This is a genomic window from Streptomyces sp. NPDC087428 (genome assembly GCF_044744085.1).
Classification (GTDB): domain Bacteria; phylum Actinomycetota; class Actinomycetes; order Streptomycetales; family Streptomycetaceae; genus Streptomyces.
The window spans coordinates 1-57,671 of sequence record NZ_JBIUXR010000028.1; the positions used below are offsets into that span (position 1 = coordinate 1).

At 71.2% G+C, this 57,671-nt stretch carries 41 protein-coding genes, 1 pseudogene and 2 riboswitches; of the genes and pseudogenes, 26 read left to right on the plus strand and 16 right to left on the minus strand.

Annotated features, from left to right (window positions below):
* Window positions 1-152: 152 nt before the first annotated feature.
* From ACIO3R_RS38015 to ACIO3R_RS38030, 4 genes are all read left to right on the plus strand, one after another.
* Window positions 153-695, plus strand: a complete 543-nt coding sequence (locus ACIO3R_RS38015; protein ID WP_402111631.1) for an FABP family protein — start codon at window positions 153-155, stop codon at window positions 693-695.
* Between the two features lie 371 nt (window positions 696-1,066).
* Window positions 1,067-1,253, plus strand: a riboswitch (cyclic di-AMP (ydaO/yuaA leader).
* A 5-nt stretch (window positions 1,254-1,258) separates the two neighbouring features.
* Window positions 1,259-2,167, plus strand: a complete 909-nt coding sequence (locus tag ACIO3R_RS38020; protein WP_402111633.1) for a transglycosylase SLT domain-containing protein — start codon at window positions 1,259-1,261, stop codon at window positions 2,165-2,167.
* A 229-nt stretch (window positions 2,168-2,396) separates the two neighbouring features.
* On the plus strand, window positions 2,397-3,476 hold the full coding sequence (locus tag ACIO3R_RS38025; RefSeq protein ID WP_385041808.1) for a dihydrodipicolinate reductase: 1,080 nt from the start codon (window positions 2,397-2,399) through the stop codon (window positions 3,474-3,476).
* Entirely contained in the window at window positions 3,473-3,952 is a 480-nt protein-coding gene (locus ACIO3R_RS38030; RefSeq protein ID WP_362964748.1) for a carboxymuconolactone decarboxylase family protein, read from the plus strand. The genes ACIO3R_RS38025 and ACIO3R_RS38030 overlap by 4 nt, the downstream gene beginning before the upstream one ends.
* Window positions 3,953-4,052: 100 nt before the next feature.
* Here ACIO3R_RS38030 and ACIO3R_RS38035 read toward each other — a convergent pair whose 3' ends face one another.
* Entirely contained in the window at window positions 4,053-5,696 is a 1,644-nt protein-coding gene (locus tag ACIO3R_RS38035) for a GMC oxidoreductase (protein WP_385041806.1), read from the minus strand.
* A gap of 193 nt (window positions 5,697-5,889) precedes the next feature.
* Between ACIO3R_RS38035 and ACIO3R_RS38040 the strand changes: the two genes are divergently transcribed.
* Window positions 5,890-6,078: an antitoxin gene (locus ACIO3R_RS38040; RefSeq protein ID WP_385041804.1), complete on the plus strand. Its 189-nt coding sequence runs from the start codon at window positions 5,890-5,892 to the stop codon at window positions 6,076-6,078.
* A 127-nt stretch (window positions 6,079-6,205) separates the two neighbouring features.
* On the opposite strand, the gene ACIO3R_RS38045 is transcribed toward ACIO3R_RS38040, so the two are convergent.
* Window positions 6,206-6,379, minus strand: a complete 174-nt coding sequence (locus ACIO3R_RS38045; RefSeq protein ID WP_402111635.1) for a hypothetical protein — start codon at window positions 6,377-6,379, stop codon at window positions 6,206-6,208.
* Between the two features lie 137 nt (window positions 6,380-6,516).
* Here ACIO3R_RS38045 and ACIO3R_RS38050 point away from each other — a divergent pair, with 137 nt between their 5' ends.
* A complete protein-coding gene (locus ACIO3R_RS38050; protein ID WP_402111637.1) occupies window positions 6,517-9,051 on the plus strand; it encodes a SpoIIE family protein phosphatase in 2,535 nt (844 codons plus the stop codon).
* 146 nt (window positions 9,052-9,197) lie between these two features.
* Here the strand turns inward: ACIO3R_RS38050 and ACIO3R_RS38055 are convergent, their stop codons facing one another.
* Window positions 9,198-10,520: a geranylgeranyl reductase family protein gene (locus ACIO3R_RS38055; RefSeq protein ID WP_402111639.1), complete on the minus strand. Its 1,323-nt coding sequence runs from the start codon at window positions 10,518-10,520 to the stop codon at window positions 9,198-9,200.
* Between the two features lie 406 nt (window positions 10,521-10,926).
* Window positions 10,927-11,409 (minus strand): potassium channel family protein, encoded by a 483-nt coding sequence (locus ACIO3R_RS38060; RefSeq protein WP_385035872.1) that lies wholly within the window; start codon window positions 11,407-11,409, stop codon window positions 10,927-10,929.
* A gap of 374 nt (window positions 11,410-11,783) precedes the next feature.
* Here ACIO3R_RS38060 and ACIO3R_RS38065 point away from each other — a divergent pair, with 374 nt between their 5' ends.
* Window positions 11,784-14,384: a SpoIIE family protein phosphatase gene (locus ACIO3R_RS38065; RefSeq protein ID WP_402111695.1), complete on the plus strand. Its 2,601-nt coding sequence runs from the start codon at window positions 11,784-11,786 to the stop codon at window positions 14,382-14,384.
* Between the two features lie 75 nt (window positions 14,385-14,459).
* Here ACIO3R_RS38065 and ACIO3R_RS38070 read toward each other — a convergent pair whose 3' ends face one another.
* Window positions 14,460-16,643, minus strand: a complete 2,184-nt coding sequence (locus ACIO3R_RS38070; RefSeq protein WP_402111640.1) for a discoidin domain-containing protein — start codon at window positions 16,641-16,643, stop codon at window positions 14,460-14,462.
* A gap of 472 nt (window positions 16,644-17,115) precedes the next feature.
* On the opposite strand from ACIO3R_RS38070, the gene ACIO3R_RS38075 reads away from it, so the two are divergent.
* Window positions 17,116-18,567: a helix-turn-helix domain-containing protein gene (locus ACIO3R_RS38075; protein ID WP_402111642.1), complete on the plus strand. Its 1,452-nt coding sequence runs from the start codon at window positions 17,116-17,118 to the stop codon at window positions 18,565-18,567.
* Between the two features lie 55 nt (window positions 18,568-18,622).
* Here ACIO3R_RS38075 and ACIO3R_RS38080 read toward each other — a convergent pair whose 3' ends face one another.
* Window positions 18,623-22,105, minus strand: coding sequence for a M28 family peptidase (locus ACIO3R_RS38080; protein WP_402111696.1), 3,483 nt, complete (start codon window positions 22,103-22,105; stop codon window positions 18,623-18,625).
* Window positions 22,106-22,588: 483 nt separating this feature from the next.
* On the opposite strand from ACIO3R_RS38080, the gene ACIO3R_RS38085 reads away from it, so the two are divergent.
* Complete coding sequence (locus ACIO3R_RS38085) at window positions 22,589-23,500, plus strand: oxidoreductase (RefSeq protein ID WP_402111644.1); 912 nt, start codon at window positions 22,589-22,591, stop codon at window positions 23,498-23,500.
* A 147-nt stretch (window positions 23,501-23,647) separates the two neighbouring features.
* Entirely contained in the window at window positions 23,648-24,646 is a 999-nt protein-coding gene (locus ACIO3R_RS38090) for an aldo/keto reductase (RefSeq protein ID WP_402111646.1), read from the plus strand.
* Between the two features lie 9 nt (window positions 24,647-24,655).
* Here the strand turns inward: ACIO3R_RS38090 and ACIO3R_RS38095 are convergent, their stop codons facing one another.
* The 4 genes from ACIO3R_RS38095 to ACIO3R_RS38110 all read right to left on the minus strand — a co-directional run bounded on the left by ACIO3R_RS38095 (window position 24,656) and on the right by ACIO3R_RS38110 (window position 27,935).
* The gene (locus ACIO3R_RS38095; protein ID WP_402111648.1) at window positions 24,656-25,864 is read right to left on the minus strand and encodes a serine/threonine-protein kinase; all 1,209 of its coding nucleotides are present in this window, start codon (window positions 25,862-25,864) and stop codon (window positions 24,656-24,658) included.
* A 98-nt stretch (window positions 25,865-25,962) separates the two neighbouring features.
* Window positions 25,963-26,703 carry an HAD family hydrolase gene (locus ACIO3R_RS38100; RefSeq protein ID WP_402111650.1) on the minus strand — a complete coding sequence of 247 codons (741 nt, stop codon included), beginning with the start codon at window positions 26,701-26,703 and terminating at the stop codon, window positions 25,963-25,965.
* A 24-nt stretch (window positions 26,704-26,727) separates the two neighbouring features.
* A complete protein-coding gene (locus tag ACIO3R_RS38105; RefSeq protein ID WP_385355167.1) occupies window positions 26,728-27,213 on the minus strand; it encodes an Lrp/AsnC family transcriptional regulator in 486 nt (161 codons plus the stop codon).
* A gap of 131 nt (window positions 27,214-27,344) precedes the next feature.
* Window positions 27,345-27,935 (minus strand): lytic polysaccharide monooxygenase, encoded by a 591-nt coding sequence (locus tag ACIO3R_RS38110; RefSeq protein ID WP_385035878.1) that lies wholly within the window; start codon window positions 27,933-27,935, stop codon window positions 27,345-27,347.
* A gap of 309 nt (window positions 27,936-28,244) precedes the next feature.
* A riboswitch (cobalamin riboswitch) is annotated at window positions 28,245-28,376 on the plus strand.
* A 101-nt stretch (window positions 28,377-28,477) separates the two neighbouring features.
* Here ACIO3R_RS38110 and ACIO3R_RS38115 point away from each other — a divergent pair.
* The 5 genes from ACIO3R_RS38115 to ACIO3R_RS38135 all read left to right on the plus strand — a co-directional run bounded on the left by ACIO3R_RS38115 (window position 28,478) and on the right by ACIO3R_RS38135 (window position 34,594).
* On the plus strand, window positions 28,478-29,587 hold the full coding sequence (locus ACIO3R_RS38115) for a FecCD family ABC transporter permease (RefSeq protein WP_385035879.1): 1,110 nt from the start codon (window positions 28,478-28,480) through the stop codon (window positions 29,585-29,587).
* A complete protein-coding gene (locus ACIO3R_RS38120; RefSeq protein ID WP_385035880.1) occupies window positions 29,587-30,372 on the plus strand; it encodes an ABC transporter ATP-binding protein in 786 nt (261 codons plus the stop codon). The genes ACIO3R_RS38115 and ACIO3R_RS38120 overlap by 1 nt, the downstream gene beginning before the upstream one ends.
* Window positions 30,373-30,387: 15 nt before the next feature.
* On the plus strand, window positions 30,388-31,419 hold the full coding sequence (locus ACIO3R_RS38125) for an ABC transporter substrate-binding protein (protein WP_402111653.1): 1,032 nt from the start codon (window positions 30,388-30,390) through the stop codon (window positions 31,417-31,419).
* 405 nt (window positions 31,420-31,824) lie between these two features.
* Window positions 31,825-33,336: an FUSC family protein gene (locus ACIO3R_RS38130; protein WP_402111655.1), complete on the plus strand. Its 1,512-nt coding sequence runs from the start codon at window positions 31,825-31,827 to the stop codon at window positions 33,334-33,336.
* 187 nt (window positions 33,337-33,523) lie between these two features.
* Complete coding sequence (locus ACIO3R_RS38135) at window positions 33,524-34,594, plus strand: lactonase family protein (RefSeq protein ID WP_402111656.1); 1,071 nt, start codon at window positions 33,524-33,526, stop codon at window positions 34,592-34,594.
* A 131-nt stretch (window positions 34,595-34,725) separates the two neighbouring features.
* Here the strand turns inward: ACIO3R_RS38135 and ACIO3R_RS38140 are convergent, their stop codons facing one another.
* The 5 genes from ACIO3R_RS38140 to ACIO3R_RS38160 all read right to left on the minus strand — a co-directional run bounded on the left by ACIO3R_RS38140 (window position 34,726) and on the right by ACIO3R_RS38160 (window position 39,895).
* Window positions 34,726-35,649 carry a sirohydrochlorin chelatase gene (locus ACIO3R_RS38140; RefSeq protein WP_385040275.1) on the minus strand — a complete coding sequence of 308 codons (924 nt, stop codon included), beginning with the start codon at window positions 35,647-35,649 and terminating at the stop codon, window positions 34,726-34,728.
* 95 nt (window positions 35,650-35,744) lie between these two features.
* A complete protein-coding gene (locus ACIO3R_RS38145; RefSeq protein ID WP_402111698.1) occupies window positions 35,745-36,749 on the minus strand; it encodes an N-acetylglucosamine kinase in 1,005 nt (334 codons plus the stop codon).
* 95 nt (window positions 36,750-36,844) lie between these two features.
* The gene (locus ACIO3R_RS38150; RefSeq protein ID WP_402111657.1) at window positions 36,845-37,522 is read right to left on the minus strand and encodes a uracil-DNA glycosylase; all 678 of its coding nucleotides are present in this window, start codon (window positions 37,520-37,522) and stop codon (window positions 36,845-36,847) included.
* A 34-nt stretch (window positions 37,523-37,556) separates the two neighbouring features.
* On the minus strand, window positions 37,557-38,645 hold the full coding sequence (locus ACIO3R_RS38155; protein ID WP_402111658.1) for a WD40/YVTN/BNR-like repeat-containing protein: 1,089 nt from the start codon (window positions 38,643-38,645) through the stop codon (window positions 37,557-37,559).
* A 191-nt stretch (window positions 38,646-38,836) separates the two neighbouring features.
* Window positions 38,837-39,895: a LacI family DNA-binding transcriptional regulator gene (locus ACIO3R_RS38160; protein ID WP_385040283.1), complete on the minus strand. Its 1,059-nt coding sequence runs from the start codon at window positions 39,893-39,895 to the stop codon at window positions 38,837-38,839.
* 214 nt (window positions 39,896-40,109) lie between these two features.
* On the opposite strand from ACIO3R_RS38160, the gene ACIO3R_RS38165 reads away from it, so the two are divergent.
* The 11 genes and pseudogenes from ACIO3R_RS38165 (at window position 40,110) to ACIO3R_RS38215 (ending at window position 54,649) form a co-directional block, all read left to right on the plus strand.
* Window positions 40,110-41,357 carry an extracellular solute-binding protein gene (locus tag ACIO3R_RS38165; protein ID WP_402111699.1) on the plus strand — a complete coding sequence of 416 codons (1,248 nt, stop codon included), beginning with the start codon at window positions 40,110-40,112 and terminating at the stop codon, window positions 41,355-41,357.
* Window positions 41,358-41,359: 2 nt separating this feature from the next.
* On the plus strand, window positions 41,360-42,289 hold the full coding sequence (locus tag ACIO3R_RS38170; RefSeq protein ID WP_385040286.1) for a carbohydrate ABC transporter permease: 930 nt from the start codon (window positions 41,360-41,362) through the stop codon (window positions 42,287-42,289).
* A 4-nt stretch (window positions 42,290-42,293) separates the two neighbouring features.
* Window positions 42,294-43,187 (plus strand): carbohydrate ABC transporter permease, encoded by an 894-nt coding sequence (locus ACIO3R_RS38175; protein ID WP_385040289.1) that lies wholly within the window; start codon window positions 42,294-42,296, stop codon window positions 43,185-43,187.
* A 52-nt stretch (window positions 43,188-43,239) separates the two neighbouring features.
* The gene (locus ACIO3R_RS38180; RefSeq protein ID WP_402111660.1) at window positions 43,240-45,636 is read left to right on the plus strand and encodes a glycoside hydrolase family 3 N-terminal domain-containing protein; all 2,397 of its coding nucleotides are present in this window, start codon (window positions 43,240-43,242) and stop codon (window positions 45,634-45,636) included.
* Between the two features lie 60 nt (window positions 45,637-45,696).
* Window positions 45,697-45,798, plus strand: a pseudogene (locus tag ACIO3R_RS38185) (hypothetical protein); the annotation flags it as partial.
* Window positions 45,799-45,933: 135 nt separating this feature from the next.
* Window positions 45,934-46,320, plus strand: coding sequence for a hypothetical protein (locus ACIO3R_RS38190; protein ID WP_385040775.1), 387 nt, complete (start codon window positions 45,934-45,936; stop codon window positions 46,318-46,320).
* Between the two features lie 63 nt (window positions 46,321-46,383).
* Window positions 46,384-46,656, plus strand: coding sequence for a DUF1876 domain-containing protein (locus tag ACIO3R_RS38195; protein WP_385040772.1), 273 nt, complete (start codon window positions 46,384-46,386; stop codon window positions 46,654-46,656).
* Window positions 46,657-46,765: 109 nt separating this feature from the next.
* Window positions 46,766-47,863, plus strand: coding sequence for an NADH:flavin oxidoreductase/NADH oxidase (locus ACIO3R_RS38200; RefSeq protein ID WP_385040769.1), 1,098 nt, complete (start codon window positions 46,766-46,768; stop codon window positions 47,861-47,863).
* Between the two features lie 236 nt (window positions 47,864-48,099).
* On the plus strand, window positions 48,100-50,538 hold the full coding sequence (locus tag ACIO3R_RS38205; RefSeq protein ID WP_402111661.1) for a GH92 family glycosyl hydrolase: 2,439 nt from the start codon (window positions 48,100-48,102) through the stop codon (window positions 50,536-50,538).
* Window positions 50,539-50,757: 219 nt separating this feature from the next.
* Window positions 50,758-54,033, plus strand: a complete 3,276-nt coding sequence (locus ACIO3R_RS38210) for a LamG-like jellyroll fold domain-containing protein (protein ID WP_402111663.1) — start codon at window positions 50,758-50,760, stop codon at window positions 54,031-54,033.
* 103 nt (window positions 54,034-54,136) lie between these two features.
* Entirely contained in the window at window positions 54,137-54,649 is a 513-nt protein-coding gene (locus ACIO3R_RS38215) for a GNAT family N-acetyltransferase (RefSeq protein WP_402111664.1), read from the plus strand.
* A gap of 86 nt (window positions 54,650-54,735) precedes the next feature.
* Here the strand turns inward: ACIO3R_RS38215 and ACIO3R_RS38220 are convergent, their stop codons facing one another.
* On the minus strand, window positions 54,736-57,183 hold the full coding sequence (locus ACIO3R_RS38220) for an RICIN domain-containing protein (RefSeq protein ID WP_402111666.1): 2,448 nt from the start codon (window positions 57,181-57,183) through the stop codon (window positions 54,736-54,738).
* Between the last annotated feature and the right edge of the window lie 488 nt (window positions 57,184-57,671).

Below are 57,671 nucleotides of genomic sequence, written 5' to 3' on the forward strand. Positions count from 1 at the left end.
CAGCACTACCTCGACCAGCGCGAGATACCCCGGCCGAAGTCCTGGCGAACCCTGGGAACCTGACCGGCACCTTCAAGATCCCCGACAGAGTCAAGTTAGTCTGCGAGCCGGCGCCCATCACCGGCACCATCCCCGACTCAGGAGCGCGCAAGATGTTCGACCCCCTTCAGAAGCACCCGTATCCCGACGCGATCCGGCCGGACGAGGCGCCCGCCCCGCACGCACTGCTCGCACCGCTGACCGGATTCCTGGGCACCTGGACCGGGCAGGGCCGCGGTGAGTATCCGACGCTCGCCGAGGAGTTCCGGTACGCGCAGGAGGTGACCTTCAGCCACGACGGGCGCCCCTTCCTCCACTACGAGACGCGCGCCTGGCTCATCGACGCGGAAGGCACCCCGCTGCGGCCGTCGGCCAGGGAGAGCGGCTGGTGGCGGATGCAGCCGGACGGGCGCGTGGAGGCGCTGATCACCCAGCCCACCGGTATCGCCGAGATCCTGACGGGCCGCGCGGCCGACGGTGCGGCCGACCTCGCCACTCATCAGGTCGCGCTCGCCCCCACCGCCAAGGAGGTCAGCGCCACCCGCCGCCGCTACACCCTGACGGACGACCGCACGCTCGAATTCGTCCATGACCTCGCAGCGGTCGGCCTGCCGCTCCAGCACCACCTCTCGGCACGGCTCCGACGCGAGGGCTGACGCCGGGGCCGTGTCGGGACGTCTCGCGGCGGGGCCGCGCACGCCTGCGGCGCACCCTCGCGAAGCCGGTCAAGATGTCCTGATTGAGTAATTAACCGGAGTAGCTACCAATGTCCCTCCGAGTCCCTTTTCTGCGCCTCAAAAGCTACGAATATTGAGCAAATCACCCTTTTCGGGCTCAGTGGCCAGCGTCACTCTCCCGACCCCGTACGCGGGGTCTCCGGCTCCGGTTCCCTGTTGCGCCAAGAAAGTTGACTTCTTCGTGAAGGTCTGATGGTGAGCGTTTCCTTTAATTGATCTTGCGAATCAATTGAGATCCAGAATTCAGGGCTTGTTTCGCTCGGTGTTTCTCGCTTACGGTCGCCGTCAATCCGGATGGAACGCCGAATCCTGCCGCCGTCCGGTAACCCGACCCACTCACGTACGGCAGGAGCGGGGGACCCAGGTTTGCCGCCGGTCCGGTATCCGGAGCGGCTAGGGGTGAAGTCGCCATCATGTGCGGCCGGACATCTCCAGTCCGAACCCGACAGCTCACCTCGCAGGCGGCGGAGAGGAAATGCGCCATGCCCATCATGGGTAAGCACCGTCGTTCCAAGTCCATCTCCCTGACCCGCGGTTTCATCGCCGTGAGCACGGGCGGAGTCGTTCTCGCGCTCCCCCTGATCGGGGCCGGATCGGCTTCTGCCGCACCGGCACACGCTGTCGTCGCAGAAAAGGCGGCGGCCCCGACTTCCGTCGCGGCCAAGGGAATTGCCGTCAGCAAGACGGAGTCCACCGTCTATTCCGTGATCTCCGGCGATTCGCTTTCCAAGATCGCCCGGGGACATTCCCTCAGCGGCGGCTGGGAGCAGCTCTACAAGGACAACCGGAGTGTGGTCGGTGGAAACCCCGATCTGATTCACCCGGGCCTCAAGCTGACCATCGGCGCCAAGTCCGCAGCCGTCGCGCCCAAGGCGGCCCCCGCCGCCGGATCGAAGGCGACGCCCGCGGTCGAGTCGAAGCCCGCGGTCGAGTCCAAGCCCGCGACCGACGCGTCGCAGCCGTCCGACCGGGCCGAGGGCGCCGACCGCGCCGACCGTTCCCAGCGGACGGTCACGCCCATCGCCGAGGAGACCGCCACCACCGCTCCGGCCCAGGCCGCGACGGCGTACACCGACGACCTCGACGGTTGGATCAAGGAGTCGCTGGCCGTGATGGCCCAGAACGGCATCCCCGGCAGCTACGACGGCATCTACCGCAACATCATCCGCGAGTCCTCGGGCAACCCGCAGATCGTCAACAACTGGGACTCGAACGCCGCCGCAGGCACCCCGTCCAAGGGCCTCCTCCAGGTGATCCAGCCCACCTTCGAGGCGTACCACGTGGCCGGTACCTCGACGGACATCCTCGACCCCGTCGCCAACATCACCGCAGCGTGCAACTACGCCGCGGCCACGTACGGCTCGATCGACAACGTCTTCGGGGCCTACTGACATACCGCCGCTCCGCCTTCGGGAGGAGCGGGGCGCAGGGGTGGGAGGGAGCCGAGCGGCTCCCTCCCACCCCTCTTCGCGTGCCGTACAGCCCTTGGCTTGATCTTTATCGTGTGAGGCGGGGACGGGAGGGTGGCCGGGAGGAGCCTGCGGGCCTGCCCGGACACCCTCCCAACCGGGTGGGCGATGGCACTATGAACCTTTCATCCCGCGCGCTACCCTCCGCCGCATGATTTCCACGGTGGTCTGGGGTACCGGCAATGTCGGCCGCGCGGCCATCCGCGCCGTCGAGGCCCATCCGGCCCTGAAACTGGCGCACGTGCTTGTTCATGATCCCGGCAAGGTGGGCCGCGACGCGGGCCACCTCGCCGGGACCGGCCGCGATCTGGGCGTCGCGGCGACCGATGACATCGACGCGGTGCTGGCCACCGCTCCCGGCGCGGTGGTGTACGCGGCCTCCGGGGACATCCGCCCCGACGAGGCGCTGGCCGACATCACCAGAGCGGTCCGGACGGGCGCCGTGGTCGTCACACCCGCCCTGTACGCGCTCTACGACCAGCGGGGCGCCCCGCCGGAGCTGCGCGAACCGGTCCTGGCCGCCGTCGCCGACGGCGGCGGCTCGCTGTTCGTCTCCGGTGTGGACCCCGGCTGGGGCAACGACGTACTGCCCCTGCTGATCAGCGGACTCGGGACCACGGTCGACGTGATCCGCTGCCAGGAGATCTTCGACTACTCCACCTACGACCAGCCCGACTCGGTCCGCCACCTGATCGGCATGGGACACCCCATGGAGTACGAGCCGCTGATGCTCGCGGCCTCCGTCCCGACGATGGTGTGGGGCGGACAGATACGGCTGATGGCCAGGGCCCTGGGCGTGGAGCTCGACGACATCCGCGAGACCATGGCCCGCCGGCCGCTGGAGACGACGGTCACCACCCGGACGATGGGCGAGTTCGTCGCGGGCACCCAGGGCGCGGTCCGCTTCGAGGTACAGGGCATCGTCGAGGGCGAGCCCCGCATCGTCATCGAGCACATCACCCGCATCCACCCGTCCTGCGCCCCCGACTGGCCGTCGCCGCCCGACGGCGCCGGCGCCCACCGCGTGATCATCGAGGGCCGTCCGCGCATCGAGGTCACGGTCGAGGCCACCGACGAGGACGAGAACCGCTCGGCCGGCGGCAACGCCACCGCGGTCGGCCGGCTGGTGAACGCCATCGACTGGCTGGTGGACGCGGAACCCGGACTCTACGACGCACTCGACGTCCCCCTGCGCCCCGCAGCCGGCAGACTCGGAAGGAAGCAGCCATGATCATCGACATACCCGAGGGCCAGGAACCGATCGGCTACGTATGGGGCGACATGGTCCCGGGCATCGGGATGGCCGCCGCGAACTTCTCCCTGTCGGTGTACCAGCACACCTCGCTGGGCCTGCGCGAGTTCGAGGCAGCCCGGCTGCGGATCGCGCAGATCAACGGGTGCCTGTTCTGCCTCGACTGGCGCACCGAACGGGACGGCGAGAAGGTCGAGGAGGAGTTCGCCGACGCGGTGAACGAGTGGCGCACCGCCGGGGCCTTCGACGACCGGACCCGGCTGGCCGCCGAGTACGCCGAGCGGTACGCCCTGGACCACCACGGTCTGGACGAGGAGTTCTGGACCCGGATGACCGCGCACTACAGCCAGCGCGAGATCGTCGAGCTGAGCATGAGCATCGGCTCCTGGCTGGCGTTCGGCCGGCTCAACCACGTACTGGGTCTCGACGCCGTGTGCGTGCTGCCCGGCCACTGAGCGGCCGGACGCCCCGGGCCCGTCGCCATCTGCCCGGGGCGTACCCGGTAGGAGGCTGGTGCGCCGCCTCCTGCCGGCCGGCCCGCCGCTCTGGCCGGTGTCACAGATCGGTGGCGATGATCTTCTCGATGTTCCGTTCGGCGAGTGCCGTGATGGTGACGAACGGGTTGACGCTGGTGTTGCCGGGGATCAGTGAGCCGTCGATCACGTACAGGCCCGTATACCCGTGCAGGCGGCCGTAGTTGTCGGTGGCCCGGTCCAGCACCGCACCGCCCAGCGGGTGGTAGGTGAGGTGGTCGCCCCAGATCTTGTACACGCCGAAGAGGTCGGTCCGGTAGATCGTTCCCTCCTTCGCGTTGATCTTGTCGAAGATCGATTTGGCCATGTCGATGGACGGCTGCTTCCACGCGGCCTGCCAGTTCAGGTCGACCTTGCCCGTCGCGGCGTTCCAGGAGAACTGGGCGCGGTTCGGGTTCTTCGTGATCGACAGGTAGAACGAGGCGAACGTCTCGATCCCGGTCGGCAGTGGCGCGACTTCGGCGAACGCGCCACCGGCGTCCCAGTTGTCGATGCCGCCGCAGGGGATGCTCGCCTGGACCGCACCGGTCGGGTCCCACAGGTGGTTGGCGCGGCCGCACATGACGTTGCCGTTGTCGCCCCAGCCCTTGCCGATCTCGTCGTTGAGGCCGGGGAGCCTGCCGGTGGCCTTGAGCTCGGTCAGCAGTTTGCTCGTGCCGACGCTGCCGGCCGCGAAGAACACCTTGTCCGCGGTCACCGTCTTGGTGGCCTCTGTGCTCCCGTCGGTGCGGAGCTGGTCGATGACGACCGTGTAGCCCCCGGCCGACGCCGGAGACACCGAAGTCACCTTGTGCAGGGGCGAGATGGTGACGTTGCCGGTCGCCATGACCTGGGAGAGGTAGGTCTTCTGCAGCGACTTCTTGCCGTAGTTGTTGCCGTAGAGGATCTCGCCGTCCAGGGCCGACTTGGGTACGGTGCCGGCGGCCTCCTTCTCCATGTAGTCCCAGTCGTACACGTCGGGCACGAAGACGAACGGGAAGCCGGAGCGCTGGGCCTGCTTACGACCGACCCTGGCGTACTGGTAGCAGGCGACGCTGTCGAACCAGGCCGGGTCGACGGTCCCGACGCCGAGGCCGGCGTTGGCGCGCGGGTAGTAGGTGGAGTACATCTCGTCCGTGTTGACCGTGGGGAGGATGGCGCCGAAGTTCTCCCGCCGGGGCGTGACGGCCATGCCGCCGTTGACCAGTGAGCCGCCGCCGACGCCGCGTCCCTGGTACACCGTGATGCCGCTGAAGTCCTCGGCGTCCAGGATTCCGGTGTAGCGGGGGATGGACCGGTCGATGGGGATGCCGAAGAAGTTGCTGAGGGGCTGCTTGGTCTTGGTGCGGAGCCAGTACGAGCGGCCGTCGGGATTCGTGGTGTTGGCGAAGATCTTGCCGTCGGACCCGGGGGTGTCCCAGGACATGCCCATCTCGACCATGTGGACGCGGATGCCCGCGCGGGCGAGTCGCAGGGCGGCCACGGAACCGCCGTACCCGGTGCCGATCACCAGGACCGGGACGTGCTCCCCGTTGCCGATCGCGGTGGCCGTGGCGCGGCTCGCCGCCTGGGCGGCGGTGGCGTGACCGGAGAGGGCCGCAGCCCCCAGAATGAAACTTGTTCTAGCGATGAATTTGCGACGCGAGACGCCGCTCGATCCCTTGTCCGGTAAGCTTGAGTCCGTCATGTGACGTTCCTCACTCTCGATCGAATGGGAACGAGTTCTACTGGCGTGCGCGCAAGAAGTCACTACATACCTGTGGGTAACTTCTCTGGGTCCCGGACGCTCGCGGTCCCTCGCGGCCCCCTCCGCTCCAGGGTGCGGCGCCGGGGTGTCGCGGGGATGCTGGGAAGGTCAGCGTTCCATGAGGAGGAGAGTCATGAGCATGCTCGACAAGATCAAGGACCTGATCAAGGGGCACCCGGACCAGGCCCATCAGGGAGTCGAGAAGGGTGGCGACTTCGTCGACAAGAAGACACACGGCAAGTACAGCGGCCAGGTCGACTCCGCTCAGCAGAAGCTCAATGACCAGCTCGGTGACCACCGGCCGCCCGCCGGTGACCGGTAGGACGTGCCCCGGAAGCCCCGACGGCCTCCGCGCCGTCACGACGGGCCCTCGCTCGATCGCAACGGAGCGGCAGTCGCCATCGATGGCGACTGCCGCTCCGTTGCGATCGCGGCGGCGGTACCGGAGGTCAGTTGTGGCCGAACTTCCGCTCCCGCCTGTGCGAGACGTGCTCCGAGATCGCCTTCACCCCTTCGGGCTCGGGTGCCGCGCTCGTCTGTTCCTTGGGCTCCGCGGTGGTCGCGGACTGCTCATGGCCGCCACTGCGGGCGCCACGGTTGTGCCGACTCTGCTTCTTGCCCATGATCGTGCCTCCTGTGCGGATGTCGGACGATGGGCCGCCTTTCAGACTCGCATACAAGTGTAAAGGGTGCATTTCTGATCGAAAGCAGCTTTTCGTCTGAAGTGCGGAGTACGGCTGCGCGGGGGCATGCTGAGTGAGTGACCTGGTACGGCGCGGCCCGGGGTGCTCCGCTCGGCGAGGACGGCAGCGTGCCCGAGAGGCTCAAGGGCGGCCGGGCGCCGGACGAACTGTCGCTGGTGCTCGCCCAGGCCGTCGTGAACGGTGTCGAGGCCGCGAGCGGACAGGCGGGGGGCGTCTATCTGCGCTCCCTCACACCGGGGCTGCTGCGGCTGGCGGTACTGGCGGGGCTGCCCGGACCGCTCTTCCGCCCCTGGTGGCGGATGCATGTGAACCGCCCGTTCCCGGTGGCCGACGCCTTCCGCACGGGCCGGGCGGTGCACCTCGCCGACGCCGAGGACGGCATGCGCCGCTACCCACAGCTGATGGCGGGCCTGCCCTTCCCGTTCGGCTCCCTGTACATGCCGGTCCTCAGCGGCGGCAAACCGGTCGGGGTGCTGACGGTGCTGTGCGCGGCGAACCCCGGCAAACCGGTGGGAGTGGCCGAACGGCGCAGGCTGCGGGCCGTCGCCGAACGGCTCGGCGCCGCACTGGCGGAGCTGGAGTCCAGCGGCACGAAACCGAGCTGGGACGAGGAACCGCTCCCCGTGCAACTGCCCGCCGTCAGCTCGCCGCCCGTACGGATCGGCCGCTTCGACTGGGACCTGGCCACCGGCGCCGTCGGCGCCGACGACGAGCTGTGCGCGATCCTCGGCACCGGACCCGCGGAGTTCCCGGGCACGATCGACGCACTGGCGGCGCAACTTGCTCCGGAGGATGTTCACGGGCTGTGGGCCCTGGCCCGCCAGGCGGCGGGGTCGGGCGGGCCCGTCGTGCGCAGGATGCGGCTGCGCGGCCCCGACGGCCGCTCGCACCTGCTGGAGGTCTCGGGCCGCCGGGACAGTGCGGCCGGGCCCGAGGTCGGTGCGGCGAGCCATCTGACCGGCTTCCTGGTGGACCTCGGTATCGGCCCGGTCGTCCCGGAGGCGGCCGACCGGCTGCCGCGGGGGATCTTCTCGCTGGACCGCTTCGGCCGGATCACCTACCTCAACGACCTGGCCGAGGAACTCCTCGGCCACGCCAGGTCCGAGCTGGTCGGACGGGTGCTCTGGGAGGTCCTTCCATGGTTCGCGAACCCGGCCTACGAGGACCACTACCGGGCCGCGATGATCTCCGACGAGCCGGTCCACTTCCTCGCCCGGCGCACCCCTCCGCCCTGGCTCGCGATCTCCCTGTACCCGGGCCACGAAGGGCTGACAGCCGTACTCACCCCCACCGAGGAACCCTCCTACACGCCGGGGTCCGTGACCTCACCCGGGCTGGGCCTCGGTTCCCCCGCGGACCGTTCCGCCGCGCTCTACCGGCCGGTCGCGCTGGCGATCGCGCTGACCGAGGCGGTCACGGCCCGGCAGGTGTCCGCCGTGGTCACCGAGGAACTGCTGCCCGCCTTCGGCGGCAGACAGCTCGCGATCTACCTGCTCAAGGAGGGCCGCCTCTACCTGGAGTGGGAGACCGGCTTCCCCAAGGGCTTCCTGGACGGGTTCGACGGCGTCGGCCTGGACGCCCGCATCCCCGGAGTGGAGACACTCACCTCCGGCCGCCCCATCTTCTTCGAGTCCATGCAGCATCTGGGCGCCGCCTACCCCGGCATCCCCATGGACGCCGATGTCGGCGCCCGCGCCTTCCTGCCGCTGATCGCCTCCGGGCAGCACGTCGGCTCGTGCATCCTCGGCTTCGACCAGCCGCGCGGCTTCAGCCCGGAGGAGCGCACGATCCTCACCGCACTGGCCGGCCTCATCGCCCAGGCGCTGCAACGCGCCCAGCGGTACGACACAGAGGCCGCCCTCGCCCGCGGACTCCAGGACGTCCTGCTGCCGCACCGGCTGCCCGTCATCGACGGCGTCGACACCGCGGGCCGCTACCTCGCGGGCACCCAGGGCATGGACGTCGGCGGCGACTGGTACGACGTCATCGAGACGGGGGAGAGGCTGGCGCTGGTCATCGGGGACGTCCAGGGACACGGTGTCGCGGCCGCCGCGACCATGGGCCAACTGCGCAGCGCCGTAAGGGCCTTCGCGCTCAGTGGACACGACCCGCAGGAGGTGGTGAGCGGTACCAACCGGCTCCTCATCGACCTCGACCCCGGCCAGTTCGCCAGTTGCTGCTACGTCGTCCTGGACCCGGCCACCGGTATCGCGCACGCCGTACGGGCCGGACACCCCCAGCCCGTACTGTGCCACCCCGACGGCGCGGCCGAGGTCCTGGACCTGTCGGGCGGGGTCGTGCTCGGTGTCGACCCCGACGCGGCCTACCCCGTCAGCGAACTGCGCCTGGCCCCCGGCGCGATGCTCGCCCTGTACACCGACGGCATGGTCGAGCAGTCGGGCACGGACATCGACGTGGGCATCGAGCGACTGCGCCGCACGATCGCCGACTTCGGCCCGGCCCCGCTGACCGATACCGCGGACCACGTGATCGGGCGGGCCAGACAGGCACCGGACCGGCCCGACGACATCGCCCTGCTGCTCGCCGCCCGCTGGAACGACGCGGACGGCGAGGCGGCTCGCACCCCGTGAACGGCTCAGGCGCGGTCGGCGACCGACCGCGTCCCCGCCGGCAACCCGGCCTCGTCCGCGCCCGGTTCCGGCCGGGTCCGCCCGGCAGCGGCGGACCCGCGGTGAAGACCACGACGGACGCGGCGACCGGCCACTGGAACGGAAGCTCAGTGCCTGCGGGCGTTCGGGGCCGGAACGAGGCGTACCGCGGTGTTGAGGACATGGTCGATCACATCGCGCGAGGGGTTGTCCGTCAGATTGCTGAGGAGCCGGGCCAGCGTGTTGAGCAGGAACGGCGAGCCCATCACGTACCGGTTCAGGACGGGCTGGAACCCGGACCGGCTGAAGACGAGATCGGCGGCCTTGTTGCCGAGCCGGTAGTAGCGCCCCCAGCGCCGGTTCATCTCGACCGGGTAGTGGTGCAGCGCCCGCTCCCGCCGCGGGCCCGGGGGCATGGCCAGGGCCAGCGCGGCGCTCTCGGCCGCGACCTCCCCGGCCTCCAGCGCCTGGCCGATGCCCTCACCGTTCCATGGACTGATCATGCCTCCGGAGTCGCCGACCAGGAGGAGGCCCCGGGTGTACAGCGGATGACGGTTCAGACCCAGCGGCAGCGCGGCGCTGCGGACGGGCCCCTCCGCGTTCTCCTCGCGGAGCCCCCACTCGTGCGGTGTGCGGGCCAGCCACTGGTCCAGGGTGGCCCGCAGGTCGGGCTTGCCGTGGCGGCGATGGGGGATCGCGCCGAGTCCCACGTTGACGCGGCCGTCCCCCATCGGGAAGATCCAGCCGTACCCCGGCAGGAAGCGGTCGCTCCTGGGGAAGCGCAGGTCGGCCCAGAGCTCCAGGAACTCCTCCCGTGAACGCTCGGGGCTGCGGTAGTAGCGGCGGGCCGCCGTCGCGATCTGGCGCTTCGTGTCCCGCTCCAGCCCCATCGCGAGGGCCAGCCGGGCGGAGGCGCCGTCGGCGGCGATGACGACCGGTGCCCGGTGCACCACCGCTTCCGCCGTCCCGGACACCGCGCTCACGCCGGTGATCCGTCCGGCCCGGTCGGTCACCGGTTCCGTCACCTTCACGCCGGTGCGCAGCCGGGCTCCGGCGGCAACGGCGTGTCGGGCCAGGATGTCGTCGAAGTCGTGGCGGCTGCGGGTCAGCCCGAAGTCCGGGAAGCCGCCCAGCGCGGGCCAGTCGATCTGCACCTGCCGGTCACCGGTCACCCAGCGCATCCCGCGCGACCGCGTCCAGCCCGGTGCCTCGATGTCGACGCCCATCCGGATGAGCTGGTGCACCGCGCGCGGCGTCAGACCGTCCCCGCACACCTTCTCCCGGGGGAAGCCCGACTTCTCCAGAAGCAGCACGTCGACGCCCGCCCGGGCGAGGTGGAAGGCCGCGGACGAACCGGCCGGTCCCGCCCCCACCACGATCACCTGGGCCTCCTCGGGCCGGCCGTGCGGCCCCTCGTCCGGCGGGGACTGTTCTGCGTGCGCTTCCCGCATCGGGAGCCCTTTCCTGGGACGGCCGGAGCCGCCCGGGGAAGGCGGCCGTGTACACCGGCATCCTGCCGGTTCGTGCCGCTCCGCGGCAGGGCGGTCATGAGTGCGAGGTGGGGGCTTCCGGTTCCTCCGGCCCGGCCGCTACAACGCGGATCGGGGCCGCACGGAGTGCGGCCCCGAGGACGACGGAGGACGACGACGGAGTCAGTACGGCAGTGGACGCCCGGACGGCGTACGCAGATCGAGCGGCGGCGGCCGTGACGGAAGCTGGGGACGTCTGACAACCCTGATGCGGCCCACTGCCACCACCTCCTGTCGGTCACCCGACCTATGCCCGGCGCCACGCCGTTCACACCCCCGGGGGCCGGTGATCGCGTTCCGTGACCGTTCCCGGCCCACGGGACGGCCCTCAGCGCGGCGGCCCGTGGCCCGCGTCGGCGAGCAGCCGCTCGATCCGGTCGAAGCGTTCGTGCAGGACCTGGGCGGTCTCCTCCCGGACATGGCGCGCGGTCTGCTCCGCCTCGGCGAGCCGGTGACGGCGTCTCTGCTCGTGCCCCACGAACCAGGTGGCGAGGGCCGCCGTGACCATCCCGTACGTGGTGATGCCGACGCCCATCACCACGACGGCCACGATCCGGCCCCACAGGGTCAGCGGGTAGAAGTCGCCGTACCCGACGGTCGTCGCGGTCTCCGCCGACCACCACAGCGCCCGGGGATAGCTGGTGATGGTGGCGTGTCCGGCGTGCTGTTCCGCCATGAGCACCGCCCAGGAGCCGACGAGCAGGGTCAGGGCGAGGATCACCGTCGCCCAGCCCACCGCCTTGAGATGGAGTGAACGGCCTTCCCGGCCGAGCAGCAGCTCGACCGCCTTGGTCAGGAACACAGGGACCATCTCCGGATCATGCCCGGCGGCCTCCGGCGCCGAGGGCGGGCGCGCGCCGGCGGGAGCCGCATCACCCGATCGGAACACCCCCGCCGGCCCGGAACGCCTCCACCCGGTCCGGGCGGGCGGCCCGGACCCGCACTGGAGGCCCGCTCCGCATTCCGACCCCGGCAATTCGTGTTAAACCTAAAGATGTGTGTGGTACAGGTCGGTTCCGGGCGTGGTTTCACCGCTCCGCCCGGCGGCCGCATCGGCACGATGGCGGACGCCCGGGTGGTGACCGGCCCGCGCCCTCCGGCTCGGACGCGAAACGGTCCTCACCGGGGAACCGGCTGCGCGCCCCCTTCAGCTTTCGCACCGTGGCCGGCCAGGTCTTCTTCCTGATGCTGGGCATCGTGGTGCTGCTCATCACCGCCGCGGTCGTCTCGCTGGTGCTTCAGGGCAGGCGCGACAGCATGAACGAGGCCCGAGCCCGTTCGCTGAGCGTCGCGGAGGCGTTCGCGCACGCCCCGGGGATCGTCGCCGCACTGGACGGCCCGGAGCCCACCTCGGTGCTCCAGCCGCTCGCGGAACAGATCCGGATCGGGACCGGCGTCGAGTACATCGTCGTGACCGGGACCGACGGAATCCGCTACACCGACCCCGATCTCCAGCGGATCGGCACACAGATCGATCCGCGGTACAAGGAGGCACTGAACGGGCACGGGTTCACCCGGACCTACACGGGCAGCCGCGGCCGCGCCGTCGTCTCCGTGGTGCCCGTGCCACGGCCCGACGGCACGCCCGCCGGACTGGTGTCCGTGGGCATCAAGGTCGAGACCGTGAACAAGCTCGCCAACCCGAGCATCCCGCTCGCCATCGGCTCCGCCGTCGCCGCGCTGGCCCTCACGACGGGCGGGGCGGTCCTGGTGAGCCGACGGCTGGGGCGCCAGACGCGCGGCCTCGGCCCGGCCGAGATGACCCGGATGTACGAGCACCACGACGCGGTGCTGCACGCGGTCCGCGAAGGGGTCCTCATCATCGGCCCCGAACACCGGCTGCTGCTCGCCAACGACGAGGCCAGAAGACTCCTCGGGCTGCCCGCCGACGCCGAGGGACGCTCCGTGACGGATCTGGGGCTGGAGCCGCGTACCGCCGAACTGCTGGCCTCCGGCCGGGTCGCCACCGACGAGGTGCGGCCCGCCGGGAACCGGCTGCTGGCCGTCAACCTCCGTCCCACGGGGGACCGCGGCGGGCCACCCGGCATCGTGGCGACCCTGCGGGACACCACGGAACTGCGCGCCGTCACCGGCCGGGCGGAGACCGTACGGGAGCGTCTGACACTCCTGTACCGCGCGGGTGCCGGGATCGGCACCACCCTCGACATCGCGACGACCGCACGGGAGCTCGCCGAGGTCGCCGCCCCCGGGTTCGCCGACTGCGCGACGGTCGACCTCGCCGACGCGGTCCTGCGCGGAGCAGAACCGGAGCCACCCTCCGGCGACGTGATACGGCTACGCCGCACCGCCATCTCCGGCACCGGAACGGACCAGCCCGTCTACCCGCTCGGCCGCGTCATCGGGTTCGTGCCCACCGGCCCCGAGGCCATCGGCAGCAGCAGCGGCCACACCTGGCTGGTGCCCGACCTGACCACGTCCGAGCAGTGGCGGCAGGCCGACCCCGAGCAGTCCGCGAGAATCCTGGAACACGGATTCCACTCGTTGCTCTCCGTACCGCTGCACGCGCGCGGCGTCATCCTCGGCGTGGCCAACTTCTGGCGCGCGGAGAACGGGGAGCCCTTCGGCGCCGATGACCTGTCCTTCGCGGAGGAACTGGTGGCCCGCGCGGCCGTCAGCGTCGACAACGCCCGCCGCTACACCCGCGAGCACGAGATGGCCGTGACCCTGCAGCGCAGCCTGCTCCCGCGCGGTGTGCCCGAGCAGAACGCCCTGGACGTCGCCTTCCGCTACCTGCCCGCGCAGGCGGGGGTAGGCGGGGACTGGTTCGACGTCATCCCGCTGTCCGGCGCACGCGTCGCCCTGGTCGTCGGAGACGTGGTCGGACACGGTCTGCACGCAGCTGCCACCATGGGCCGGCTGCGCACCACGGTGCACAACTTCTCCACGCTGGACCTGCCGCCCGACGAACTCCTCGGCCACCTCGACGAACTCGTCGTCCGGATCGACCAGGACGAGCAGGCCGACGGCGGTGTCCCGGTCACCGGGGCCACCTGCCTGTACGCGATCTACGACGCGGTCACCGGGCGCTGCTCGGTCGCTCGGGCCGGCCACCCGGGGCCCGCCCTCGTGCTGCCCGACGGCACCGTCGAGTTCCCCGAGATCCCGGCCGGCCTGCCCCTCGGGATCGGCGGGATGCCCTTCGAGACGGTCGAGCTGGAGGTGCCGGAGGGGAGCCGCCTGGTCATGTACACGGACGGGCTGATCGAGCGCCGCGACCGGGACATCGACGACAGCCTGGAGCAGTTGCGCCAAGCCCTGGCCGACCGCGACCGGACGCCGGAGGAGACCTGCGACGACGTGCTGGAGGCCATGCTGCCCGACCGTCCGGGTGACGACGTCGCCCTGCTGGTGGCCCGCACCCGCACCCTGGACCCGGCCAGGCGCGTGCAGTGGGAGGTGGCCCCCGACGCCTCGGCGGTCTCGGGTGTCCGCAGGGAGGCCACCCGGTGGCTCGCCGGCCAGGGGCTCGACGAGGAGGGGTTCGTCACCGAGCTCATCCTCAGTGAGCTGGTCACCAACGCCATCCGCTACGGCTCCGAGCCGATCACCGTGCGGCTGCTGTACGACCGGGCCCTGATCTGCGAGGTGTCGGACTGCAGCAGCACCTCGCCGCATCTGCGCTACGCGGCGACGACCGACGAGGGCGGGCGGGGGCTGTTCCTCGTCGCCCAGTTCGCCGAGCGCTGGGGCACCCGCTACACCGAACGCGGCAAGGTGATCTGGTCCGAGCAGACGCTCGACGAGCCGGAGCCGCCACCCGGATAGGGCGGCGGCTCCGGCGACGCGGGATCCGGCAGTGGCTGCCGGACCCCGCGCCGTTGGTTCACCTCAGGAGGGGCGTCACGGGAAGGACACCATGTTCGACGGGACGGTGGAGGTCCCCGAGGTGGGCGATCCGGTGTTGTTGATGACGTGTTCGTACTGGCCCTGGCCGCCGAGGGAGACGACGAGCAGGTCGTGGAACCTCACTCCGGGCTTCACGGGCGCTTCGAAGCCGTGGTCCTGGCGGATCGTCGGGTCCACGTTGAAGTAGCAGTAGCTGCCGAGACCCCATCCTTCGTGGGTGGTCACGGAGTCGTCGACCTTGTAGGCCGCGTACCCCTTGGTGCCGCCGTTCTGGACGGCGGCCTGGTTGGGGGCGTCGTACGCCTTCTCGTTCTGGAAGAAGATCGTCTTGCCCCGCTCGCCGGACCAGCGCACGTCGTACTTGTTGAAGTGCTCGACGAACAGCCCGGTCGCCAGGACGTCGTCTCCGTTGACCTGGAGGCCGTAGTCGGAGCGGTTGGTCTCCCAGCCGACCCCGTCGCCGTGGTCGGCGCGCCACAGCCAGGTGTGGTCGACGATGGTGTCGTCGTTGTTGATCACCATGGCGGTGGTGGCCTTGCCGGCTCCCGCGCCGCCGACCCGGACGAACACGTCCTGGACGGTGGTCGGGTTCGCCGAGTGGTCGGCCGAGGCGCCGTCGGGGCCGACCTGGACCAGTACCTGGGAGTTCTGCGGACCGGCGTCGACGAGCAGGCCGGCGAGCTTCACGCCGTCCACGTCACCGACCTTGATCGCCGTGACCCCGTTGTCCGGGATGATCGTGGCGAGGCCCAGGCCCAGGACGACCGTGTTGGCGCGGTCGATGTTGATCGTCTGGTTCACGTGGTAGACGCCGGGCGTGAACAGCAGGTGCAGACCCTGCTGCACCGCCGCGTTGATGGTCTCGGCCGAGGCACCCGGCTTGACCACGTAGAACTGGCTCAGCGGGATGGACTCGCCCTGCGGCGTGCCGTTCCACGAGACACCGCGCGCGTTGGTGCGCTTGGCGGGGACGAACACCTTGTAGTCGTTGCCGTCCAGGTACAGGAACGGCTTCTCGCGGGAGACCGGGGTGTTGGCGAGTGTGGTGTACGGCGGTTCCGGGAAGCTCTGGGCGGGGGCGCCCTCGACGCCGGAGAACGTCATGTTCCAGACGCCGTTGCCCCAGCTGCCGACCGAGCTGTCGCGGGTGTACCACTGCTGCTGCGAGTACGGGCCGACCTGACCGTCGATCTTGCTGTCGGCGATGTACCCGCCGCTCGCCCAGCCGTAGCCGTTCGGCGCGAGGTTCAGCCCGCCCTTGACGTGCATCCGGCGGAACGGGGCGGCCTGGGAGACGGCCCAGCGGTCGGTGCCGCTGACCGGGTTGAGCGCCAGGTTCTCCGCCGAGCGCCAGAAGTTCTGCGTGGCGTTCCCGTTGAACCAGCCCGCGTCGACGGTCACGTCACCGTTGAACGTGGTGTCGTCCGGCTTGAGACCGAGACCGGCGATCGAGGTGTAGAACCCGATCTGCGCGTTGAGGTTGTTGTACGTGCCCGGCTTGAACATCAGCGCGTAGCGGCCGGTGCCGAACTGCGCCGACTCCTGCTTCTTGAAGATCTCGTCGACCTTGGCCTGGATGTTGGGCGTCGAGGGGTCGAAGACCAGGACGTTGGGGCCGAGGTCGCCGCCGCCGGGGATCTGCGGGCCGCCTCCGCCGCCGGTGGTGCCGAAGACCTGGAACTCCCAGAGCGAGTAGCCGTACTGGGTGGCCCGCGCGGTGCCGGTCAGCCGGACGTATCGGGCGGTGCCGGAGACGTTCAGGGTCTCGTTCCCGCCGGGACCCGTGGTGGTCGAGTAGGCGGTGCTCCAGGTGCTGTTGTTCGTGGAGAACTCGATCTTGTAGCTCTTGGCGTAGGCGGTCTCCCACCGCAGCGCGATCTGGCTGACCGAGGCGGCGGAGCCCAGGTCGACCTCGATCCACTGGGGGTCGGAGGCGGCGCTCGACCAGCGGGTGCCGTTGTCGCCGTCCACGGCGGAGGTGGCCGGGGTGCCGTAGTTCTCCTGGCTGGAGGCGGTCACAGTCTTGCCCTGGGAGAGCAGCGTGGGTGCGGCGCTCGCCGGGGCCGACGGGACGAAGGCCAGGAGCGAGACGACGAGACCGGCGACGGCGGCCAGCACGCCGGTGCGTCTTCTTCCGGTCGAGGGCACGGGTCTGTGGAACACGGGGGGTGCGTACATGGGGAAGTCTCCTGAGTCGCGGTACGGGTGCACGACACGAAGCCGGAGAGCGCTCTCTCCGACCGATGGGGATACTTCTCCCTTGGTTCCCTACGCGTCAATAGGTGTGCAACACCCGCTTGGTCGGGCGCCGTTGAGAACAAGAGTTGATGACGGATAGCTCACGATTGACCGAGTTCCGTACGCCTTCAAACCTCCGCGGTCACAGACTTGACGCGGCGTCGATTCAGGTGATGATGGTGCGTACGCATGGAGTGACGGATGTAAAACATGCCGTTGCCACCGCAACCTGACGCCACCCGCAGACGCCGGCGGCGGGCCGGAGGATCTGGGCACCGGAGGCCACCGCGCCTGTTACCGGACATCTTGCCGTCGTCCCGGGACAGCGGGGACGAGTGCTCGCTATCCTCCGGGACATGAGCCGTGAGCGTGGCACGCGCGGCGCCCTTGACCAGGCGCGACGGTGGTTCCGGTGACCGGGGACATGGGCCCGGCGCCGTCCGGACCCGGTGGCGCGGAGGCATGGAGATCCTTCGGAGCCCGGTTGCGCCAGTGGCGCAGACGGGCCGGGCTGACGCAGGCCCAGGTGGGCGCCCGGGTCGGCTACGACCACACGGCCATCAGCAAACTCGAACACGGCAGCCGCCGGACACCGCTGCCCCTGGCCCGCAGGCTGGACGACCTCCTGACGGCGGGCGGCGACCTGCTGGCCGCCTGCGAGGCGGCCGAGGCGCGGGAGTCCGCGTTGGCCGCGGGCGGTGCCGGCGGCGCCCCGCCTCCCATGGACACCCCGGACCGCCGCGGCCCGCTGCCCGGCGAGCCCGCGGGCGGCGCCCTCCTCGCGATGCTGCCGCCCGGCACCGTACTTCCCGCCGGCCTTCCCGCGTACGGCCTCGTCTGTCCGGCGCACGGCCGGGACGGCTGCGCCGTACCCGCGCTGGCCGATGCCGTCGAACTGCACGCGGCCTTCTGCGCCCTGGGCCCGGACACCTCGTCCCACCCCGCGCTGGACACCGAGACCGTGCACGCGCTCACCGCCCTGCTCGCCGTCTGCCTGCGCGCCGACGAGGAACGCGCCTGGCCGGGAGCGACCGCGGTCGTCGAGCGCACCCTGCACGCCATGCTCCGGTGGATGGCGCTGCCCGCCGCCCCCTACCAGCGCCAACTGGCCCCGCTGGCAGCCGAGTACGCGCAGTCGGCCGGCTGCCTGCGGCTGCTGTGGGGCCGCAACGGCACCGCGATGGCCTGGCTCGACCGGTCGCTGCTCTGGTCCGCCATGGCCGGTCACGTGGGGACCGAGGTCGCGGCCCTGAGCGATATGAGCACCCTGGCCCGGCTGGAGGGTGACGGGCCGTCGGCGCTGGCGTACGGCGGGGCCATCAGACAGGCCGCGGCGGGCCGGCCCTGGGCGGGCGCCATGAGTGATCTGTACCAGGCGCGCGGCCACGCGGTCCGGGGGGACGCCCCGCAGACCCTGAGGCACATCGACCGCGCCCGGTCCCAGCTGGACCGGGTCGAGGAGCGGGACGAGACGGAGGCGCCGTGGCTCTCGGTGGCCTCGGTGCGGCTGCGGGTGGAGTCGGGCGCGGCGGGCGCGCTGCGCGATCTCGCGGCGGCCACCGCCGACCGCCGGCTCGCCCTGCGCGCGGTCGGGGCGGCCCGCACCGCGCTCGGACTGCTGCCTCCCGGGATGCACTCGGCCCGGATGCTCTTCCTGGTCAGGATGGCCGACGCCCATGCCTGCGCGGGCGACCCGTCGGCGGCGCAGGCCGTGGCCACTGCGGTGCTCGACACCACAGAGGTGACCCCGTCGACCCTGCTCGGCCAGGAACTGCGCGGGCTGCACGGCAGACTGGCCGCCCGCGGCGCCCGCCGGCCCGAGACCGAGGACTTCGTCCGCAGACTGGCCGCGGTGGTCCGCTGAAACGCCAGGGGCGGGGCGTGTGGACCACGCCCCGCCCCTGCCCCCTGATCCCGGATCAGCTCACGTCGAGCGCGACATCGTCGACGACGAAGCTGGTCTGGAGGTAAGCGTCCTCCTTACTGGTGAACCCCAGCGTCACCGTCTGCCCCGCTGCGGACCCGACGTCGAAGCTCTGCTGGACGTAACCACTGCCGGCGTCGAGGTTCGAGTACGTGGCCAGCGTCCGCGACCCCAGCTTGACGGTGAACGTGTCGTAGGCGGTCGCGTCTCCCGCCGACTCGGCGGTGTCGGTGCGCAGGAAGAACGACAGCTTGTACGTCGAGCAGCCCGCGGGAACGGTCAGTGACTGCGAGGCGCTGTCGCTGTGGGTGCTGCCCCAGCCGCCGAACCAGGCCTGGTAGGCGCCGGTGTGGGCGGGCTTCTCCGAGGTCCGGTTGTTGATGACGCCGTCCGTCTGGGTCCACGGCGTCGTGCCGTTCTCGAAGCCGCCGTTGGCGACGACCTGCCGTGCCTGGCAGGTGCCGCCGCCACCGACGACCAGCGAGTAGGTGGTGGTGTGGGTGGCGGTGCCCGTTCCCGTCACCGTGAGCGTGTAGGTGCCCGCGGTGGCCTGTGCCCCGGCCGAGACGGTCATCGTCGAGGAGGACCCCGACTGCACGGTCGCCGGGGCGAAGGAGACGGTGACCCCGCTCGGCGCACCGGACGCCGTCAGCTGGACACTCTGTCCGGAACCGCTGGTGGTGGCCGTGGAGACGGTCGCGGTGGCCGAGGCGCCGGGCTGGACGTTGCCGGAGACCGGGTTCACCGAGACGGAGAAGTCATTGGCCGGCGCCGTGGTGCCGACGGCCGTCTTCCACAGTGTGTAGGCGACTCCGTCGGCGCTGCGGTCGAGGGCGGTCGCGTTGATGTTGCTGGTGGTGTCGCACGACTGGTGGTAGCACGGGTCGTACGAACGGCCCGCCGTACCGCCCCACTTGGCGGCCTGGGCGGAGGTCTTGGTGTCGCTCGCCCCGGTCGCGTACCCCGAGGTGGCGATGCCGCCCTGCTGGAAGGAGTAGTCGTCGGAGCGGCCCTGGCCCTCCACGTTCTCCTCCGGAGCGAGGCCGAGCGAGGCCCAGTACTCCTTCATCGGGGCCGAGGCGGCCGAGTTGAGGTTGTTGATGAAGTAGCCGCCGTTGGTGGAGGCGACCATGTCGAAGTTGTAGTACGCGGTGATGGCGGTGCGCTGGGCCGCGGTGAGCTGTCCGACGTAGTACTCGGAGCCCTGCATGCCCTGCTCCTCGCCGTTCCACCAGGCGAAGCGCACGTGCTTGGTCATCGTCGGGTTCTGCTGGGCCAGCGCGAGGGCGTTCTCCAGCAGGGTGGCCGAGCCGGAGCCGTTGTCATTGATGCCGGGCCCGGCGCTGACGCCGTCCAGGTGGGCGCCGAACATCACGGTCCGGTCCGCGGGACCGCCCGGCCAGTCCGCGATCAGGTTCTTGCCCGCGTAGGTGCAGCTGCCGCAGGTCTGCTCGCTGACCGTGTAGCCGGCAGCCTGGAGCTTGCCCTTCACATAGGCGAGCGAGGCGGTGTGGCCGGCGCTGCCGGCCCGGCGGTTGCCGCCGTTCTGCGAGGCGATGGTGCTGAGCTGCGACAGATGGGCCTGCACATTGGCGACGCTGATGTCCGGAGGAGTGCCGCCCGGGGTGCCGCCGCCGTTACTGACGGTCAAGGTGTACTGCGCGGTGTGGTCCTGGGTGCCGGCGCCCTTCACAGTGAGCGTGTAGGTCCCGGGCGCCGCGGCCGACGTCGTCGAGACGGTCATGGCCGAGGTCGCACCGGACTGCACGGAGGACGGGCTGAAGGAGACGCTCACCCCGCTCGGCTGACCGGTCGCGGACAGGTTCACGGTCTGCGCGCTGCCCGAGCTGACGGTCGTCCTGACCGTGGCCGTCACCGAGTTGCCCGGCTTCACCGATCCGGCGGACGGGTCCAGGGACATCGAGAAGTCGTTGTTGCCGCTCGGGGTACAGCTCGGGTCACCGCTCTGGGCGGGGACGCTGACGGCGTCCCAGGCCGCCTTCGCCCGGTTGAACAGCACACAGGTGGCGTCGAGGTTCTTGGCCGAGGTGAGCGTGGCCGTGCGGTAGCGCTTGTACGTCATGCCGCTGGTCTTGAGCAGCATTCCGCCGTAGAAGACCTTGCCGGCGCTCTGGATGCCGACGCCGGTGACGGAGGAGCTGTTGCACGTGGGGCTGGACGGCTTGCCGCCGCCGGGGCTGGAGCCCTCGGCCAGCAGGTAGAACCAGTGGTTGAGCGGACCGGCCGCCGCGTGCTCCTCGGTGTTGGGTATGGAGGAGCTGTAGCAGTTCGGGTCGCCGATCTGGCCCGGGTTGTACATGATCCGGATCGGCCCGTTGCCCACCAGGTTGATCTTCTCGCCGACGGTGTAGTCCGGGTCGTCGTACGGGGCCGGCTCGTTGGTGTACGCCTCGGTGAGCGCCCCCATGATGTCGCCGGTGGCCTCGCCGAGACCGGACTCGTTGTTGGCGCCGCCGGGGGTGTACTGGTCGATGCCGTGGCCGAACTCGTGGCCCACGACGTCCATGGCCCCGATCCACTGGTTGGCGTTGTTGTGGCCTATGGAGACGGTGGAGCCGTCCCAGTAGGCGTTCACGTCGTTCAGCCCGACCTTGACCGGCCAGCTGCGGCCGTTGCCGTCGTGACCGTTGCGCCCCAGCCAGTCACGCAGCATGTCCCACTCGTGCTGGGCCGCCCACATGACGTCGACGCAGCCGGTCTCCTTGCTGGAGGCGTTGCCGGTGCCCCAGGAGTCGGAGGACTTGGTGAAGACCCCGCCCGTGCTGTAGTCGGCGCAGCTCAGCCCCGGCCTGCCCGGGTCGCGGAGGGAGTAACTGCCGCCGGAGGAGGTCGTGTTGATGGAGAGCGGGGAGGGCCCGTTCCACTGGCTGTTGCCCGTGCCCGCCTTGACGTCGTCATAGCTGTCGAGCACTGCGCCGGTGCCCGCGTCGACGAAGACATGCAGATGGCTGGGGGCCTTCGCGGTACGGCCGGTCAGCACGGTCTCCCAGGCCAGCCGGGACTTCTTGCCGGTGGCCCGGACGACCAGCCGGTGGCTGTCCACCCGCTCCACCGAGGTGAGCTTCTTGCGTGCGGCGGTCTCGGCCCTTGCGGCCGACACGGTCGCGGTGGTCGGTACGTTGATGCGCCGTGAGAGAGCCGACTGGGCGCCGCGGACCCGTCCCTTGGAGTCCGCCACCACGACGGCGTCGCCGCCGACGACCGGCAGTCCGCGGTAGGTGCGCTGGTACGCGATCGAGTAGAGCCCGTTGACCCAGGGGGTCACGTTCTGCCGTTCGTAGCGCTCCTCGGGGCCCTTCGCCAGGGCGTCGAGGCCGCTCGCCGCCGCCCGGTCGGCGGCCGACACGGCGGCCGCGAGAGGGGCGGGGGCGGGGGGAGACGGTTCCGCGGATGCTGACTGGCCGCTCGTGGCGACCAGCATTCCGGCGAGGACGGCCAGGGTTGTCCCGGCCGTCATCGGTCTGCGTTTCATCGAGGCTCCTCGGTTCGTGGGGACCTCGATCACGGGCAGTGGCGTGGGGAGACGCGCCCGCCCGTGCGGCTGCCGTCGGCCGTCCGCCCAGGTGGTGTCCGTGATCGAGCGACCGAACACTCACACGTGGCCCTGACCTCGTCAACGAACTGGGTTCGCTCAGAAGGGAGTTGGCAAGTCTGGTCAAGTCGCCCTGGTGGGATCGCACAGCGGGCGCACAGGAGCGGCGGAGTGTGCGACGGGGGTGGCGCGGCGACTGGGCGGCTCGCGAACGGTCGACGGCGCGGAGGACCGAGAAAAGGGGTGGACACATCGGCGGCGCGGGGTTTAATATGCACCCGCATTTCAAGATCACGCAACGAAAATATCCACCGTAAGCATATCACCTCTCGCTCGATTACGCAAGCGTCTCTGACGCGTCATCACATGGCAGGCTCCGGTCCGCCACCTACGAGGAAGACGACAGCCATGACTTCGGGAACAACCACCGCGGCGGCCGCCGGTACCTGGCAGCTGGGTGACCTGACCGTCAACCGCATGGGCTTCGGTGCCATGCGTCTGGCCCAGAACGGTGCGGCGTTCAGTCACGACCGCACCCCGCACGACCGGGAACGGGCCATCGCCGTGCTGCGCCGCGCCGTTGACCTCGGCGTGAACCACATCGACACGGCGGCCTTCTACTTCTCACCGATGCGCTCGGCCAACGAGCTGATCAACCGGGCGCTCGGCCCGTACCCGGACGACCTGGTCATCACCACCAAGGTCGGCCCCGGCCGTGGACCGTCGGGCGACTGGCTGAACTGGGCCCGGCCCGAGGAGCTGCGCGGCCAGGTCGAGGAGAACCTCCGCCAGCTCGGCCGCGACCATCTCGACGTGGTGAACCTGCGGATGAACGGGCCCGACCCGATCGCCGACCGGTTCGGCGCACTGGCCGAGCTGCGGGAGAAGGGGCTCATCCGTCACCTGGGCCTCTCCAACGTCGGCGCCGACCAGATCGCCGAGGCCCTGCCCATCGCGCCGGTCGTCTGTGTGCAGAACCGGTACGGCATAACCGGCCGCCATGCGGACTCCGACGAAGTGCTCCGGATCTGCGGGGAGCAGGGCATCGCGTTCGTGCCGTTCTACGCCATCGCCGGCGCCGGCCGCGAGTCCGGGGCGGCCGTCGTCGAGAGCGGGGCGGTGGCGGCCGTCGCCCATGCCCATGACGCCACGCCCGCGCAGGTCCGGCTCGCCTGGACGCTCCAGCGCGGCCCGCACGTACTGGCCATCCCGGGCACCGGCAACCCCGGTCACCTCACCGAGAACGTGGCGGCGGCCGCCCTGCGGCTCACCGAGGACGAGCTGCGGCTGCTCACGGAACTCGGCCGGGCCACCGGCTGATCCGCGCCGTCGGCCGTGGCGGACGGACGGGGGCCACCCGGCCGTGACGGGCTCCCGGAGGCCGCCTACGTCTCCGGGCCCACCGGCGGAGGCGAACCCTTCGCCGGTGCGGCCGCGGGGCCCCGCCAAACTCCCCGCCGACGTAGCATGACCCCCATGGAGCAGCGCGAACTGGGCAGGACCGGACGGGACGTATCGGTCGTCGGACTGGGCACATGGCAGCTCGGCGGGGACTGGGGAGAGGTGCGGGAGGCCGATGCCTTCGACGTGCTCGACGCGGCCGTCGAGTCAGGCGTCACCTTCTTCGACACCGCGGACGTGTACGGGGACGGCCGCAGCGAACAGCTCATCGGCCGCTATCTGAAGGAGCGCCCGGACGCGGGGGTCCTCGTCGCGACGAAGATGGGCCGGCGCGTCGAACAGGTGCCGGAGAGCTACGTCCTGGACAACTTCCGTGCCTGGAACGACCGCTCGCGGTCCAACCTCGGCGTCGACACCCTCGACCTCGTGCAACTGCACTGCCCGCCGACCGCCGTCTACTCCTCGGACGCGGTCTACGACGCCCTCGACACGCTGGTCGCCGAGGAGCGGATCGCCGCCTACGGGGTGAGCGTCGAGACGTGTGCCGAGGCGCTGACGGCCATCGCCCGCCCCGGCGTCGCGAGCGTCCAGATCATCCTCAACCCCCTCCGCCTCAAGCCGCTGGAAGAGGTGCTTCCGGCGGCGCTCGCCGCCGGGGTCGGCATCATCGCACGTGTGCCGCTCGCCTCCGGGCTGCTCTCCGGCAAGTACACCGAGGACACCGTCTTCGCCCCGGAGGACCACCGCACGTACAACCGGCACGGGGAGTCCTTCGACCAGGGTGAGACCTTCTCCGGGGTCGACTACGCGACCGGCGTGGCCGCGGCGGCCGAATTCGCCGCACTCGCTCCCCAGGGAGCGACTCCGGCGCAGACCGCACTGCGCTGGATCATTCAGCAGCCGGGCGTCACCAGCGTGATCCCCGGCGCGCGTTCGGTGGAGCAGGCCCGCGCCAACGCGGCCGCGGCCGCGGCCGCGGCCGCGCCGCTGCCGCGGAAGACGCTCGACGCGGTACGCGATCTCTACGACCGCAGGATCCGCGCGGCGGTTCACGGCCGCTGGTAACGGACGGGGCTACCGGCCCCCGTCGGGGGCCGATGATTCCGCACCGCTCGTCGAGGTCAGATCGACCGGTGTGGTGGCCGAACTGGAATCGGGGGAGAACAGGCTCATCCCCAGGTACACGGCGGCGAGGAAGGCGACCGTGCCCGCGATGGCGCTGGCCACTCTGGGGCGGCGTCTTATCGCCTCGCGCGTGGTGCGCCGCCTGACGTTCCTGGACCGGCCCGCCGCGCGCCGCCCGTGACCGGCGGACGCCTGGGGCAGCCGGTAGGTCGTCGGAGCGCCGGAGTCCTCGCCGGATCCGGTCCCGGACCGGTGCTGGGCGGGGGAGGGCGGTGCGGACACCGGCGCGTAGGGCGCGGCCGGTGCGCGCGGGGGAGTGGGCCGGTACATCGGCAGCGGCTCAGCCTGCCCCCGCCAGGCCTCGCTGGTGAACCAGTCGGCGACCTGCTGGGCCGTCGGCCGGTCCTCGGGCTGCTTCGCGAGCAGTCCCAGCAGATACGAGTCGAAGGCGGCGGACATCTCGACCCCGCGCTGCCGCAGCGGCACGGGAGGCGTGTCCACGTGCTGGTAAAGGGTGGCGGTCGGGGTGTCCGAGCGGAACGGCGGCTGGCCGAGCAGCAGTTGGTAGATCACACAGCCGAGGGAGTACATGTCGGACGCGGCGTCGGCCGTACGGCCCAGGGCCCGTTCCGGTGCGAGGTAGAGGCTGGTGCCGACGATATGGCCCGTGGTGGTGAGCGCGGCGGAGGGATCGTCGACGAACTGGGCGATACCGAAGTCGCCGATCTTGACGGCGCCCTCCGCGTCCAGCATCAGGTTTCCGGGCTTGATGTCCCGGTGGACTATCCCCTGGCGGTGGGCCGCGGCCAGTCCGGCGGCGGCCTGGCCCGCGATGCGGGCGACCTGTTCCGGGTCCAGCCGCTCCTGAGCCAGCAGCAGATCGGCGAGGCTCCTGCCCTCGACGAGCTCCATCACGAGGAAGAGCCGGTCCTCCCAGGACCCGAAGTCGAACACCGCCACCAGATGCGGGTGGCTCAGCCGGGCGGCGGTCTGGGCCTCCAGCCGGAAGCGCGCGGTGGCCGACTCGTCGGCGTGCTCCCCCAGCAGCAGCTTCACGGCGACGGACCTGCCGAGGACCTCGTCCGCGGCCCGCCAGACCTCACCCATCCCGCCACGACCGATGGCGGATATCAATCGGTACCGACCAGCAACCAGCACCTGCGCACACCTATCCAATGTCTCGGGCCGAGGACCGCTTCGACTGCCGCGGCTGCGACCTCATCGGGAACTGACGGGGTGGGGGACACGCAGCAAGATCAGGATATCCGGCGCGCGGCCTCCGGATGACCGTCGGGCGGCGTCGGTACGGATCGGGGGAACAGCCACGCGCAGGCGGCCTGCGCGCTGAACTCGCCCTGACCGCCGGGGAAGAGCAGGTCCGCCGCCGCGAACGCCGGATCGCCGGCGGTCGCCGGGACGTAGGGGACCGCGATGCAGCGCATGCCCGCCGCCCGAGCCGCGGCGGCGCCCGGCACGGCGTCCTCCACCACCACACAGCCGGCGGGCGCGACGCCGAGGCGCCGGGCGGCCTCCAGGAAGACATCCGGTGCCGGTTTCCCGTGCGCGACCTCCTCGGCGGACACGTACTCGGTGAGGTACGCGTCGAGGCCGGTGCTCTTCAGTACGGCCTCTATCGCGGCCGGTGACGAACCCGACGCCACCGCCATGGCGATGCCGCGCGCGTGCAGCGTCTCCACGAACTTCCGCATCTCGGGGAAGGCCTCGGTCGAGGTGCGCGCCAGTTCCAGATAGATGGCGTCCTGACCCGCCACCAGCTCGTCGGCGGAGGCCTCGATGCCGTACTCGGTGCGCAGTACGGCCAGCGCCTCGCGGTTGCTGATTCCGATGAACCGGGCGTTCTGCTCCCAGGTGAAGTCCGGTACTCCGTACCGCTCCAGCAGCAGCCGTGCCGACTCGTAGGCGTTCGGCTCGCTGTCCACGAGTGTGCCGTCCAGGTCGAAGACGACCGAAGGGGCCTGCGCACGTGATGAGTTCATGGCGGACATGCTCTCAGCCGCTGATCATCCCGGGCCACCCGCCGCCGCCCGTCCCACCGATTCCACCAGGGGCAGCAGCCGGTGCGGCACCCGCTCGCGCAGGGCCACCTCGGTCCGGGTCCTGACCACGCCCGGCAGCTGGATCAGGCGCTGGATCACATCCTCCAGATGCCCGTTGTCCCGGGCCACGACCCGGGTCAGCAGGTCGCCGCCGCCCGTGGTCGAGAAGGCCTCCACGATCTCCGGCACGGCGGCGAGCGCCTCGCCCACGTCGTCGAGATGCCCCTGAGTGACCTCCAGGTGCACAAAGGCCAGTACCGGGTGGCCGAGCGCGGCGGGGGAGAGGAAGGGGCCGCTGCCGGTGATCACTCCGTCCCGTTCCAGCCGGTCGATACGGGCCTGGAGGGTGCCCCGCGCGATCGAGAGGATCCGTGCGTACTCGCGCACGCTGGTGTGCGGCTGCTCGATGAGCAGCCGCAGGATGCGGGTGTCGAGCGCGTCCACCGCCATGGTCCGCCGGCCTCTTCCTGGTACGTCGGTCGGGGCAGCGACTGTACCAATGGCGCACCGGCGCGCCTCCGGAGCCGCCGCCCCGTACCGGCCCAGGGCGGGGCGGGTCGGTCAGGAGCGGCGGCAGGACGTCAGAACTGCACGTCGGAGCAGGCGTAGAAAGCGTTCCCGGTGTCAGAGATCGTCCAGACGCCGAGGATCAGTTGCTTGCCGGACTTCTGCGGCAGCACGCCCGAGTGGCTCACCGTCGAGCCGGGCAGCCGGCCCCCGAAGGGGACGGTGAGGAACGGCTGCGGTTCCAGGTCCGCCCGGGTGAGCGGCTGGGTGGGGTCGTAGCCGTCCTTGGTGATGTAGTACCGGAAGTCGGTCGTGGCGTGCCGGGCCTCGATCCGCCAGTTGAACGTGTAGTTCTGACCGGCGGTGACCTTGGTGGCGGGCCAGGCGCCGCCACGCGGGTCGTCGAGTTCGGAGAACCGGCCGATGCCGCCCGAGCAGATGTGGCCGTCGGCCGGTCCGCGGGTGGGGAAGCCCTTGGGGCCCTCGACGCTCGGGGGCTCCCACTGGATCTGCCCGCAGTGCTTGACGGTGCCGATCCCGCAGAGCTGCTGGCGGCTGATGGGTGAGTCGGTGTAGCCGTGGCTCTGGGCGCTGCCGGAGGTGGCGAACAGCGCCGCCCCGGCCAGGCCGAGCCCGGCCAGTAAGGAGGTGATCCTTCTGCGCATACGTAGCTCCTGGAGATGTGGGGTGATGTCCGGAGAGTTCTGCGGTCTAGACCAAGGGTGAGCGTAGTCATGTCAACCAGCCGTGTCCATACCGTCCGGAGCGGGCTGTTGCCGGGCTCCGCGGAGGGGATGGCCGCGCGGAGGACGGGCGCGTGGCCGGCGCGGCACCGGGGGTGGAACGGCAGCGGATGTGTCCGTCACCGCGGTCGCGGACGCCGGTCTCCGGCTCCGGCCGGCCCACCTCGTGACTGCCCCGGTTGGGGCGACCGCGCCCGGTGTGCCGGTGGGGTTCCTCCGTGGAGGGACGTCATCCCGTACCCGCTAAGCTGCACACGCCCCGCGGGGGAAGTCCGGTCGAATTCCGGCGCTGACCCGCAACGGTAGGCGGAGCCGTCCTGTGCTCCGCGAGCCCGATTACCCGCGGCGGTGATAGCTCCTGTCAATTCGCCGTGGACTGCGAGAGGCGCTGCGTTGGGCGCTTCGCGTCCGGGCTGCTCCTTCGGTTGCGTAGGTGCACGGCCTGAGGCGAAAGCGATCCGCCCGTGGTCACCTCCCTCGAACACATACCGGCCCCGCCCTCGCGCACGTCCCGGGCCGGCGGCGGGCCCGCCCCTCCCCGGCGGCTCTCCCTGCCCCTCCTGCTGACCACCCTGTCCGTCCTGCTGCCGCTCTCCGTCGTCTGCGGTGCGGGAATCGGGGCCTCGGGGATCTCCTGGGGAGAGGTACTGCGCGACCTGTGGGCCGGCCTGACCGGAGGGTCCATCGCTCCTGACCGAGTCCCCGGGTACACCATCGTCTGGGAGCTGCGCTTTCCGCGAGCCGTGCTGGCCGCGGTCGTCGGGGCCGGCCTCTCGGCCATCGGTGTCGCCGTGCAGGCCATGGTCCGCAACGCCCTGGCCGACCCGTTCGTCCTCGGCATCTCCTCCGGCGCGGCCGTCGGTGCCAACGCCGTACTCATCTTCGGAGTCTTCAGCGCGCTCGGCATCTGGGCCCTGTCCACGGCGGCCTTCCTGTCCGCACTCCTCGCGATGATCCTCGTGTACGCGACAGCCCGTACAGCACGCGGCCTGACCCCCCTCAGACTCGTCCTGACCGGCACGGCGATGTACTACGGCTTCTCGGCCGTCACCACCTTCATGGTGTTCGCCGCCGAGCGCGGCGAGGCCGCCCGCTCCGCCATGATGTGGATGCTCGGCAGCCTCGGGGGTGCCACCTGGTCCTCCGTCCCGATCGCCGCGGGCGCCACGATCGGCGGCCTCGCCCACCTCGCGTGGTCGGCGCGCCGCCTCAACGCCCTTGCCATGGGCGACGAGACCGCGGCCGCGCTGGGCGTGGACGCCGCAAGACTGCGCAAGGAACTGTTCCTGGTCTCCGCGGCGGTCACGGGGGCGCTGGTCGCGGTGAGCGGCGCGATCGGGTTCGTCGGCCTGATGGTCCCGCACGCCGCGAGGATGGTGGTCGGCGCGGATCACCGCCGGCTGCTGGCCGTCGCACCGCTCGCGGGAGCCGTCCTGCTGATCTGGGTGGACATCCTCTCGCGCGTGCTGCTCGCGCCGGCCGAACTGCCGGTCGGTGTGCTGACCGCGATGATCGGCGTGCCGTGCTTCGTCCTGCTGATGCGCCGCCGCTCCTACACCTTCGGTGGCGCGTGATGCGGATCGACATCGATCAGCTCACGGTCGAGATCGCCGGTGCGCGCCTGGTGGAGGAGATCACGCTACGAGCGGGCGACGCCCAGCTCGTCGGCCTGGTGGGGCCCAACGGCAGCGGGAAGTCGACCCTGTTGCGCTGCGTCTACCGGGCGCTGCGCCCCTCCGCCGGAACGGTCCGGATCGGCGGCGAGGACCTCTACGCCATGAGCCCGCGGGAAGGTGCCCGCAGGCTGGCCGCGCTTCCCCAGGAGGCGACGTACGAGTTCGACTTCACCGTCGCCGAGACCGTGGCGATGGGAAGGATGCCGCACCAGGGGCCGGCGGCACGGGTCTCTGAGGAGGACCGGCGGATCTGCGAGGCGGCGCTTGCGGAGGTCGGGGCCGGCCACCTGGCCGACCGCGGCTTCCTGACCCTGTCCGGCGGCGAGAAGCAACGGGTCCTGATCGCCCGCGCCATGGCCCAGCAGCCACGCGTGCTGGTGCTTGACGAGCCCACCAACCACCTGGACATCGCCCAGCAGTTGGAGGTGCTGGCCCTGGTTCGCGCCAGCGGACTGACCGTGCTCACCGCGTTGCACGACCTCAACCTCGCCGCACTCCACTGCGACCTCCTCCATGTCATCGACAGCGGCCGGATCGTCGCGTCAGGCGCCCCGCACGACGTACTGACCCCCGAGTTGCTGGCCGAGGTCTTCGGAGTACGGGCGCACCGGGTGCCCCACCCGGAGACCGGAGCGGTACAGCTGATCTTCGACCGTCTCCACCCCGACCGTTCCCCTTCCTAAGGAACCACTGCCACCATGTCCCACCTGATACGTCCCGCCGCACTCGGTCTCGTCCTCACAGCCGCCATGGCCCTCAGCGGCTGCGGCGCGGAGATCGCCCCGCAGGACGGACAAGACAGTGAGAGCGCACCCGCGGCCGGGGGCCACTACCCGGTGACCGTCGAGAACTGTGGTGAGAAGAAGACCTACGGCAAAGCACCGCAGCGCGTGGTGACCAACGACGTCGGCATCACCGAGATCATGTTCGCCCTCGGGCTGGAGGACCACATGGCGGGCTATGTGATGCCCGACGACAAGGGCGATCTGACGTCCGTCCCCTGGAAGGGCGGCTACAAGAAGACCACTTGGCTCTCCAAGGAGACGATCAACAAGGAACTCGTCCTCGACGCACGCGCCGATCTCGTCTTCGCGGGCTGGAACTACGGCTTCAACGAGGGAGACGGATTCACCCCGGCAGCCCTGGAGAAGGTGGGCATCGACTCGTACCTGTTGAGCGAGTCGTGCCGCAACGGGCAGGGGAAGGCACGCGGGGTGATGCCGCCGCTCGAAGCGCTCTACACCGATCTCCGGAACCTGGGGAAGGTGTTCGACGTCGAGAAGCGCGCCGACACCCTCATCACCCGGTTCGAGAAGCAAGTGGCCCAAGCGCAGGCGACTGCCCTGAAGGGCACCGACCGGCCGAGGGTGTTCCTCTACGACGACGGCCGTGACAAGCCCCTGACCTCGGGTGCCTACGCCGGACCGCACGACATCATCACCAGGGCCGGCGGCGACCACGTCATGAAGGACCTCAAGGACACCTGGACGACGGTGGGCTGGGAAACGGTCGTCCAGCGGGACCCCGAGGTGATCGTCATCAACAACTACGGGGACACCAGCGCGGCCCAGAAGCGGAAGTTCCTGAAGTCCTATCCGCCGCTGGCCAACGTCTCCGCCATCAAGAACGACCGAATCGTCGTTCTCGACTACGTGGACCTGGTCGAGAGCCCGCGCAATCCCGCGGCCATCGCCTCACTCGCGGCAGCCCTGAGGAAGGCCGAACGCTGACGCTCGTTCGCGGGTCCGTGGCCGGACCGACTGGGGGCGGGGCGCGCGGCACGCGCGTCGGTGATCTGTCCCCAGCGACCGGCACCGGCCCTTGACGGGCCGCCGGAGTCCCGCGTACCGGATCCGACCGCACCCGACGCGACGAGCCGGCGGCAGCCCTCGACACCTGGCTGCCGACCGGGTGACCCGCGCCGGTGTCAGGGCAGGTTGGTCCGTTGGCTCGGCCGTGGCCGGGCAAGGTGCGATGATCCTGTGCCATTGGTCCAGAGGATTGGGTCTGATTTGAACCATTAGCCCTCCAGGTGCTGAGATGTGTCCATCAATGGCGCTGCGGGTCCTCCGGGGATCTCTGCGGCGCCTTTCTCATGTCTGCGCTGGTTCCATGCGCGAAAGGGGCGGGGCGACTTGCTGAAGAGGGCGTTCGTCGCACGCGATCCGGGACGGATCCGGCTGCGGTTCGCGTCCCGGGCCGTGCTCGGCATCGGGCTCGCCGTCGTGCTGTGCGGAGCGGCCGGGCACTCGCTGGCGGCGTCCATCACCGGTGGCCTGGCCGCGCTGCTCGCGCTGTTCACGGTGACCGACCCGACGGTGCGTGGGCAGGCGGTCACGACCGCCCTTCTCCCCGCAGTCGGTCTCCCGGTGCTCACGCTCGCCGCCGTGCTGCACGATGTGCCCGTCGCGCGGGACCTGGCGTTCCTCGCCGTTGTGGGGGTGGGGGTGTACGCGCGGCGGTGGGGGCCGCGCGGGCACTCGCTGGGTGTGTTCGGCTTCATGGCCTACTTCTCGGCCCAGTTCCTGCACACCGTGCCCGGCCAACTGCCCGAGCTGTACGCGGCCGTGCTGCTGTCGCTCGTCGCGTCCTCGGCGGTGCGGTTCGGGGCGTGGTGCTACGAGCGGCGGCTTGCGGTACCCGCGACAGTCGCCCTCCCGGCCAGTGCGGCGGGGCTCGGGCGGATCACGACGCGGCAGGCGGTGCAGGCGACGTTCGGGGCGGGATTCGCGCTCGCGGTCGGGCAGGTGCTCTCCGATCAGCGTTGGTACTGGGCGGTCGGCGCCACCTGGTGGGTGTTCGTGGCCACGACCTCCCGGGGCGAGACCGTCGTGCGCGGGTTCCGGCGCTTCCTGGGGACGGTCCTCGGGATCGGCCTGGGCTTCGCGGTGGCCGTGCCGCTGCACCACGAGCCGGTCGTGGCCGCGGTGGTCGTGGCGCTGAGCGTCTTCGGCATCTTCTACACCGCCGCCGTCTCCTACACCTGGATGATGCTGGCCGTGACCGTGATGGCGAGCATGCTGTACGGGCTGCTCGGCGTGCTCGACGCGGCTCTGCTCGTGCTGCGGGTGACCGAGACGACGGTCGGGGCGCTCGGTGCCGTACTGGCGGTGCTCTTCGTGTTGCCGGTGACCACGCACTCGGTGACCGAGGCGTGGGTGGAGAGGGCGCTGCGGTGCGTACGCGCGTGCACGGCACAGGCCGCCGCCCGGCTCGCGGGGAGCGAGGACGCCGACCCGCCCCGGAGCGTTGCCGAACTGGAGGCGATCCTCGGCCGGGTGCGCCTGTCGCTCGCCCCGCTGGTGCATCCGCTCAACCCGGTGAAGGACCGCAAGCGGCGGGCGCGGCACGTGCTCGCGCTGCTCGACGACTGCGCACGCGAGGTGCGCGGCCTGGCCTCCGTCGCCGCCGACCCGGAGGCCTCGCACGACGTCCGGCTCGCCGCGGCCTGTTGGCGTGTGGAGGCCGCTGTCGAGGCCCTCACCGATGCGCCGGCCGTCGGGCGGAACCTCCGGCTCGACCATGCGGCGGCTACGGAGCCGGCGGGCGTCGAACCTGTGCTCGCCCACCTCCACGCGCTGGAGCGGGCCCTGATCGAACTGGCCGTCCCCCTGCGGAGGCCGCGCCGGATTCCGGCCGGCGCCTGAACCGTCGCGCGGTGCGAGAGCGCGGAGGCGGACGCGCTGACGGCTCCTCGGCGGCGGGCCCCTGCCCGCTTGCCGCAGCCCGACCCCGCACCCTTTGGTCCAGACCAGCTGGCGCACTGCTACCGTCGCCGCGGAAGATCGCGACGGTCCCCACTGTCGTGATCACTCGGCGGAGAAAGGCAGTGCGGTGGTCAGCAGCAACGGTGCCGGACGGGCATTCATCGGGTCGTTCACCTCGGCGGGCGGGCGGGGAGTCACCGCCGTCGCCGTGGACCAGGACACCGGGGCGCTCACCGTCCTCGGCGCGACGGATGCCGTTCCCGACCCCTCGTACCTGGCGCTGGGACGGGGCAGCGGCCCCGGCGGCGCGGTCCTGTACGCGGTCAGCGAGACCGAGCCGGGCGCGGCCGCGGCCTTTGACCTCACCCACGACGTGCCGCGGCCGATCGGCGCCCCCCGGCCGGTGGACGGCGACAGCCCCACGCACCTCGCTCTCGCGGGCGGCCGGCTGCTCACCGCCAACTACGGCTCCGGCAGCGTCACCGTGCTGCCCGTACGCGAGGACGGCTCACTCGGCGCCGCAGGCAGCGTGCTCCGGCACGAGGGGAGCGGGCCGGACACGGGCCGTCAGGAGGGCCCGCACGCCCACCAGGTCCTCCCCGACCCCTCGGGGAACTGGGTGCTCAGCGTCGACCTCGGAACCGACTCGGTACGGATCTGCGCACTCGGCCCGGACACCGGGGAACTGCACCCGCACGGTGAGACGGTGCTGCGGCCCGGCACCGGTCCGCGCCATCTCGCCTTCCACCCCGACGGCGCGCACGCCTATGTGCTGAACGAGCTCGAACCCACGGTCACGGTGTGCCGGTGGGACGCCGTGGCAGGGGTCCTCGAAACGGTCGGTGAGACGTCCGTACTGCCCGCGGAGGCGACCGGGGAAGGCGCCGCGGCGAGTTACGCGTCCGAGGTCGTCGTCTCGCACGACGGCCGGTTCCTCTGGGTGGCCAACCGGGGGCACGACAGCATCTCGGTGCTCGGTCTCGACGCCACGGGCGAGAAGGCGTCCCTGGTCACCACGGTGAGCTGTGGCGGGCACTGGCCGCGCGACCTCGCCCTCGACCCCGCCGGGCGACGGCTGTACGCGGCCAATGAGCGGTCCGGGAACGTCGCCTGGTTCGCCGTGGACCCGGAAACCGGTATCCCGGCCCAGGAAGGCTCCCTGGAGGCTCCTGCGGCCTCCTGTGTGATCTTCGCCTGACGTCCGTACACGCGGACGGGTGGTGAACCGGTAGGTGCGCCACCCGCGTCCGTCACGGGACGGGGCCCGGGGCCGGCTTCATCAGCCGGTCCCGGGCCCCGCCCCGTGACGCGGAACGCACCCGGAACGGATCAGTGGGCCTGCGCCCCCTGCGCCACCGGGGCGGCGATGCCGAGCGTCGTGGTGTACATCGACATCACCAGCTTGCCGATCGCCGGGTAGGCGCCGAGCGGCTCGGCCGCCGCGCAGCCCGCCTCCTTGACGGCGGAGTCCAGCAGCCCTTCGGCCACCTCGGGACCCACCAGGTACGGGGCGACCGCCAGCTGGAGCGAGCCGGAGTCCCTGAGCTGTGCGGCGATCGACGCGACCGAACCCTCGACGTCGAGTGCGGCGGCCATCACCGGCACCGCGAGCCGCGCGGCCAGCAGCATGCCGGTGATCCCGGCGGCCTGCACGGCCTCTTCGCCGCCCACCGTGGCCAGCACGATTCCGTCGGCGGCCGTGGCCACCGTGAACAGCCTCGCCCGGTCCGCGCGGGCGAGACCGGCCTCGGAGAGGCGGACGTGCAGCGCCTCGGCGAGGAGCGGGTGCGGGCCGAGCACATCGGTCAGCTCGGCCGGGGCCTGGCTGTCCGTGATCGCTCGGCGTATCCGCTGCACAAGGGCGTTGTCCGGTCCCGCGAGCAGCGGCACCACGACGGCGGCCGGACCCTCCGGCGGAGCGACCTCACGACCGGCGGCCGTCGCGTGTTCGAAGCGCGCGACGCGCTCGGCGGCGGAGTGCGCGAGCGCGGAGGCAAGGGTCGGGTACTCGGCATCGTCGCCGTCGACGTAACCGATCAGGGCGTTCAGACCGGGCAGCTCGGAGCGGGCAATGCTGATCACCTCTTCGGCCAGACTGCGGCTGGCCGAGGAGGGGGTACCGGGAACGGCGAGAACGAGCGCGGCAGCGCCCTCAGGTGCGACCACGGGCTCCGGGCGGCGGTGCCGTCCGGACTGGCGAGGTCGCGGCATTCGTACAGGCAGGCCGGAAGCGGGCCCAGTGGGGGTGCTCATGGCGCCGCATGCTACTGGTTTTGGGTACCCCGCTGCGCGGGGAGGGTCCGGTCGAGCGTTGTCTGTCCGCATTTATCCGTCTGGTCGCTTACCGGTCAACTGCCCTGCTCTGTCCTCCCTCCGCCGGACCGTGGATCCGGTCCGGACAACGGAATGCAGAGCAGCGTCGGATGGTGCGGCAGGAGCAGACCGCCGGTGGCCAGCGCCTGCGCGATGCGCAGGGCGCCGATCAGGGGATCACCCGAACCGGGGACCGCCCGTGCCCGCGGGAGCTGTCGGGCCAGCTCCTCGCGCAGCGGCACGAGCAGCGGGTCGCCCATCCGGAACAGACCACCCGTCAGCCCCACTTCGTATTCCTCGTCGTCCGCTCCGGCCTTCGGGCACACGGCGGCGGCCGCCGCCGCGATATGTCCGGCGGCGTCGCGGAGAATGCCTTCGGCGACGGGGTCGTGTGCCGCGCAGACGGCCACCTCGGGAGCGAACGAGGCCAGGACCGCGGGCCGGTCGGTACGCGGATAGAGCAGGCCGGGCAGTTCGGGCGCCGGGCCGAACACCGCCTCCAGCCGGGCGAGCAGGGCCGGTGATCCGCCGCGCCGCCCGTCGTGGGCGCGCATCGCCGCATCGAGACCGGCCCGGCCGATCCAGGCACCGCCACCGCTGTCGCCCAGGAGATGGCCCCAGCCGTCGGCCCGCCGCCACCCCGTCAGATCCGTGCCGAGGGCGATCAGTCCGGTGCCGCCCGCGACCACCGCGCCGGGCCGCTGCCCGACCGCTCCGGCGTACGCGGTCACGGCGTCGGCGGCGAGTGCCAGCCGTCGCACACCGAGCGTGTCCGCCAGGGCCGCGGGCAGTTCCGACCGCAGTTGGTCGCCGAGGGTGGCCATACCGGCCGCACCGATCGCCGCGGCCGCGATCCGGCCTCGGCCGCCCTGCCGGGCGAGCAGTTCCGCGGCGGTGGGCAGCAGTTGTTCGAGCAGGTGGGCGGCGTCGATGCCGCGGGGCCCGGTCCGTACCGGTTCGGCACAGGCCGCCGTGGCCAGGGGGGCGTCCGAGCCCACGGCGCCCAGGGCCACCCGCAGCCCGGAACCACCCGAGTCCACCCCGAGGACGTACGCGTCGCGGACGTCCTCCCCGGCGCGGTCCGGCCGTCCGGGGGCGCCGGCCGCCGCCGGGACGGCCCCGTCGGACTCAGCGGTCACGGCAGTCGCCAGTCGACCGGCTGGGCGCCCTGGCGCTCCAGCAGCTCATTGGTCCGGCTGAACGGCCGTGAACCGAAGAACCCGCGGTCCGCCGACATGGGGGAGGGGTGCGAGGACTCGATCGCCGGGAAATCCCCCAGCGACGGACGGAGATTGCGGGCGTCACGGCCCCACAGGACCGACACCAGCGGAGTGCCCCGCGCGACCAGCGCCGTGATCGCCTGCTGGGTCACCTCCTCCCAGCCCTTGCCGCGATGCGCGGCGGGCCGGCGGGGCGCGGTGGTCAGGGCCCTGTTGAGCAGCAGCACACCCTGCTCGGCCCACGGCGTCAGATCGCCGTTGGACGGGCGCGGAAGCCCCAGGTCCGAGTGGAGCTCCCGGAAGATGTTGTCCAGGCTGCCGGGCACCGGCTGGACATCGGGTGCGACGGAGAAGCTCAGCCCCACCGCGTGCCCCGGTGTCGGGTAGGGGTCCTGACCGACGATCAGGACCCGCACCTGTTCGAAGGGTTGCTGGAACGCCCGCAGGACGTTCGCGCCCGAGGGCAGATAGGTGCGTCCCGCGGCGATCTCGTCGCGCAGGAAGTCGCCCATCGCCGCGATGCGTTCGGCCACGGGCTCAAGGGCCTGCGCCCAGCCGGGCTCGATGATTTCATTCAGAGGTCGTGCTGCCACGGGCGGCACTCTACTGCTGATACGACGGTATGGATCAACCGCCGGTGGCCGCCGCCCGGACGCACAGGACATCCGGCAGGTGCGAGATGAGCTGCTGCCAGCTGTCGCCGTCGTCCGCGCTCGCGTAGACCTCGCCGTTGCGGTTGCCGAAGTAGACCCCCGCCGGATCGGCGTCGTCCGTGCAGAGGGCGTCGCGCAGCACCGTGCCGTAGTGAGCCGCCTCCGGGAGTCCCGCTGACAGGGGCTCCCAGCTGTGGCCGGCGTCGCGGGTCCGGAAGACCCGGCAGCGGTGCCCGGCCGGGACCCGGTCGGCGTCGGCGTTGATCGGGAAGACGTACGCCGTGTCCGCCCGGTGCGGATGCGCGGCCACGGCGAAACCGAAGTCGGAGGGCAGCCCCTCGCCGATGTCCGTCCAGTTGCTCCCGGCGTCGTCGCTGCGGAACACGCCCCAGTGGTTCTGGAGGTAGAGCCGGTCGGGATCGACCGCGTCCCTGCTGACCTTGTGCACGCACTGGCCGAACTCAGGGTTCGGGTCCGGCAGGAAGACGGCCGAGACCCCCTTGTTGGCCGGGGTCCAGCTCTCGCCGCCGTCCGCGGTCCTGAACACCCCGGCGGTGGAGACCGCGACCGTCACCGCCTGAGCGTCCCGCTCGTCGGTCAGGACCGTGTGCAGCCCCTCGCCGCCCCCGCCCGGGACCCACTCCGAACGCGTCGGATGCTCCCAGAGCGGGCGGACCAGCTCGAAGGACTCGCCGTTGTCCCGCGACCGGAACAGCGCGGCCGGCTCGGTGCCCGCGTACACGACATCGGGGGCCTCCGGGCCCGCCGGGTGCAACTGCCAGACCCGCTCCAGCGATGTCCCGGTGAACTCCGGGAACTTCACGGCCGGCTGCCTGGGCTCGACCCAGGTGGCGCCCAGGTCGTCGGAGTGGAAGACGGAAGGGCCCCAGTGTGCGCTGTCGCCGCCGACGAGCAGCCGGGGGACGTCCGCCCGGGTGTCGATGGCGACCGAGTAGATCGCCTGCGCATTGAAATGCGGACCGTCGAACCTCCACGCGCCCTCGTGCCTGCGGCCGATGAAGAGTCCTTTGCGGGTACCCACGGTGAGCAGAACATCGGTCATGACCGAACCTCCCGAAACGCCGTTGTGCCGGATACCGGCCAGTCTGCACCCGGCCACTGACAGCGGCGCGCAGGACAGCGCGGGACACCGGCGGCTTCCGCGGTCGGGCCTGTCGTGCTGCGGTGCGTGAGGGAAGTGGGTGCCGTCGCGTCGTGGGTCGCTCCGGCCGGCCCGCCCCGCTACGGCCCCCGTCAGCCGCGGGGCGCGGCCGTGCTGCTGCGCACCACCAGATTGGTGGCCAGGTCGACCCGGGTCGTCGCCGGCTGCCGGCCCCGGCCCAGGTCGACCACCAGGCGGGCCGCGGTCTCGGCCATCTCTATGAGCGGCTGGCGCACCGTGGTCAGCGGCGGTCCGATCCACCGGGTGAGCGGCAGGTCGTCGAAGCCGACGACGCTGAGGTCCTCGGGGATGCGCAGGCCCAGCTCCCGCGCCGCCTCGTACACGCCGAGGGCCTGGAGGTCGTTGCCGGCGAAGACCGCGGTCGGCCGGTCGGCCTGCCGCAGCAGATCGAGGCCGGCGGTGTATCCCGCCTCGTGCTGGAACTCGCCCTCGCGGATCAGCGCGGGATCGATCGGCAGGCCCGCGGTCTCCAGAGCGGCGCGGTAGCCGTCCACCCGGGCCCGGCTGCACATCATCCGGGACGGGCCGCTGATGACACCGATCCGCCGGTGCCCGAGCGCGGTCAGATGGCGGGTGGCGGCCAGACCGCCCTGCCAGTTCGTCGTCCCGACCGAGGGGACGTCGTCGCCGGGATCGCCCGCCGGGTCGACGACCGCGTAGGGGATGCTGCGGCTGGTCAGCTGGGCGCGCTGGGCGGCGGTGAGGTCGGAGAGCACCAGGATCACCCCGACCGGCCGGCGGGCCAGTACCCCGTCCACCCAGGTCTGCCCCGGGGTCAGCCGGCCCGCGCTCTCCGAGAGGACCAGGCTCAGCCCTTCCTCCCTCGCGACGTTCTCCACCCCGCGGACGACCTCCATGGCCCAGGCGCTGTCCAGCTCGTGGAAGACCAGGTCGATGAGCTGGGACTGGGTGGTGGAGCCGCGTCTGCGGCGGTAGCCGTGCAGCAGCAGCAGTTCCTCCACCTTGGTGCGGGTGCCGGGGGCGACATCGGCGCGCCCGTTCAGCACCTTCGAAACTGTCGGAGCCGAGACTCCGGCCGCTCGGGCGATTTCCGCCAGGGTGGCGGTGCCTTCCGGCGATGCGCCGGCGGGCGCACTCTCCTGATGTGACTGGACGTTTGCGGGGCTCATAAAGGGATCGTAGCTTCCCGCGGCCCCGGTCGGCGGCTGGGTCAGGCGGGAGTAAATACCGTTCCCCGGCCCCTTGACGCACCCGAAACCCGACCGTACCGTTCCGGCAACATTCGTAAGTCACACCGAAACATTCGACAGAGGTGCGGTCATGCGGTCGGGTATTTTCACTCAGGGCACACGTACGGCGAGATGGACCGCGGCCGGTGCCGCCATGGTCATGGCCGGCCTGCTGGCCGGATGCGGCTCGGACGGCGGCAGCGGGGGCGGCGGCGGAACCCTCACCGCCTACGTCTACGGGGACGACGCCGTGAAGATCCAGGAAGCGGCGGTGAAGGAGTTCAACAAGACCTCCGACGTCAAGGTCAAGCTCGTCTCCGTCCCCGGCACCGACTACGTCAACAAGCTCCGCAGCGCCATGGGCTCCCCGAGCGCCCCCGACATCTTCTACAACTGGGGCGGCGGCTCCATCAAGCCGTACGTCGACGCCGGGCAGGTGGTCGACCTCACGTCGACGATCAAGAACGACCCCGCCCTCAAGGACCGCTTCCTCCCGTCGATCGTCGCCGCGGGCAGCCTCGACGGGAAGATGTACGGCGTCCCGATGCGCGGCATGCAGCCCGTGATGCTCTTCTACAACAAGACCCTCTTCGCGCAGAACAAGCTCCAGCCCCCCAACACCTGGGAGGACATGCAGAAGGCCGTCACCGCCTTCAAGGGCAAGGGCATCACACCGTTCGCCCTCGGCGGCTCCGACAAGTGGCCCGAGCTGATGTGGATGGAGTACCTCCTCGACCGGATCGGCGGACCCGAGGTCTTCCGCAGGATCCAGGACGGCGACAGCTCCGGCTGGGGCGACCCCGCCGTCCTCAAGGCGGCGAAGGCGGTCGAGGAACTCGTCGACGGCGGAGCGTTCGGCAAGAACTTCAACTCCGTCGACTACGGCAACGGGGGCGCCCCCACCCTGCTCAACAAGGGCAAGGCCGCCATGCACCTGATGGGTTCGTGGGAGTACTCGACCCAGCTCGGCAAGGCGCCCGAGTTCGCCAGGAAGGACCTCGGCTGGACCGCCTTCCCGACCGTGGCCGGCGGCGTCGGTGACGCCGCGGACGTCGTCGGCAACCCCACCAACTACTGGTCCGTCAACACCCGGACCAAGCACAAGGACGCGGCCATCGCGTTCCTGAAGACCACGGCCGCCAAGTCCTACAGCAAGGCCCTGGTCGACAACGGCGACATCCCGACCACGTCGGACGCCGCCTCGATGCTGGACTCCTCGCCCAACCCGCGGTTCGCGCACGACCAGTACACGATGGTCCGGAAGGCACCGAGCTTCACGCTCTCCTGGGACCAGGCGCTGGAATCGCGGATCGCCACCCCGCTGCTCACCGAGATCAGCAAGCTGTTCGCCGGCAAGTCGACCCCCGAGCAGTTCGTCGCCGCGATGAAGGCCGTCAAGTAACGATGTCCCACATCTCTCCGTACACCGAGGTGCGTGGAGGAAGGAAGGCGGCCGCCGGCAACGTCGGCCGCCCACCCGTCGGCTGGGCCCTGCCCGGCATCCTCTTCTTCGCCGTCTTCGCGATCGTCCCGCTGGCCATCGCCGTCTATCTGTCCTTCTGCCACTGGGACGGGCTGAACTCCCCGACCCCGGTCGGCGCGGACAACTGGACCCGCCTGTTCAAGGACCACGAGTTCCGTCAGGCCGCCTGGCTGAGCCTGCTGCTCACCACGGTCAGCTGGGCCTTCCAGACCCCGGTGGCGCTGCTGCTGGGCGTCTGGGCGGCCGGCCGGCAGCGCAGCCGGACCTTCCTCTCCGCGGTCTTCTTCATCCCGCTGCTGCTCTCCACCACCGCCATCGCCATGCTCTTCCACGCGCTGCTCGACCCCAACTTCGGTGTGATCAAGCAGATCGGCCCCTGGTTCGGCGTCGATCCCAACATCATGGGCTCCTCCACCGGCGCCCTGCTCACCGTGGCCTTCGTCGGCGGCTGGCAGTTCATGCCGTTCCACACCCTGATCTACCAGGGCGGCGCCCGGCAGATCCCGGAGGTGCTCTACCAGGCGGCCGCCATCGACGGTGCCGGGATGCTGCGGCAGTTCTTCCACATCACCCTGCCGCAGCTGCGCAACACCATCACGACCTCGTCGGTCCTGATGATCGTCGGCTCGCTGACGTACTTCGACACCGTGCTGATCATGACCAAGGGCGGTCCGGGCACGGACACCACGATCCTGCCCTACCTGATGTACCGCACCGGCTTCCAGACCTACGACCTCGGCTACGCCGCGGCCATCGCCACGGCCCTGGTCGTCGTCGCCACCGGTCTGTCACTGATCCTGGTGCGCTTCAGCGGCTTCGGCACCATGCGGTCGACGCGGGAAGGTATGTGACGCCATGTCAGTCGACACCCGTCGTACGGCGCCGCCCACGGCGCCCGCGTTCCGGGCCGGGGGCAAGGCCGCCCGCCGGCCCGGGAAGCGGGGAAACCCACTGGCCGGCCTCGGCTCGCTGGTCTGGCTCGTCATCGTCGTCGTACCGCTGTACACGCTGGTCTCCTCGTCGCTGATGCACCAGGACGAGGCGCTGAGCGGCGACCCACTGGCGTTCCCGACCGACCCGACGCTGGACAACTACAACACCGTGCTGCACAGCGGCTTCCTCACCCTGCTGGGCAACACCGCGATCGTGGCCGCCTCCACCGTGGCCATCGTGCTGGCCCTCTCGGTGCCCGTCGCCTATGTCGCGGTGCGCACCCGCAGCCGGCTCTCCTCGCTCGCCTTCCGGACCTTCCTGCTCGGCGTGGCCATCCCGGCGCAGGCCGTGATCGTGCCGCTGTACCTGCTGATCGGCAAGATGGGCCTCTACGACACCCTGCCCGCGATCATCCTGCCGACCGCGGCCTTCGCGATGCCGGTGGCCGTGCTGGTCCTCAGCGGCACCATGCGGGACGTCTCCGAGGAGATGTACGAGGCGATGGCGCTCGACGGCGCCACCCCCCTGCGCATGCTGTGGCAGCTCGCCATCCCGATGTCCAAGGCAGGCATCAGCACCGTGGCCATCTTCTCGGCGCTGCAGGCCTGGAACGGATTCCTCTTCCCGCTGATCCTCACCCAGTCGCAGGAGAAGCGCGTCCTGACGCTCGGTCTCTTCAACTTCATGTCCCAGTTCGGAGTGAACATCCCCGCCGTACTGGCGGCGATCGTGCTCTCCGTCGTGCCCATCTTCGCCGTGTACCTCGTGGCGCGCAGGGCGCTGGTCAACGGACTGATGGGGGTGGGCGGCAAGTAACGCACCCACGCCGCCCCGCACCACCGCACTCATGAGAGGAACCCCTGCCCCCATGGCAATCCCCGCAGTCCCGCACACCCGCCGCACCGAGGCGGCCCCGGCCGCCGACGGCCCCTGGCGCGACCCCGCGCTCACCCCGCAGGCCCGGGCGGCCGACCTCGTCCCCCGGATGACCCTGGAGGAGAAGGCCGCCCAGCTGTACGGAATCTGGGTGGGCGCCGACGCCGACGGCGACGGGGTCGCACCGCACCAGAACGACATGGTCGACCCGGTCGACTGGGACGAGCTCACCACCCGCGGCCTCGGCCAGCTCACCCGGCCGTTCGGCACCGCCCCCGTCGACCCCGGGGTCGGGGCGCTCGCCCTGGCCCGCGCCCAGCGCCGGATCGCCGGGTCAGGACGGTTCGGCATCCCGGCCCTCGCGCACGAGGAGTGCCTGGCCGGATTCACCGCCTGGGGCGCCACCGCCTACCCCGTGCCGCTGTCGTGGGGCGCGGCCTGGAACCCGGAACTGGTCACCGAGATGGCCCGCCGGATCGGCCGCGACATGCGCTCGGTCGGCGTCCACCAGGGGCTGGCGCCCGTCCTGGACGTCGCCCGCGACCTGCGCTGGGGCCGCGTCGAGGAGACCATCGGCGAGGACCCCTACCTCGTCGGGACCATCGGCACGGCGTACGTCCGCGGACTGGAGTCCGCCGGAATCGTGGCCACCCTCAAGCACTTCGCCGGGTACGCGGCCTCGGCCGGAGCCCGCAATCTCGCGCCGGTCAGGGCCGGCGCCCGCGAAATGGCCGATGTGACCCTCCCGCCCTTCGAGATGGCGCTGCGCGAGGGCGGCGCCCGCTCGGTGATGTCCTCCTACGCGGAGGTCGACGGCGTGCCCTCTGCGGCCGACCCCGTCCTGCTCACCGAACTGCTCCGGGACACCTGGGGGTTCACCGGGACCGTCGTCGCCGACTACTTCGGCATCGGCTTCCTGGAGACCCTCCACAAGGTCGCCGCCGACCGCGCGGACGCCGCCCGGCTCGCCCTGGGCGCCGGCGTCGACGTGGAACTGCCCACCGTCCGCAGCTACGGCGACGCCCTCGTCGCCGCCGTACGGGACGGCACCGTGGCCGAGGAACTCGTCGACCGGGCCCTGCACCGCGTACTGCGGCAGAAATGCGAACTCGGCCTGCTCGACCCCGACTGGTCGCCGCTGCCCACCGCCCTGCGGGACGCCGACCCCGAGCGGGCCAGGGACACCGTCGACCTCGACCCGCCGGAGAACCGGGCCCTGGCCCGCGAACTCGCCGAACAGGCCTGTGTACTGCTCGCCAACCCCGGTGGCGTACTGCCACTGCGCGGCCCCGGCCGGATCGCGGTGGTCGGACCGCGCGCCGACGACGCGCTGGCCATGCTCGGCTGCTACTCCTTCCCCAGCCATGTCGGCGTCTCGCACCCCGAGACCGCGATGGGGATCGACGTGCCGACCGTGCTGGAGTCGCTGCGCGGCGAATTCCCGGGCGCCGACGTCGAATTCACCGCAGGCTGCGAGGTGGACGGCACGGACACGTCCGGGATCGCGGACGCCGTCGGGCTGGCCGGGAACGCCGATGTGTGTGTCGCCGTCCTCGGCGACCGGGCCGGTCTCTTCGGCCGCGGCACCTCCGGTGAGGGCTGCGACGCCGCCGACCTCTCGCTGCCCGGCGTCCAGGGCGAGCTGCTGGACGCCCTGCTGGCCGGCGGCACCCCGGTGATCCTGGTGCTGCTCACCGGCCGCCCGTACGCGCTGGGGCGATGGGCGGACCGGGCGGCCGCCGTCGTGCAGGCCTTCTTCCCCGGAGAGGAGGGCGGTCCGGCGCTGGCCGGGGTGCTCTCCGGCCGGGTCAACCCCTCCGGCCGGCTGCCGGTCTGCGTACCGAAGGGTCCGGGCGGTCAGCCGTGGACGTATCTGCAGCCGCCGCTGGGGCTGGCGAGCGGGGTCAGCAACCTGGACCCGACACCGCTGTACCCCTTCGGGCACGGCATGTCCTACACCTCCTTCGACTGGGAGCCGGGCGATCCGGCCCCGGCCGAGATCCCCACCGACGGCTCGGCCGACATCGCGCTGACCATCCGCAACACCGGTGACCGCGAGGGCGCCGAAGTCGTGCAGCTGTACGTCCACGACCCGGTCGCCCAGACGACCCGCCCCCAGGCCCGGCTGATCGGCTACGCGCGGGTGCCGCTCGCCGCCGGTGCGGCAGCCAGGGTCCGGTTCCATTTCCACGCCGACCTGGTGTCCTTCACCGGCATCGGCGGCCGCCGCGTCGTCGAGCCCGGCGAGCTCGAACTGCGGCTCGCCACGTCCAGCGCCGCCACCGGCGTCCGCCGGACGGTACGGCTGCGGCTCACCGGGCCCGAGCGGACCGTCGACCACCGGCGGCGGCTCGTCTGCGGCACCTCGGTCGAGCCCGCCGCGCACTGACCCGGCCCCGCCCGCGGACCTCCCCGCCGGATGTGCGGGGAGGTCCGCGAAACTTTCGACATGTCCGACGATCAGTGGGCCCGTCACACCTCCGAGCACGTCAACCTCACCAGTACGGTGCACCACATCGCCGCCGCCGGTGTGCGTGTGCTCAAATTCTTGATGGCCGATCCGACGGTGGTGCTCCAGAACCTGGTGATCGGCACGGGTGGCCTCAAGCCCGGCTGCCGGGCCCGCCGGAGAGCCTCCGGCTGTACCGAGGACCCGGGAAGTCCGGGCAAGGGAGATACCGAGCGAATGAACAGTGCGAACGACGAGGACAGCGGTGCGGCGGCCGGACATCTGGAGGTGACCCCGGTCGGCGCGGGGGTCGAGATCAGGCTCGGCACACCGGCGGGAGAGCTCTCGCTGATCTGCACCCCCGACCGGGCCCGCGAACTGGCCGCCGCCCTCGGCCTCGCGGCGGACGAGGTGGAGAGCGTGCGCTCGGCGGACCCCGTCACGGTCAGGGCGGACGAGCTGCGCCGCGGAGACGTACGCGACGGCGACCGCGCGATGACGGTGGACGGGGTCAGGACCGACGGGGCCACCGTCCACGTCACCTGGAAGTCGGGCGCCGGACGCAGCTGGAACCAGCTGTACGACGCGGACGCCCGCATCACCCTGCGCCGCCGGGCGCGCTGATCCGCCGCGCATCGCCGCCGGAAGGGGCGCACCCTGGAGGCACACGCTCCGGAGGTGAGCACCATGACGCAGACCGCTGTCGGATGGCACATCGAGCTGGAATTCGAGGAGGACACCCACCGCACCCGCGCCGCCGCCCTGGTGCGGCTCTCCGACGGGAGTGAGGTACGCGCCCACGGCTATGCCAGCCGGCACCCCTCGGACTCCGGGCAGCCCCGGGTGGGCGAGGAGATCGCGGGTGCCCGCGCGCTCAACGAGCTGGCGATGAAGCTGCTGACCAAGGCCCACGACGAGATCGACGAGGAGTCCGGCCGGACGTCCTACCCGCTGACCTGAGGGGTGCGGGCCCGGACCTCGTACGAGAGGCATCGTAATTTGACGGACGTCGTAGTACGGGATGTATCGTACTAGCGATCCTTCCGTACCCGGCGAAACGGAGTCCGTCGTGAGTGCCCTTTTCGAGCCCTTCACCCTGAGGTCGCTTGTCGTGCCCAACCGGGTGTGGATGGCACCGATGTGCCAGTACAGCGCCGAACCGGTGGGGCCCGACGCCGGCGTGCCCACCGACTGGCACTTCGCCCATCTCGCGGCCCGCGCCACCGGCGGCACCGGGCTCATCCTCACCGAGGCGACGGCTGTCAGTCCGGAGGGCCGGATCAGCCCGGCCGACCTCGGTATCTGGAACGACACCCAGGTCGCGGCGTTCCGCCGGATCACCGACTTCGTCAAGGCGCAGGGCTCGGCCGTCGGAATCCAGCTGGCGCACGCCGGGCGCAAGGCATCGACCGCCGCCCCCTGGACCGGCGGCGGACCCGTCGGCCCCGACGCGCACGGCTGGACGCCCGTCGCGCCCAGCCCGCTGCCGTTCGACACCGGCCACCCCGTGCCGCACGAACTGACCGCGGACGAGATCCAGGGCGTCGTCGCCGACTTCCGTGAGGCCGCGCGCCGCGCGCTCGACGCGGGCTTCGACGCCGTGGAGGTGCACGGTGCCCACGGCTACCTCATCGGACAGTTCCTCTCCCCGCACAGCAACAAGCGCACCGACGAGTACGGCGGCAGCTACGAGAACCGCGTCCGGTTCGCACTCCAGGTCGTCGACGCCGTGCGGGAGGTGTGGCCGGAGGACCTGCCCGTCCTCTTCCGCGTCTCCGCGACGGACTGGCTCACCGAGAACGCCGAGGACGAGCGCGAGGGCTGGACCGCCGACGAGACCGTACGGCTGGCCGGCGAACTCCGGGCCCACGGAGTGGACCTGCTGGACGTCTCCACCGGCGGGAACGCCCCCCGCGCCCGCATCGCGACCGGGCCCGGCTACCAGGTCCCCTTCGCCGAACGCGTGAAGCGGGAGACCGGTCTGCCCGTCGCGGCCGTCGGCCTGATCACCGATCCCCAGCAGGCCGAGAAGATCCTCACCGAGGGCCGCGCGGACGCCGTCCTCCTCGGACGCGAACTCCTGCGCAGCCCGTCGTGGGCGCAGTACGCGGCGCGCGAGCTGAGCGGCACGGTGCGCGCCCCCGAGCAGTACGGCTACGCGATCTGACCCACCCGGGGCCATCCGCCCTCTCTGTACCGCCGGGCCCGGCAGGTACGGGGAGGGCGGCCGCGCGCCGTGCGGGCCGCGGCATTCGTTCACCGCGCATTCATCAGGGATGACGGCTGAGGCATTCCCTCCCGCGCCGGGGGGATCTACGCTCGGCCGCGCATCGATCACCGCTGTCGTCGGCCGCACCCCGGCCGAAGACAACGTTGTCCGAACTCCCTGGAAGGTACCGCTGCATGCCCACCAGACCGTTCCCCGCGGCCCGGCGCCTCGCCGCGCGAACAGCCGCCGTACTCGTCACCGGCGCACTCGCCGCCGCAGTCCTTCCCCCGGCCGCAGAGGCCGCGGCCCCCACCGCACGCCCCACCGCCTATGTGGACCCGCTGATCGGCAGCGCCAACGGCGGCAACACCTATCCCGGCGCCACCCTCCCGTACGGCATGATCGGCTGGTCGCCGACGAGCACGACGGGCGACCAGACGAGCACCGGCGCCGCCAACGGCTACGAGTACGGCGCCACCCGGCTGCGCGGACTGAGCCTCACACACGTCAACGGCGCGGGCTGCAACCCCGGTGCGGCCGGGGACATCCCCATCATGCCGTTCGTCGGGGACGTCACCTCCTCTCCGTCCGCCGACACCAAGGACGCCGTCTACGCCGCGGACTTCTCGCACGACGACGAGCGCGCCGTCCCCGGCCGCTACACCGTCGGCCTCGGCTCCGGAGCCACCGCGGACCTCGCGGTGAGCCGCCGCGCGGGCGTGGCCGACTTCGGCTTCCCGGCCGGTAAACCCGCCAGCCTCCTCTTCCGGGTCTCGAACTCGCTCAACGGCAGCGAGGACGCCCAGGTCGAGATCGACACCGCGCACCGCAAGGTCACCGGCTCGGTGCTCACCGGCGCGTTCTGCGGACGGCGGGCCAACGGGGGCACCAACAACCGCAAGAGCTACTACCGGCTCTACTTCAGCGCCTCCTTCGACCGCGCCTTCTCCACCACCGGCACCTGGAAGGACGGCACACTCGCCCCCGGCTCGACCACCGGCAGCGGCGGCGAGGGCTACGCCACCGGAGCGGACCGGGCCGGCCGCGGATCGGGTGGCTGGGTCGGCTTCGACACCGCCTCCGACAACGATGTCCACATGCGGATCGGCATCTCCTACGTCAGCCAGGCCGGTGCCGAGGCCAACCTGCGCACCGAGATCGCCCCGCACGCCGGCGTGGACGACGTGGCGGCCGCCGCGAGCCGGACCTGGGACCGGGAGCTGAACTCCGTACGCACGGGCGGCGGCACCGAGGCGCAGCGCACCACCTTCTACACCGCGCTGTACCACTCCCTGATGCAGCCCAACGTGATCAGCGACACCGACGGCCGCTACCCGGGCATGGACGGCGCCCCGCACCGGGTGGAGCGTGGACAGGGCGCGCAGTACAGCAACTTCTCGGGCTGGGACCAGTACCGGGCCCAGATACAGCTGCTGGCCCTGCTCAAACCGGAGATCGCCGGGGACTTCGCCCAGTCGCTCTACAACTTCGCCCGGCAGAACGGCGGCGTGTGGGACCGCTGGGTGCACATCAACGGCGCCACCCATGTCATGACCGGTGACCCCACCGCCGCCACCCTCGCCACGTTCTACGCCATGGGGGTACGGAACTTCGACTACGAGGGCGCCTACGAGTCGCTGGCGCGCCAGGCGACCGTCCCCGTCGACGACGGCCTCTCGGACGCCGGCTGTCCCGGCCAGTGCACCGGCCAGCGGCCCAATCTGGCCCAGTACCTGAAGTCCCACTACGCGCCGCAGGACGTCTGCCACTGCTGGGGCGGCGCCGCCGAGACCCTGGAGGACGCGGTCGCCGACGACGCGCTCGGCCGCTGGGCCGCACTCCTGGGCCGCGACAAGGAGGCCAAGGCGTTCAAGGAGCGCGGCGGCTGGTGGCGCAACGTGTTCAACGCGGCGGCCACCGACGGGGCCGGCACCAACGGCTACATCCAGGCGCGCAACCTCGACGGCTCCTGGGTCTCCCCGTTCGCCCCGGGCAGCGAACTCGGCTTCGCGCAGGGCACCAGCGCCACGTACACCTGGATGGTGCCGCAGGATGTCCAGGGGCTGGCCGAGGCGATGGGCGGCCGGGACGTCGCGGCGCGGCGCCTCGACGGCTTCTTCCACAAGGCGGACGGCTCCTGGTCGGTGAAGGGCGGCGACTCGGTGCGCTACGACCCGACCAACGAGCCCGGCATCCACGCCCCTTGGCTCTACAACGCGCTCGGGCAGCCGTGGAAGACCCAGGCGACCGTCCGCGAGATCCTGAACACGGTCTACGGCACGGGCCCCAGGGGTCTGCCCGGTAACGACGACCTGGGCACCATGTCCGCCTGGTACGTCTTCTCCGCGCTCGGCCTGTACCCGCAGTCGCCGGGCGGCGGCGCCATGCTGCTGGGTGCCCCGCTGTTCCCGAAGGCCGTCATCGACCGCCCGCACGGCAGGGACATCACGATCACCGCCCCGGCCGCCGACGCCACGCACGCGTACATCGACGCGCTGACGGTCAACGGCAGGCGGAGCGACCGCTCGTGGACGGACGCGAGCCTGCTCGCGAGGGGCGGCACGCTGGCCTACCGCCTCTCCGCGAAGGAGAACACCTCCTGGGCCACGAGCCCTTCCGGGCTGCCGCGGTAGTCGCGCTGTCACCGGACGGCGGGCCCCCACGACTGATCGCGGGGGCCCGCCGTCACACGGGACGGCCCTTGGGCACCCCATCTTTCTATCGTTGAAAATTCTCTGTGCACGACTGTTGTTTTGCGTTTGGTGCTGTGGCTCAATGTTCGATTGTGTGCTGTGCCTCACAGGTTCGAGGCACTTCAGCTCTCTCGACAGGACGACGCCTTGAGACGACAAATGCCCCGACCCCGCGCTCTGCTCAGAACGGTGGCCTGCGCCGCCGCGCTGCTGATACCCGTCGGGGCCACCCTGGTCCCCGCCGCCGCTGCCGCCCCGGCTCCCGCCGCCGGCGCCGCCTCCGTGAAGGGGGCCGACAATCCGGCCACCGCCGTGCACGGGCTGAAGGGCGAGTACTTCAGCATGTCCGCGCCCGGCGCGCGGGACTTCGACAAGCTCGGCGGAGTCGCCCTCGACCCGGAGATCAACTTCCCGGGCCTCACCGGCACGTTCGAGTCCACGACCGGCCGGACCGAGAACACCACCGCACGCTGGACCGGCAGCATCCAGGCGCCCGAGACCGGCGACTACACCTTCTCCGCGAGCGGCGACAACGGCTTCCGGCTCTACATCGACGGCAAGGTGGTCATCGACCACTGGGAGCCCGACTGGGACAACGAGCAGACCGGTGAGCCGGTCGCGCTGAAGGCCGGCGAGCCGCACGCGTTCAAGCTGGAGATGTTCCAGGACACCGGCGGCGCCAACATGTTCCTGCGCTGGTCCAGCGCGAAGCTCCCGAAGCAGATCGTGCCCGAGTCGGCCTTCACCCCGCCGGCCGACTTCGAGGTCTACCCGGTCGGGCTGAGCGTCGCGGGCGACGGACAGCGGCTCCAGGCGACGTTCGACGACAAGGTCGGCACGTTCTCCCAGGTGAAGGACCACCTCCGGATCGAGGCGGACACCTCGCCGATCCCGGTGAAGTCCGTCGCCCGCGCGTCCGGCAACTCCAGGGCGCTGACCGTCACCCTGGCCGCGCCCGTCCAGAAGGGCCAGCAGGTCCGTGTCGCGTACGACGGCAAGGGCGGCCTCACGGCAGGCGGCAAGGCCGTCCCCGAGATCAGCCGCACGGCCGGGAACCTGTCCACGCACCGGCTGACCACGACCTGGGGCGACAAGCTCGACCGCAACCACCCGCTGCCCGAGTACCCCCGGCCGCAGCAGGTCCGCGACCAGTGGCAGAACCTCAACGGCCCGTGGGAGTTCGCCGGAGCCGCGGCGGGCGAGCAGCCCGTGTTCGGGAAGAAGCTCGGTGAGCGGATCACCGTGCCGTTCCCCGTCGAGTCGCAGCTCTCCGGCCTCGAACGCCACGAAGACCACATGTTCTACCGCAAGCTCGTCACCGTGCCGAAGAAGTGGTCCGTGGACCAGGGCCGGAGCAAGGGCAAGGACGGCAACCGGCTGAGGCTCAACTTCGGCGCCGTCGACTACCAGGCCCGCGTCTGGGTCAACGGCAAGAAGGTCGCCGAGCACACCGGCGGCTACACCTCCTTCAGCGCCGACATCACCGACGCGGTCAAGGGCACCGGCCCGCAGGAGATCGTCGTCGCGGTCACCGACACCACCGGTGACGACCAGCCGAAGGGCAAGCAGTCCCGCAACCCCGGCGGCATCGTCTACACCCCGTCCTCCGGTATCTGGCAGACCGTGTGGATGGAGCCGGTCGCCCCCGCCTCCGTGGACACCCTGACGACCACCCCCGACATCGACCAGGGCCGGCTGGCCCTGACGGTCAACTCCGCCGACGCCTCGGCCGGAGCGCGGATCAAGGCCGTTGCCCGGGACAAGAAGGGCAAGGTCGTCGGCACGGTCACCGGCCCGGCGAACCACGCGCTGAGCCTGCCCGTCAAGAAGCAGCACCTCTGGACCCCGGACGACCCCTACCTGTACGACCTTGAGGTCACCCTCACCGACGGCCGTTCCAAGGACACCGTCGACAGCTACTTCGGCATGCGCTCCCTCGGCATCCAGAAGGTCGGCGGCTACCAGAAGCTGGTGCTCAACGGGAAGCCGTTCTTCTCCCTCGCCATGCTGGACCAGGGCTTCTGGCCCGACGGCCTCTACACCCAGCCGAGCGACGCCGCACTGACCTTCGACCTGAAGGCGCAGAAGAAGCTCGGCTTCAACGCGGTGCGCAAGCACATCAAGGTGGAGTCGGCGCGCTGGTACTACCACGCGGACCAGCTCGGTCTGCTGGTCTGGCAGGACTTCGTCTCCTCCGACATCACCGGCGAGAAGGGGCAGCAGGCCTTCCTCTCGCAGGGCAAGCAGATGATGGAGCAGCTCCACAACTCGCCCTCGATCGGCGGCTGGATCGTCTTCAACGAGGGCTGGGGCGAGTGGGACCGCACCGAGACCGGCAAGATCACCGAGGCCGTCAAGGGCGCCGACCCCTCCCGCGTCGTCAACGCGCACAGCGGTGTCAACTGCTGCTCGTCCAAGGGTGACTCGGGCAAGGGCGACATCATCGACCACCACGACTACGTCAACAACGACGCACCGTTCCCGGACGACCGGGCGGCGATGGACGGTGAGCACGGCGGCTTCACGCTCCGTACCGCCGGACACATGTGGCCGGGTGCCCCCGCCGCGATCTACAGCGGGGTCGCGGACAAGGACGCCCTCACGGCCAAGTACGTCGACAACACGCGCACGTACTACCTGGCGGCCGCCGGCGCCGAGCTGTCCGGCTCGGTGTACACCCAGGTCAGCGACCTGGAGAACGAGCTGAACGGTCTCTACACCTACGACCGGCGCGAGATCAAGGTCGATGCCAGGAAGGTCCGGCAGATCAACGAGCAGGTCATCGCGGCCGGCGCGGCCGCCGGCCACCGCGACGAGGTGAAGGGCGGCGCCGCCTGGAACCTCGACGAGGGCAAGGGGACCGAGGCGGGCGACCAGGGCCCCAACCGCCTCCGGCTCACCCTCTCCGCCGGCACCACCTGGACGCCCGGCGTCCACGGCTCTGCGCTGAAGTTCAACGGCGAGGGCCAGTACGCCGAGACGGCGAGCCCGGTCGTCGACACCACCGGCGACTACACCGTCTCGGCCTGGGCCTCGCTCGACGCACTGCCCGGCAACTACGCGACGGTGGTCAGCCAGGACGGCCGCCGCACGGAGAACCCGTTCTATCTCCAGTACGGACAGGGCGCGTTCGCGTTCAGCACGCCGGGCGGGAAGCGGGCACGGGCGGAGATGACGCCCGAGACCGGCCAGTGGTATCACCTGGTGGGCGTGCGCGACGGCGACGAGCTGAAGCTGTACGTCGACGGCAGCCTCGCGGCCACGGCCCCGGCCGGTTCCGCTGACGTCAGCACCGGCCCGCTCTCCGTGGGCCGTGCCCAGTACGCGGGCGCGAAGGGCGACTTCTGGAACGGTTCCATCGACCAGGTCAGGGTGTACGACAAGGCCCTCACCGCTGACGAGGTGAGCGAGCTGCACGGCGCCGAACAGCCGTAGACCGTCCGGCACGATGACCCGCTGCCTGCCGTCACAGCCGTGACGGCAGGCAGCGCCGTGCCCGGCGGCCCGGCCGGTCCGGGCTTCGTGTGAGGATCGAGGGATGGAACAGCCCGAGATCCGTCGCCGCCGCGACGACGACATGAAGGCGTGCGTCGAGGCGCTGGCCACGGTGCACGAGGCGGACCGCTACCCGGCGCGGTGGCCGGCCGACCCGGCGGGCTGGCTCACCCCCGACGGTCTGCTGGAGGCCTGGGTGGCCGTGGACGGCACGGACGTCCTCGGGCATGTGGCTCTCACCAGGACCGACCGCGTCATGGCGGCGGATGCCGGCCTCCCGCCGGACGAACTGGCCTCGGTGTCGCGGCTGTTCGCCACGGCATCGGCCCGGCGGCGCGGAGTGGCGAGTGCGCTGCTCGCGACCTCGACGACAGCCGCGGCGGGCCTCGGTCTGCGGCTGGTCCTGGAGGTGGAGGACGGCGGCGGGGCCGCCGTCGCGCTCTACGAGCGGGCCGGCTGGCGCCATGTCGCCAGCCGCCCCGGCGACTGGCGGACGGCAGACGGCCGCACGGCTCTGCTGCACACCTACGTCGCACCGGCCGGCGCGGCGCGGTAGCGCACCGGCCGGCGCCGCCGTCATGGCGGAGCTCCCCGCACCGGGCGGCGCGGGGAGCTGGCGGGGAGCGCGTGGAACGCCGCGGGTCAGACGAGCTGCCAGAGGTGGTCGGCGGTGCCCGTGTCACCGAACTGGACGACGTGGGCGCTGTCGGCGGTGGACATGTTGTCCACGCCGAGGACCTTGCCCGAGTTGCGGTTGCGGATGCGGTACCAGCCGTCGCCGTCCGGGACGAGCTGCCAGAGGTGGTCGTCGGTGCCGTTGTCGTCGAACTGGACGACGTGGGCGCTGTCGGCGGTGGACATGTTGTCCACGCCGAGGACCTTGCCCGAGTTGCGGTTGCGGACGCGGTACCAGCCGTCCCCCTCGGGGACGAGCTGCCAGTCGTGGTCGGCGGTGCCCGTGTCATCGAACTGGACGACATGGGCACTGTTCGCCGTGGACATGTTGTCGACGCCCAGCACCTTGCCCGAGTGCCGGTTGCGGACGCGGTACCAGCCGTCGGTCAGCCAGGGCGAGCCGCCGGGACCGGCCGTCGGGAACGAGGTGATGCGCAGCCGTGCCGCCCCCATGGGGACGAGCGTGACCTCCTCCACCGGCTCCGTGCTGCGGGCCGGACTGTCCCGGAGCGGGGTGACGACGTGCTCGGCGTCCGCGGTCCACTCCGGGATCCGGCGGGCCCGCGCGGTCATGGTCAGCGGGGTGCCGTCGAGGGTGAACGGGTTGGCGTCCTTGGGGTGGCGGACCGTGTGGGGGCGCAGCGAGGCGGCCGGTTTCCTCCCGTCCAGGACGAGCCCGTAGTTCCACGGGCCGGTGGCATGCACCTCGTACTCAGGGAACCGGTCGGTGCCGCCGATGCGCCGGTACTCCTCACCGATGCGCAGGGAGTACGTGAGCGGGCCGCGGTCCACGCTGACGGAGCCGTGGTTCCGCCCCCAGGTGCGGACGGTGGTCGTCTGGGGGAAGCGCAGGGTCACCTTGTCGCCGTCGGACCAGGTGCGCTCGACGCGGGTGAAGGCGGGACCGGCGGGGGCGTCCACGCGGCGCCCGTTCACCTCGATCCGCGGGGCGTCGCACCAGGCGGGCACCCGCAGCACCAGGGGGAACCGCAGCCGCGTGGGCGCCTTCAGGCGCAGCGTGACCGTGTCCGTGAACGGATATCCGGTCTCCTCGGTGAAGGTGACCTCGGTGCCGCCGGCGACCTTCGCGGTGACCTCGCAGGCGGCGTACATCGCGGCGACGAGCCCCCCGTCGGGGGTGGCGAGCCAGAGCTCCTCGGTGAAGTAGGGCCAGCCCATGCCGTAGTTGTGCGGGCAGCAGCGGTACTGGTCGACGCCGGGCAGGAACGCCTGCATGGCGAAGCCGTTCTGGAACTGCCGGTCCTTCTTGACGGCGTTGTCCAGATCGACGCTGTTGGCGCTGGTGATGTAGTGCACCGCCCGGCCCGAGGGGTCGAGGGCGGCCGGCAGCGAGTTGAACGCCAGCTCCTCGCAACGGTCGGCCCACAGCGGATCGCCGGTGATCCGGGTGAGCAACTGGTGGCTGGCCATGAACTCGACGATCCCGCACGTCTCGAAGCCCTGCCGGGGATCGCCGTGCCCGGGGCGCGCGTTCTCGTCCCCGGCGAAACCGCCGCCCGGGAACTGGCCGTACTGGTCCATGGCCTTGCCGTACGTCCCGTACGTGTTGCGGGTGTCCTGGGCCGAACCGCTGCGCAGCGCGTACTGGGCGGGCTCGCGGAAGCCCTGCGCGATGTTGACGTTGTGCGGGTTGACCAGGTTGTCGCCCCAGTCGGCGCCGTTCGCGTGGATCTTGTCGGCGAGGTCCAGCAGGAAGGTGTCACCGGTGCGGTTGAAGAGCCAGAACACGCTGTCCAGGCCGTCGCCCCAGCGCAGCGCGATCCAGCTGGTGTTGAAGGCCCCCGGCCCCTGGGCGTTCATGTAGCGGAAGAACTTGCTGAGGAACGGGATGACGCGCGTGTCGCCGGAGTACTCCTGCCAGGAGCGCAGTGCCTGGACCAGGGGCAGGAAGGGCCAGAAGTCCGGGCCGCCGTTCAGCGACGTACGCAGTGACTTCGGGCCGAAGAAGCCGTCGGACTGCTGGGTGGCGAGGATCGCGTCGAACCAGCGGCGGACGGCCGCCAGCGCCTTGGCGTCACCGGTGACGATCGCCAGGTCGGTGTACCCGCGCAGCCAGTACGGGACCTCCTCCCAGCCGCCCAGTTCGGGGCGGACCCAGCCGGTGGCGCCGAAGTCGAGGAAGTGCGAGAACTCCTCGTACCGGCCGCAGAGGCCGTCCAGCTGGAGTGTGAGCTGTCCGGCCAGCCAGCCGCGTGCGGTGACCCGGCCCGGCGGCAGTTTCAGGAACGCCGTCGGGTGCAGGGGCGCGGCGTTGGGGGAGTAGTGACCGCCATGAGCCGGTCTCGCCCGGTGCTCGGCCGCGGTCGCGGTGGTGGCCCAGCGGCCGGTCGCCGCCGAGGTGGCGGCGGCCGTGGCCAGCGCGCCTGCCATGAGTTGTCTGCGGTTCAGGGGCATGGAGGGGTCTCCTGCTCTCTGCCGGCCGTGCGGGGACACCGGCTCGGGGAAGGCGCATGACACGTGCGGGCTGCCATGACGCACCGGCCCGGGGGAGGCCGGGGCGTGCGCACGGCAAGGAGCGCCGTCGCGGCCGGAGGGCTGCACGGCACAGTTCTTGCAACGTTGGAAAATTACTGACGGCGGTATGACAGCACGGCGTCGAGCGGCTGTCCAGGGGTGCGGCGGCAACCGGCGGGCCGGAGGCGCCGTTCGGCCGAGGGTGACTCCGACACATTTTGGAAACGCATCGACAACGCTCTTGCCGCCCGTGCCGCGCCGCCTATATAACGTTGTAAACCGAGCCGCCGAGAGGCCGCGCAGACTCTCACGACCGCAGTTCGTGCAGCTGGGGCCCACCCCCGTGGAGCACTGGCGGGGGTCGTGAGGAATGCAGTGGCATCAGCCGCCGGGCGGCCGATGCATCGTCCAGCCATGCCCGACCGCAC

Excerpts from the sequence above, each read along its gene's own strand:
- ACIO3R_RS38015 (WP_402111631.1), top strand. The coding sequence starts at position 153 with ATGTTCGACCCCCTTCAGAAGCACCCGTATCCCGACGCGATCCGGCCG.
- ACIO3R_RS38020 (WP_402111633.1), top strand. The coding sequence starts at position 1,259 with ATGCCCATCATGGGTAAGCACCGTCGTTCCAAGTCCATCTCCCTGACC.
- ACIO3R_RS38025 (WP_385041808.1), top strand. The coding sequence starts at position 2,397 with ATGATTTCCACGGTGGTCTGGGGTACCGGCAATGTCGGCCGCGCGGCC.
- ACIO3R_RS38030 (WP_362964748.1), top strand. The coding sequence starts at position 3,473 with ATGATCATCGACATACCCGAGGGCCAGGAACCGATCGGCTACGTATGG.
- ACIO3R_RS38035 (WP_385041806.1), bottom strand. The coding sequence starts at position 5,696 with ATGACGGACTCAAGCTTACCGGACAAGGGATCGAGCGGCGTCTCGCGT.
- ACIO3R_RS38040 (WP_385041804.1), top strand. The coding sequence starts at position 5,890 with ATGAGCATGCTCGACAAGATCAAGGACCTGATCAAGGGGCACCCGGAC.
- ACIO3R_RS38045 (WP_402111635.1), bottom strand. The coding sequence starts at position 6,379 with ATGGGCAAGAAGCAGAGTCGGCACAACCGTGGCGCCCGCAGTGGCGGC.
- ACIO3R_RS38055 (WP_402111639.1), bottom strand. The coding sequence starts at position 10,520 with ATGCGGGAAGCGCACGCAGAACAGTCCCCGCCGGACGAGGGGCCGCAC.
- ACIO3R_RS38060 (WP_385035872.1), bottom strand. The coding sequence starts at position 11,409 with ATGGTCCCTGTGTTCCTGACCAAGGCGGTCGAGCTGCTGCTCGGCCGG.
- ACIO3R_RS38065 (WP_402111695.1), top strand. The coding sequence starts at position 11,784 with ATGCTGGGCATCGTGGTGCTGCTCATCACCGCCGCGGTCGTCTCGCTG.
- ACIO3R_RS38070 (WP_402111640.1), bottom strand. The coding sequence starts at position 16,643 with ATGTACGCACCCCCCGTGTTCCACAGACCCGTGCCCTCGACCGGAAGA.
- ACIO3R_RS38080 (WP_402111696.1), bottom strand. The coding sequence starts at position 22,105 with ATGACGGCCGGGACAACCCTGGCCGTCCTCGCCGGAATGCTGGTCGCC.
- ACIO3R_RS38085 (WP_402111644.1), top strand. The coding sequence starts at position 22,589 with ATGACTTCGGGAACAACCACCGCGGCGGCCGCCGGTACCTGGCAGCTG.
- ACIO3R_RS38090 (WP_402111646.1), top strand. The coding sequence starts at position 23,648 with ATGACCCCCATGGAGCAGCGCGAACTGGGCAGGACCGGACGGGACGTA.
- ACIO3R_RS38100 (WP_402111650.1), bottom strand. The coding sequence starts at position 26,703 with ATGAACTCATCACGTGCGCAGGCCCCTTCGGTCGTCTTCGACCTGGAC.
- ACIO3R_RS38105 (WP_385355167.1), bottom strand. The coding sequence starts at position 27,213 with ATGGCGGTGGACGCGCTCGACACCCGCATCCTGCGGCTGCTCATCGAG.
- ACIO3R_RS38110 (WP_385035878.1), bottom strand. The coding sequence starts at position 27,935 with ATGCGCAGAAGGATCACCTCCTTACTGGCCGGGCTCGGCCTGGCCGGG.
- ACIO3R_RS38120 (WP_385035880.1), top strand. The coding sequence starts at position 29,587 with ATGCGGATCGACATCGATCAGCTCACGGTCGAGATCGCCGGTGCGCGC.
- ACIO3R_RS38125 (WP_402111653.1), top strand. The coding sequence starts at position 30,388 with ATGTCCCACCTGATACGTCCCGCCGCACTCGGTCTCGTCCTCACAGCC.
- ACIO3R_RS38140 (WP_385040275.1), bottom strand. The coding sequence starts at position 35,649 with ATGAGCACCCCCACTGGGCCCGCTTCCGGCCTGCCTGTACGAATGCCG.
- ACIO3R_RS38155 (WP_402111658.1), bottom strand. The coding sequence starts at position 38,645 with ATGACCGATGTTCTGCTCACCGTGGGTACCCGCAAAGGACTCTTCATC.
- ACIO3R_RS38160 (WP_385040283.1), bottom strand. The coding sequence starts at position 39,895 with ATGAGCCCCGCAAACGTCCAGTCACATCAGGAGAGTGCGCCCGCCGGC.
- ACIO3R_RS38165 (WP_402111699.1), top strand. The coding sequence starts at position 40,110 with ATGGTCATGGCCGGCCTGCTGGCCGGATGCGGCTCGGACGGCGGCAGC.
- ACIO3R_RS38170 (WP_385040286.1), top strand. The coding sequence starts at position 41,360 with ATGTCCCACATCTCTCCGTACACCGAGGTGCGTGGAGGAAGGAAGGCG.
- ACIO3R_RS38175 (WP_385040289.1), top strand. The coding sequence starts at position 42,294 with ATGTCAGTCGACACCCGTCGTACGGCGCCGCCCACGGCGCCCGCGTTC.
- ACIO3R_RS38180 (WP_402111660.1), top strand. The coding sequence starts at position 43,240 with ATGGCAATCCCCGCAGTCCCGCACACCCGCCGCACCGAGGCGGCCCCG.
- ACIO3R_RS38190 (WP_385040775.1), top strand. The coding sequence starts at position 45,934 with ATGAACAGTGCGAACGACGAGGACAGCGGTGCGGCGGCCGGACATCTG.
- ACIO3R_RS38195 (WP_385040772.1), top strand. The coding sequence starts at position 46,384 with ATGACGCAGACCGCTGTCGGATGGCACATCGAGCTGGAATTCGAGGAG.
- ACIO3R_RS38205 (WP_402111661.1), top strand. The coding sequence starts at position 48,100 with ATGCCCACCAGACCGTTCCCCGCGGCCCGGCGCCTCGCCGCGCGAACA.
- ACIO3R_RS38210 (WP_402111663.1), top strand. The coding sequence starts at position 50,758 with ATGCCCCGACCCCGCGCTCTGCTCAGAACGGTGGCCTGCGCCGCCGCG.
- ACIO3R_RS38215 (WP_402111664.1), top strand. The coding sequence starts at position 54,137 with ATGGAACAGCCCGAGATCCGTCGCCGCCGCGACGACGACATGAAGGCG.
- ACIO3R_RS38220 (WP_402111666.1), bottom strand. The coding sequence starts at position 57,183 with ATGCCCCTGAACCGCAGACAACTCATGGCAGGCGCGCTGGCCACGGCC.